This is a genomic window from Pseudomonas sp. AL03, assembly GCF_029960815.1.
Lineage (GTDB): Bacteria > Pseudomonadota > Gammaproteobacteria > Pseudomonadales > Pseudomonadaceae > Aquipseudomonas.
Genome location: NZ_JASBRE010000028.1, coordinates 1 through 57,671, shown reverse-complemented (window position 1 = coordinate 57,671; position 57,671 = coordinate 1). Strand labels below are relative to the sequence as shown.

Annotated in this window: 50 protein-coding genes (1 of these 50 running past the window's edge); 14 read left to right on the top strand and 36 right to left on the bottom strand. The window is 60.6% G+C overall.

The window, feature by feature from the left end; translation table 11 throughout:
• The 7 genes from QK293_RS22575 to QK293_RS22545 all read right to left on the bottom strand — a co-directional run.
• Positions 1-516 carry part of the coding region annotated (locus QK293_RS22575) for a filamentous hemagglutinin N-terminal domain-containing protein (RefSeq protein ID WP_282381239.1) on the bottom strand (this coding region is incomplete at its 3' end). The annotated region extends 526 nt beyond the left edge of the window, so 516 of the 1,042 annotated nt are shown.
• Between the two features lie 25 nt (positions 517-541).
• Complete coding sequence (locus tag QK293_RS22570; protein ID WP_282381237.1) at positions 542-2,248, bottom strand: ShlB/FhaC/HecB family hemolysin secretion/activation protein; 1,707 nt, start codon at positions 2,246-2,248, stop codon at positions 542-544.
• A gap of 797 nt (positions 2,249-3,045) precedes the next feature.
• Positions 3,046-3,213: a hypothetical protein gene (locus tag QK293_RS22565; RefSeq protein ID WP_170206238.1), complete on the bottom strand. Its 168-nt coding sequence runs from the start codon at positions 3,211-3,213 to the stop codon at positions 3,046-3,048.
• An 11-nt stretch (positions 3,214-3,224) separates the two neighbouring features.
• On the bottom strand, positions 3,225-3,467 hold the full coding sequence (locus QK293_RS22560; RefSeq protein WP_282381232.1) for a hypothetical protein: 243 nt from the start codon (positions 3,465-3,467) through the stop codon (positions 3,225-3,227).
• 62 nt (positions 3,468-3,529) lie between these two features.
• Positions 3,530-4,594 (bottom strand): lipocalin-like domain-containing protein, encoded by a 1,065-nt coding sequence (locus QK293_RS22555; protein WP_282381229.1) that lies wholly within the window; start codon positions 4,592-4,594, stop codon positions 3,530-3,532.
• Positions 4,584-7,055: an FtsX-like permease family protein gene (locus QK293_RS22550; protein WP_282381241.1), complete on the bottom strand. Its 2,472-nt coding sequence runs from the start codon at positions 7,053-7,055 to the stop codon at positions 4,584-4,586. The genes QK293_RS22555 and QK293_RS22550 overlap by 11 nt, the downstream gene beginning before the upstream one ends.
• 1 nt (position 7,056) lies before the next feature.
• Complete coding sequence (locus QK293_RS22545; RefSeq protein WP_282381227.1) at positions 7,057-7,725, bottom strand: ABC transporter ATP-binding protein; 669 nt, start codon at positions 7,723-7,725, stop codon at positions 7,057-7,059.
• 240 nt (positions 7,726-7,965) lie between these two features.
• Here QK293_RS22545 and QK293_RS22540 point away from each other — a divergent pair, with 240 nt between their 5' ends.
• Complete coding sequence (locus tag QK293_RS22540; protein WP_282381225.1) at positions 7,966-8,274, top strand: addiction module antidote protein; 309 nt, start codon at positions 7,966-7,968, stop codon at positions 8,272-8,274.
• On the opposite strand, the gene QK293_RS22535 is transcribed toward QK293_RS22540, so the two are convergent.
• Positions 8,255-9,100, bottom strand: coding sequence for a class I SAM-dependent methyltransferase (locus QK293_RS22535; RefSeq protein WP_282381223.1), 846 nt, complete (start codon positions 9,098-9,100; stop codon positions 8,255-8,257). The two genes, QK293_RS22540 and QK293_RS22535, sit on opposite strands and share 20 nt — an antisense overlap.
• 179 nt (positions 9,101-9,279) lie before the next feature.
• Here QK293_RS22535 and QK293_RS22530 point away from each other — a divergent pair, with 179 nt between their 5' ends.
• Positions 9,280-9,666 carry a hypothetical protein gene (locus QK293_RS22530; protein WP_282381221.1) on the top strand — a complete coding sequence of 129 codons (387 nt, stop codon included), beginning with the start codon at positions 9,280-9,282 and terminating at the stop codon, positions 9,664-9,666.
• A 2-nt stretch (positions 9,667-9,668) separates the two neighbouring features.
• Here the strand turns inward: QK293_RS22530 and QK293_RS22525 are convergent, their stop codons facing one another.
• From QK293_RS22525 to QK293_RS22505, 5 genes are all read right to left on the bottom strand, one after another.
• Entirely contained in the window at positions 9,669-11,099 is a 1,431-nt protein-coding gene (locus QK293_RS22525) for a sigma-54 dependent transcriptional regulator (RefSeq protein ID WP_282381219.1), read from the bottom strand.
• Complete coding sequence (locus tag QK293_RS22520) at positions 11,068-12,564, bottom strand: ATP-binding protein (RefSeq protein ID WP_282381217.1); 1,497 nt, start codon at positions 12,562-12,564, stop codon at positions 11,068-11,070. The genes QK293_RS22525 and QK293_RS22520 overlap by 32 nt, the downstream gene beginning before the upstream one ends.
• A 103-nt stretch (positions 12,565-12,667) precedes the next feature.
• Complete coding sequence (locus QK293_RS22515; protein ID WP_282381215.1) at positions 12,668-13,678, bottom strand: SCO family protein; 1,011 nt, start codon at positions 13,676-13,678, stop codon at positions 12,668-12,670.
• A 17-nt stretch (positions 13,679-13,695) separates the two neighbouring features.
• Positions 13,696-16,500 carry a multicopper oxidase domain-containing protein gene (locus tag QK293_RS22510; RefSeq protein ID WP_282381213.1) on the bottom strand — a complete coding sequence of 935 codons (2,805 nt, stop codon included), beginning with the start codon at positions 16,498-16,500 and terminating at the stop codon, positions 13,696-13,698.
• A 183-nt stretch (positions 16,501-16,683) separates the two neighbouring features.
• Positions 16,684-18,132: a HAMP domain-containing sensor histidine kinase gene (locus QK293_RS22505; RefSeq protein WP_282381211.1), complete on the bottom strand. Its 1,449-nt coding sequence runs from the start codon at positions 18,130-18,132 to the stop codon at positions 16,684-16,686.
• A 277-nt stretch (positions 18,133-18,409) separates the two neighbouring features.
• Here QK293_RS22505 and QK293_RS22500 point away from each other — a divergent pair, with 277 nt between their 5' ends.
• The 4 genes from QK293_RS22500 to QK293_RS22485 are packed head-to-tail and all read left to right on the top strand — an operon-like array spanning position 18,410 to position 23,967.
• Positions 18,410-19,756 (top strand): hypothetical protein, encoded by a 1,347-nt coding sequence (locus tag QK293_RS22500; protein WP_282381209.1) that lies wholly within the window; start codon positions 18,410-18,412, stop codon positions 19,754-19,756.
• A 35-nt stretch (positions 19,757-19,791) separates the two neighbouring features.
• Entirely contained in the window at positions 19,792-22,038 is a 2,247-nt protein-coding gene (locus tag QK293_RS22495; protein WP_282381207.1) for an Ig-like domain-containing protein, read from the top strand.
• Between the two features lie 60 nt (positions 22,039-22,098).
• Entirely contained in the window at positions 22,099-22,560 is a 462-nt protein-coding gene (locus tag QK293_RS22490) for a curlin (protein ID WP_282381205.1), read from the top strand.
• A 27-nt stretch (positions 22,561-22,587) separates the two neighbouring features.
• Positions 22,588-23,967: a curlin gene (locus QK293_RS22485; RefSeq protein WP_282381203.1), complete on the top strand. Its 1,380-nt coding sequence runs from the start codon at positions 22,588-22,590 to the stop codon at positions 23,965-23,967.
• A gap of 101 nt (positions 23,968-24,068) precedes the next feature.
• On the opposite strand, the gene QK293_RS22480 is transcribed toward QK293_RS22485, so the two are convergent.
• On the bottom strand, positions 24,069-24,425 hold the full coding sequence (locus QK293_RS22480) for a DUF6124 family protein (RefSeq protein WP_282381201.1): 357 nt from the start codon (positions 24,423-24,425) through the stop codon (positions 24,069-24,071).
• A gap of 573 nt (positions 24,426-24,998) precedes the next feature.
• On the opposite strand from QK293_RS22480, the gene QK293_RS22475 reads away from it, so the two are divergent.
• Positions 24,999-25,802 (top strand): hypothetical protein, encoded by an 804-nt coding sequence (locus QK293_RS22475; RefSeq protein WP_282381197.1) that lies wholly within the window; start codon positions 24,999-25,001, stop codon positions 25,800-25,802.
• Positions 25,802-26,335, top strand: coding sequence for a hypothetical protein (locus QK293_RS22470; RefSeq protein ID WP_282381195.1), 534 nt, complete (start codon positions 25,802-25,804; stop codon positions 26,333-26,335). The genes QK293_RS22475 and QK293_RS22470 overlap by 1 nt, the downstream gene beginning before the upstream one ends.
• 1,072 nt (positions 26,336-27,407) lie before the next feature.
• Here the strand turns inward: QK293_RS22470 and QK293_RS22465 are convergent.
• From QK293_RS22465 to QK293_RS22370, 20 genes are all read right to left on the bottom strand, one after another.
• On the bottom strand, positions 27,408-28,274 hold the full coding sequence (locus QK293_RS22465) for a CsgG/HfaB family protein (protein ID WP_282381193.1): 867 nt from the start codon (positions 28,272-28,274) through the stop codon (positions 27,408-27,410).
• A gap of 31 nt (positions 28,275-28,305) precedes the next feature.
• Positions 28,306-28,725, bottom strand: coding sequence for a curli assembly protein CsgF (locus QK293_RS22460; protein WP_282381191.1), 420 nt, complete (start codon positions 28,723-28,725; stop codon positions 28,306-28,308).
• On the bottom strand, positions 28,722-29,114 hold the full coding sequence (csgE, locus tag QK293_RS22455) for a curli production assembly/transport protein CsgE (RefSeq protein ID WP_282381189.1): 393 nt from the start codon (positions 29,112-29,114) through the stop codon (positions 28,722-28,724). Before csgE ends, QK293_RS22460 begins: the two co-directional genes overlap by 4 nt.
• Positions 29,111-29,656, bottom strand: a complete 546-nt coding sequence (locus QK293_RS22450) for a type II secretion system protein (protein ID WP_282381187.1) — start codon at positions 29,654-29,656, stop codon at positions 29,111-29,113. The genes csgE and QK293_RS22450 overlap by 4 nt, the downstream gene beginning before the upstream one ends.
• On the bottom strand, positions 29,631-30,005 hold the full coding sequence (locus tag QK293_RS22445) for a type II secretion system protein (protein WP_282381185.1): 375 nt from the start codon (positions 30,003-30,005) through the stop codon (positions 29,631-29,633). Before QK293_RS22445 ends, QK293_RS22450 begins: the two co-directional genes overlap by 26 nt.
• A gap of 4 nt (positions 30,006-30,009) precedes the next feature.
• Positions 30,010-30,483: a type II secretion system protein gene (locus QK293_RS22440; RefSeq protein WP_282381183.1), complete on the bottom strand. Its 474-nt coding sequence runs from the start codon at positions 30,481-30,483 to the stop codon at positions 30,010-30,012.
• Between the two features lie 2 nt (positions 30,484-30,485).
• Positions 30,486-32,315 carry a secretin N-terminal domain-containing protein gene (locus QK293_RS22435; protein WP_282381181.1) on the bottom strand — a complete coding sequence of 610 codons (1,830 nt, stop codon included), beginning with the start codon at positions 32,313-32,315 and terminating at the stop codon, positions 30,486-30,488.
• The gene (locus QK293_RS22430; RefSeq protein ID WP_282381178.1) at positions 32,312-32,830 is read right to left on the bottom strand and encodes a hypothetical protein; all 519 of its coding nucleotides are present in this window, start codon (positions 32,828-32,830) and stop codon (positions 32,312-32,314) included. Before QK293_RS22430 ends, QK293_RS22435 begins: the two co-directional genes overlap by 4 nt.
• Positions 32,830-33,378, bottom strand: coding sequence for a GspMb/PilO family protein (locus tag QK293_RS22425; protein WP_282381176.1), 549 nt, complete (start codon positions 33,376-33,378; stop codon positions 32,830-32,832). Before QK293_RS22425 ends, QK293_RS22430 begins: the two co-directional genes overlap by 1 nt.
• The gene (locus QK293_RS22420; protein WP_282381173.1) at positions 33,365-33,910 is read right to left on the bottom strand and encodes a PilN domain-containing protein; all 546 of its coding nucleotides are present in this window, start codon (positions 33,908-33,910) and stop codon (positions 33,365-33,367) included. Before QK293_RS22420 ends, QK293_RS22425 begins: the two co-directional genes overlap by 14 nt.
• A 1-nt stretch (position 33,911) precedes the next feature.
• Positions 33,912-34,715, bottom strand: a complete 804-nt coding sequence (locus tag QK293_RS22415; RefSeq protein ID WP_282381171.1) for a hypothetical protein — start codon at positions 34,713-34,715, stop codon at positions 33,912-33,914.
• The gene (locus QK293_RS22410; protein WP_282381169.1) at positions 34,696-36,402 is read right to left on the bottom strand and encodes a GspE/PulE family protein; all 1,707 of its coding nucleotides are present in this window, start codon (positions 36,400-36,402) and stop codon (positions 34,696-34,698) included. Before QK293_RS22410 ends, QK293_RS22415 begins: the two co-directional genes overlap by 20 nt.
• 84 nt (positions 36,403-36,486) lie before the next feature.
• Positions 36,487-37,014, bottom strand: coding sequence for a response regulator (locus QK293_RS22405; protein WP_282381167.1), 528 nt, complete (start codon positions 37,012-37,014; stop codon positions 36,487-36,489).
• Positions 37,015-37,236: 222 nt separating this feature from the next.
• Positions 37,237-38,190 carry a peptidylprolyl isomerase gene (locus QK293_RS22400; RefSeq protein WP_282381165.1) on the bottom strand — a complete coding sequence of 318 codons (954 nt, stop codon included), beginning with the start codon at positions 38,188-38,190 and terminating at the stop codon, positions 37,237-37,239.
• 15 nt (positions 38,191-38,205) lie between these two features.
• Entirely contained in the window at positions 38,206-39,756 is a 1,551-nt protein-coding gene (locus QK293_RS22395; protein ID WP_282381163.1) for an ABC transporter substrate-binding protein, read from the bottom strand.
• Between the two features lie 9 nt (positions 39,757-39,765).
• On the bottom strand, positions 39,766-40,392 hold the full coding sequence (locus QK293_RS22390) for an SCO family protein (RefSeq protein ID WP_282381161.1): 627 nt from the start codon (positions 40,390-40,392) through the stop codon (positions 39,766-39,768).
• Positions 40,389-41,045, bottom strand: a complete 657-nt coding sequence (locus QK293_RS22385; protein WP_282381160.1) for an SCO family protein — start codon at positions 41,043-41,045, stop codon at positions 40,389-40,391. The genes QK293_RS22390 and QK293_RS22385 overlap by 4 nt, the downstream gene beginning before the upstream one ends.
• A 12-nt stretch (positions 41,046-41,057) precedes the next feature.
• A complete protein-coding gene (locus QK293_RS22380) occupies positions 41,058-43,010 on the bottom strand; it encodes a cytochrome D1 domain-containing protein (RefSeq protein ID WP_282381158.1) in 1,953 nt (650 codons plus the stop codon).
• Positions 43,011-43,046: 36 nt separating this feature from the next.
• On the bottom strand, positions 43,047-48,866 hold the full coding sequence (mnxG, locus tag QK293_RS22375; RefSeq protein ID WP_282381156.1) for a manganese-oxidizing multicopper oxidase MnxG: 5,820 nt from the start codon (positions 48,864-48,866) through the stop codon (positions 43,047-43,049).
• 371 nt (positions 48,867-49,237) lie between these two features.
• Positions 49,238-49,846, bottom strand: coding sequence for a lytic transglycosylase domain-containing protein (locus QK293_RS22370; RefSeq protein ID WP_282381154.1), 609 nt, complete (start codon positions 49,844-49,846; stop codon positions 49,238-49,240).
• 195 nt (positions 49,847-50,041) lie between these two features.
• Here QK293_RS22370 and gspG point away from each other — a divergent pair, with 195 nt between their 5' ends.
• From gspG to QK293_RS22355, 3 genes are all read left to right on the top strand, one after another.
• A complete protein-coding gene (gene gspG, locus QK293_RS22365; protein ID WP_282381152.1) occupies positions 50,042-50,476 on the top strand; it encodes a type II secretion system major pseudopilin GspG in 435 nt (144 codons plus the stop codon).
• 14 nt (positions 50,477-50,490) lie between these two features.
• Entirely contained in the window at positions 50,491-51,678 is a 1,188-nt protein-coding gene (locus tag QK293_RS22360; RefSeq protein ID WP_282381150.1) for a type II secretion system F family protein, read from the top strand.
• Positions 51,679-51,825: 147 nt separating this feature from the next.
• A complete protein-coding gene (locus tag QK293_RS22355; protein ID WP_282381148.1) occupies positions 51,826-52,344 on the top strand; it encodes a hypothetical protein in 519 nt (172 codons plus the stop codon).
• A gap of 41 nt (positions 52,345-52,385) precedes the next feature.
• Here the strand turns inward: QK293_RS22355 and QK293_RS22350 are convergent, their stop codons facing one another.
• Positions 52,386-54,200: an ABC transporter ATP-binding protein gene (locus QK293_RS22350; protein ID WP_282381146.1), complete on the bottom strand. Its 1,815-nt coding sequence runs from the start codon at positions 54,198-54,200 to the stop codon at positions 52,386-52,388.
• Positions 54,197-55,216, bottom strand: coding sequence for an AraC family transcriptional regulator (locus QK293_RS22345; protein WP_282381144.1), 1,020 nt, complete (start codon positions 55,214-55,216; stop codon positions 54,197-54,199). Before QK293_RS22345 ends, QK293_RS22350 begins: the two co-directional genes overlap by 4 nt.
• A 165-nt stretch (positions 55,217-55,381) precedes the next feature.
• Between QK293_RS22345 and QK293_RS22340 the strand changes: the two genes are divergently transcribed.
• From QK293_RS22340 to QK293_RS22330, 3 genes are all read left to right on the top strand, one after another.
• Positions 55,382-56,233, top strand: a complete 852-nt coding sequence (locus QK293_RS22340) for a 3-hydroxybutyryl-CoA dehydrogenase (protein WP_282381141.1) — start codon at positions 55,382-55,384, stop codon at positions 56,231-56,233.
• Positions 56,220-56,822 carry a TetR/AcrR family transcriptional regulator gene (locus QK293_RS22335; RefSeq protein ID WP_282381139.1) on the top strand — a complete coding sequence of 201 codons (603 nt, stop codon included), beginning with the start codon at positions 56,220-56,222 and terminating at the stop codon, positions 56,820-56,822. Before QK293_RS22340 ends, QK293_RS22335 begins: the two co-directional genes overlap by 14 nt.
• A gap of 200 nt (positions 56,823-57,022) precedes the next feature.
• A complete protein-coding gene (locus QK293_RS22330) occupies positions 57,023-57,436 on the top strand; it encodes a VOC family protein (RefSeq protein WP_282381137.1) in 414 nt (137 codons plus the stop codon).
• Positions 57,437-57,671: the final 235 nt, after the last annotated feature.

Sequence of the window (57,671 nt, the reverse complement as noted above, 5' to 3'; positions counted from 1 at the left end):
CGGGGTGTTGATGAAACCGCAACCGTTGCAACTGATGCCATACGGGTTGGCGACGATCACGCGCGCCGACTGTCCCGCCACTTCGGTGTAACCGCGCAACTGGCTGGGGCTACCGCCGATGACTTCGTTGAGGATCGTCTGCGCCGCACCGCTGTTTTTCAGGTGCGGGTTGCCAATAATGAGGCCGCCCAACTGCGTGGCCAAGGTCTGGGTCGAACCGTTGTTGAGGATGACCCCTTGGGCGCTGACGTTGTATTCGTGGAACTGGTTATGCGACAGGCCGCTGCCATTGGGCGTGGCGATGTTGACGATCGGCACGCCATTACCCGCCTGACCGAGACTGGTGCCCGGCGTCGCCACGACGATGCCCTCGGCCTGGGCCCACATCGGCTGCCAGAACATGACGTTGGCCAACAGGAACGCCAATCCTCGCTTGGGCATGCCCCAGAAGTGTTCACGGGTTTTTACGGCAGCAGCAGGTTGGCTGGCCAGAAAGGCCAGTTGGCGAACGTCCATGATCGAATCTCGTTTAAAGCAGAATTTAGAGGAAGACATCCACGCGGAAATAGATCGGCGCTTCGCGCTCGGTCAGGGTGTCCGGGCGTTCCAGGGAATGGGCAAACGTCACGCTGGCGGCCACCTGCTGACCGCGCGCAAACAGCTCTGCCGAGTTGCTCGACATGCGTCCGTGTTGATCGCCGTTGTAGCGGTCGCCCCGAATCACGCCCTGGTCGTAGCCGAGGCTGGTGCCGTATTCGGCGAACACCGGGCGCAGCCATTCCAGCGTTACCGGGCGGTTCCAGCGCAGGTCGTTGCGCCAGTAGCCGCCGCTGTCGCCGGACAAGGATTGGTCCTTGTAACCGCGAATCGACGACTGCCCGCCGAGGCTGGTGCGCTGCGGGCTGAACAGCACGTCTTCGCTGCGCTGGCCGGTCATCAGGCTGGTAAAACTGAACGACTCGCCCCACACCTTGAACGGCTGCAGGTAACTCGCGGTGGCGGTGTACTTGCGGTAGCGCGCGTCCGGTTCGCCGGGACCAGGATGGCCATTGCTCTGGGCGTCGAACGCGCCGATGCCTTGCTGCATACCGAGGTCGAGGTTGACGAACGCACTGCCGACCCGTCGACCGTGATTGATGCCGAACTGTGCTTCGCTGAGGCGGTTGCTGCTCAGCTTGAGCTTGCTGTCTTCGATGAAATTGTTGGTGCGCAGGTACGAGAGCCCGGTGCTGAGGGAGGTCTTGCTCACGGCATCGCGGTGGATCACTCGTTCGGCGCGCAGCTGATGGTTTTGGCTGTCGCCGGTCTGCTTGAAGTTGAAGCCGTTAGCTTGAGCTTGCGAGCGGTACTCGCTCTGGCTGTAGGTGTAACTGACGTTCCACCAGCCCCACGGCAGGTTGTAATAGAGCAGCGCGTTGTTGGACGTGTGCTGGTGATCGGTTATCGCGTCGTGACCACCACGCAGCATCAACTGATCGGCCAGGCCGAGCGGGCTGTCCCAATCAAACGTCGTGCCCCACTGCTGCTCGCCGGTGCTGCGCTGGCCATCGTTGCTGCGGGACAACCCGGCACGCCAGGGCTTTTGCGGGGTGTTCTTGACCAACACCTCGCTGCCACCGACGTTCTTGCCCGGCGTCAACTCCATCTGCGCCTGGTTCGACGGCAAGCGGTTCAGTTGATCGACCAGTTGCTCGATTTCCCGCAAATTGACCAGGTCACCGGTCTTGCCGGGAAACGCCATGGCCAGTTCACGGTCCGACAGCTTGCTGTCGTCTGCGCCCTTCAAACCTTCAAGCCGCCCCTCGACCACCAGCACCTTCAAATGCCCGCCGGACAAATCCTGCTGCGGCAAGTAGGCACGGCTGGTGACCAAGCCTTTTTCGATGTAGTGGTCGGTGATGACTTTCAGCAACTCGTTGAGCTGCGTGACACCCAGGCACTGGCCGATGTAAGGCTTGAGCAGACGAGTTTTCTCGCTCTCGGAGAGACTGTCGGCGCCTTTGAGTTCGATGCCCTTGATCGGAAAACAACGGGCGTCGGCCGGGGCCGTCGGTTGCGTGGGTTTGGCGGCCTTGCCGGGCAATTCCTTGAGCTCTTCGAGACGCCGACGCTGCTCTTCGAGCAGGCGATCCTGACGTTCGCGTATCAGATCGGTTTCACCGGGGGTGGGAGCGGCGTGAGCAAGATCTAGCGGAGAAAGGCACAGCAAAGCCAGGCACAACCTCGCCACGAGGGCGGGTGGGTACATGTTCGATCCCTCGAAATGGAGACTGATAGCAAAATAGTGGCGCAATGCTATATGGCCACTATTCTGGCGTCAATTAATTATTCGACTCCCTCGACGCATCCCACGCATCCCACGCATCCCACGCATCCGCGCCGTCAGCACCGTCAGCGCCCCAATCCGCAAAATCAATTCAGGCTCAGATTTAAAGGATAAAAAAACGGGCGATCTTAAGATCGCCCGTTTTTTTTATATTCCAACCGGCATTTCAAGTAGCGCCTCAACCGCGTACTTAACCAACACTCGATTCTTATAAGCCGCTCACTCGTTGACGCCAGTTTCAGGTTGATGACTTTGATGTGCTGCTGGGCGCGATTGTATCGCACGTCGAGAAGGTGTTCGCCCAGTGGAATGGCCTGGCAATCCATGCACTGGTAAAGAGCCCTGACACTGGGCGAACGGGAAGTATATTAATTGAAGTTTTCGAATATGTCCGCGTATATGAACATGAAATTTATCGAAACAACATTGATTAAATGTCGGCCCAAATACTATTTTTAACAAGCGACTTAGATTAACCAAGTCGACCATTAAAACTGATTATTCTTGTACAAAAACTTGTACAAAAATATATAGAGCTAACACTCAACTGTCGTAATGACGGGTCATTTTCAATATAACGGTGTAGGTCACCACAACGCTCTGCCCTGCTTTCAGATCCTTCAGTTTCTTCTGAATTTCAGGTTTCGATGTTGATGGCGGTCGGAAAGAACGCTGAACCCCAGTCCAGCGCCCTCTGTGCAGATAAGCAAAGGCGCTGATCAGGGCGTTTTTGCCGTTTCCTGTGCGGTGGATTCACCGCTGTCTGTGCCCTTGCCGCTTTCCTTGCGTCGGGTCGGATCGGTCGGGCGCAGGGCGTCGTTGTCGCGCTCGACTTCACCCGGTGGCCGAGGTTCGTCAGGGTGCTCAGTGGGGGTTGTCGGTTTCATGTGGGTTCTCCTCAAGCTTCGGGATCGTCAACCTCATGGGCGACGTTCACGGCAGGCGAGTCTTTATGGGATTGATCGGCCTTGGCTTTCAAGGCTTGCCACTGTTCCAGGTCGATGGCGCCCTGCCCCAGCAAGTCATCGGCTACCCGCAGCAGTTCGGTGTAGTGAGCGTCGGGGGACTGCTGCCAGTAGGCCTTGTCGTCGAACAGGCGCTGCCAGGAGGCAAGGTCAGGTGGTTTGAGGTCGTCGCTCATGGCGGGCTCCTGTGTACCGGTGTCTTAACTTAGGAGGCTGTCGCCCAACCGAGAGTTCCGACTCAATACCCGGTCATTTCCAGATAACCCTGCCCACCGTGGCTGCCGCTCAATCGCACCGGACCTTCCCAATAGGGAATGCGCAATGCCATCCACGCATTGGGGTTGAGGGCACTGATCGTGATGTCGAGGTGTTTGTCGGGAATTTTGATCGACCAGCGCACCGGCATCGAACGTCCGGCGACTGTGGCGGTGTCTTGCGGTGTGAGGCTGATGTCGGCGGCGTTCAGCAACTGTGTCTGGCCCTGAGCGTCGATCCAGGTGCCAGTGAGGTATGGCGCGCCGTCCTTCTGCCGCATGCGGTAGAGCATCACCTGTTCGCCGCTGTCCAGATGCAGGGAAAACCAGTCCCAGCCAGTCTGGTTGGCGGTCAGGGGTTGGCTGCTCCACTCGCGGTCGAGCCAGGCCGGGCCGCTGACTTGATACGTTTTGCCGTCGATTTCCAGCGTGCCGCGGGCCTGAAAAAACGGCTGGCTGTAGTAGTACGACGCCTGCCCTTGTTCGGACTTCTGACTGAAGCCTTTGTCTCCCTGAAGCACCAAAGGACGTGTGGAGGTCAGCCGCAGTTGATAGCCAAAATTCTTGTCCCGGGCGCTGAGTTGAAGATCCGCCAAAGAATCGGAACCCTGACTGCTGAAACGCCAATCATCGATCCACGCGTTGAACGGCGCGAGACTTACACCAGCCTGACCCACGCCACCACGGGCATAGCGCTCAGCGGCGTGATGCACCGTCGCCGAGGTCACGGCCGCGTGGCCAAGCCAGATAATTTGATTGCTCCAGCCAGGCTGCTCGGGTGTAGCTTTCAAGGCGCTGCGAAACAGCGTCCACTGCGCGCCGAACTCGCCACCCTGATCGTCCTTGAGATTGGCGGTGACGTACCACCACTCAATTCGAAAACCATCATGAGGACCGTGATCCGCCGGAAAGCTGAACACCCGACCGGGCACCACCGGCGTAAACGCGGTGGCCTGATCGCCCAGACCCGCGAAGCCTTTCTCAACAGGCGCCGAGTTATCGCACCCGCCTAACAAAGCCAATAGCAACACGCCGACCTTAATCTTCATGAGCAAAGGACCTCAACAGATCCGCCGGTTGCGAGCGATACAGCGAGTACAGCGGCCACGCCGACGCCAGTAACGTCGCCAGCAGCGCCAACCCCATCAACTGCAACAGCTGCATCGGAAACACCCGCAGCGGCAAGCGCCAGCCGAAGGCCTGGACGTTGATCACCGTGTCCAGGCACCACGCCAGCGCGATCCCCAACGGCAACGCCAGCACCAGGGTCAGCACCGCCAGCAACCAGGTCTGCCCAAGATTGAGCAGCATCAATTGCCGGCGAGTCACACCCAGCGCCCACAGGGGGGCGAGTTGTCCGAGGCGGCTCTGACTTTGGGTCAACAGGCTGATGAACAGCGCCACGCCCGCCACGCAGAGGGTCAGGCTGTTGAGCGCGGCGGTCGCGGCAAAGGTGCGTTCGAACACTTGCGTGGACCAACCCTTTAGCCGGGCCTGGTCGACGATGCGGCTGTCGTCCAGCGTGAAGCGGGATTGCAGCGCGGTCAGGAACGCGGGGATCAACGTCGGGTCGATGCGCAGGTTGAAACGGCTCGGGGTCAGCTGCGGCCAGCCGCGCAGCAGATGGTTGAAGTTGACCAGGATGTGGCCTTGGGGATTGCCGTAATCGGCGTAGATGCCGACGATCCGTGGCGACCAGGCGCCGTTCGGTGTGGGAATCGTCAAGTGATCGCCCAGGCGCACCTTGAGCCGACGGGCCAATTGTTCGCTGATCATCACAGCATCGTCCTTGGCCAGTCGGTCCCAAGGGTTGTCGCCCAAGGCTTCCAGCAGCGGCCAATGCTGGCGATACGTCGGATGATCGATCACGCCGAAGACTTCCGCAGGCCAGCCTTGCAACTGGATCGACACTTGCCAGTTGGGCAGCACTGCCGTGAGTCCGGGTTGCTGCTTTAGCCAGGTTTGCAGCGCTCTGGCCTGGGCCGGATTTCGCGGATTAACGTACAGTTCGGCGGTCAGGCGTTGTTCGAGCCAATCGCTGAAGGTCTGACGAAAACCGGCCGTCATGCTGCCCGCACCAATGTTCGCCGCCAGTGCCAACAACAGCGCCATCAGCGCCAGGCTCAGGGCCGGCAGTTGCTGACGGCAGTCAGCGAGAAACCATTGGCCGAGCACCGAACGACTGCGATGCAGCACCAGGTTCAACACCCAGTTGAGCACCACCGGCAACGCCAGTGCGGCGCCGATCAACAGTGCCGACATCAGCACGAATCCACTGCTCAGGCTGTCGCCAAAGATCAACGCCAGCAGCGCGACCACCGCAGCAATCACGGCGACCCAACCCTGGCGCCGCAACCAGCGCGCGTGAGCCTGATGCCAGGCTTGCGGATCGGCCAGGGCTAGCAAAGGCAAACGCGCTGCCCGCAACAAACTGTTGGCACCGGCCAACAACGCACCGAACAGGCTCAGGCCGACGCCGCTGAGCCACCACCAGGGACTGAGGCTCAACTGCCCCGCCACTTCGGCACCGTACAACCCGCGCAGGCTGGCGGCGACGTCCGGCAACAGCACGCTGGCCAGCAGGTAGCCGCTGGCGACCCCGGCCAGTCCGCCGATCAACGCCAAGCCACCCAGTTCAACCGCCAGACAGGTAATGAGCATTCGCGCACTGACGCCACAGGCACGCAGGGTTCTGAGCAAGCCACGGCGTTGTTCCAGCGCCAGGCCGATCGCAGCGTGGACGATGAACAGGCCGACCACGAATGACAGAAAACCCAGAGCATCGAGGTTCAAGTGAAAACTCTCGGTCAGGCGCGACAAATTGTTCTCTTCGTCGCTGGTCTTGAACTGCAGTTGTCCCTTGAATTGATCAGGCAGGGTCGCGGTGAAACCCTTCGGCAGCAACAGGCGCGACAGCTGATCCGGCAGGCCGAGAATCTGCTGGGCGAAGCCGATGTCCACCAGCAACACACCGGGCGCCATATCGGACAGAGCATGCAGCGGCGGCAAGGCCTGACCACTCGAACTCTCCGGGCGTTCGCCCTCGTGCAGACCCAGTGCCTGCAACGTCTGCGGCGAAATCCAGGTACTGCCCGGCGGGCTGAAAAACTCGACAATCTGCTCAATCGCCAACGCCTGCCCGGCCACTGCGGAACCCGCGGGCAGCGACACCGGCTCGATCCCCATCAGCTGCAATCGTTGGTCGTCATGCCCCTTGAGCGTCACCCGACCTTGCAGGACCGGCGACACCGGCCAACCCGCACGGCGCAGGTCGACAAACACTTGCTGGGAGAAGGTCGCGCCACTGGGCGCACTGAGGCTGGCCTGGGGTTCGCCGCCAATCAACTGACTGGCCCGGGCATAACTTTCACGCGCCTGGCTGTTCAGCGCCTGCACACCGGTCAGCAGGCTGGTGGCGAGCCAGAGCCCGGTCAGCACACTGAAAAACTGCACCGGATGCTGCCACCAATGACTGAGCAGCGCCCGCAGCGTCTCGCGAAAGACCCGCACCTCAGCGCTCGTCCGCGCCAGCCAGACGGCCACCGTGGAGCACCACTTTTTCTGCAAGCCGCGCGGCAACCCGTGGGCTGTGAGTGACCATCAATAAAGTGGTGGGACTGTCGTCGAGCAACTCCAGTAATAGCGTCAAGACCTCATCGCTGGTGGCTTCATCGAGGCTGCCGGTGGGTTCGTCGGCCAGCAGCAGTTTTGGCTGGGACGCCAGGGCCCGGCCCAAAGCGACCCGTTGCTGCTGGCCGCCGGACAGCTGTTCCGGATAACGCCGCAGCAAATCAGCCAACCCCAGACGGTGCACCAGATGCGCCTGCCAGCGCGGATCATGCCGCCCCGCCAGTCGCGCCTGGAAGGCCAGATTGTCCTCCACGCGCAAACTGCCGATCAGGTTGAACTGCTGAAACACCAGGCCGATTTCGGTCCGCCGCCAGTTCGCCAGTTGCCCTTCGTTCATCTGTTCCAGCCGATGCTCGCCGCTGCGGATACTGCCGCGATCGACCTTGTCCAGCCCGGCAATCAGGTGCAGCAAAGTGCTTTTGCCACTGCCCGACTCACCCATCAGCGCCAGGCTGCTGCCGGGTTTCAAGGTGAGGTCGACACCTTGCAGAACCGGTAATGGGCCCTGAGGAGTGGCGTAGCTTTTGAAGACGCCTTGGACCGATAGCATGGGGAAAACCGTTCGATGTGCGTGGAGCAAGGATAGCGGACGGCAGCAGTACCGCGAATAGGCCGGTTCAGAGACCCCATAGCCCACACACTTTAGGGAAAAAACATACATGACCAAGGAAATGTCTGACTGTTCATTTGTATCCATATGGATACATTTGAGCAATGAATTATCTTATTCAACAAACCGCAAACCGCAAACCGCAAACCGCCGACATCAGGCGGGCGAGGAGGTTTAAACATGAGCCAGACTTTGACTACTTTCGATATCGCGACTCTGTTGGACAGTGACGAAGCCATCAGCCATTACCTTTCGCAAGTGCTCGCAGACGGCGACAACGAAGAATTTCTTCGCGCTATCGGCCACGTGGTGAAAGCGCGTGGAATGACACAGATTGCCAAGGATTCGGGTATGGGCCGCGAAAGCCTGTACAAGGCCTTCGCACCAGGTGCAAAACCACGTTTCGATACGGTTCTAAAGGTCGTACATGCCCTTGGCATTGATCTCTGCGCGCAGCCGGGTCATTTAATCAATCACTCGACTCACTGAGAGTCTCTTCTGACTCGACTGCTCGCTTCACTGCCACCCACGTAAAACACAACGGCAGCTGCGCGGTTTGCTGCTCATATCGATCATAGAGTTCCTCGCGGTTGGAATGCGGGTACTCCTTGAAGTGGCTGATCTGCAATCCGGCCTCGATCGCCCCCGTGAAGATGGCGCCCAGGGTGTGGACGAACCAGTAGGACGAAGGCGCCGGCTGGTCGACTTTGCCTTCGTAGACGATCGGCTGATCCTGCACGAAGGGTTCACTGCGAAAGTACGAGCTGTCCGGCCGATACGGATCGGCTGACTCGGGGTCGAACATTTCCAGGAAAGGGTGGGTTTCGTACACCACCAGGCTGCCACCGGGCTTGAGGGTTTGTGCGACATGGCGGAAGAATTCGGCGATGTCCGGCATCCAGTTCAACACGCCAATGGTGATCAGCGCCACGTCGAAACGGCTGTGAAGCTCCAGCGGCAGATGATGAATATCAGCCTCGATGAACTCAGGCGCATGGGGCGAGCGTGACGCCAGCTCACGCGCCTGATCGAGGAAGGCCTCGGACTGGTCGACGCCCACGACGCGGTGGGCACCCAACGCAAACAGCGAGATACTTTCGCGCCCGTTGTTGCAGCCCAATTGGACGACGTCCTTGCCGTCGACACCCACATGCTCCAGCAAACTTCGGAGGGTGTCGTCCAGACAGCAAAAATCCCCATAACCAACAGCTGTCAAACGGGCCTGCCATTCAGGGGTGTCTTTGTGGTGTCGGGCGGAATCATTCCAGGCATCGCGGTTGCTGGCGATGGCTTTTTCTTTTGACGGCATTTCCATTGCGCGCTCCAGACTGGGATCTTGATTGACCGGCACGAGTCTAGATCAGGGTTTCGAAGAACCCCATCGAGTCTTTGTTCAAATCTTGTAATCCCGGCATCGCCAACGCGTCCCCGTACGGCAGCTATAGTTAATGACCTTGGGGAAATGCGGGAACAACCGATTTCGCAGGTGTCGCCATGAAAAAAACCGATCTGACGCTACTGTTCGCCCTCTGCCTGACCGCCACAACCGGTGCTCACGCGGACGACAGCCTGACCCCCACTAGCGATTACAGCAGTGAGTTCAACTATTACGGGGCCGACCAACCCTTTGCTCACCCCGTACCTCCGTCCCTGAGCACGGAGCCCCCCGGGTCCTACATCCCGACCGCCCCCCAAGATTTCATCCCCATCTCGAGCCAGCATGAGTTCTACGACTCAAGATTGCCGACGGTAGCGGATGCCACTGTGCGCGTGTTCATCCGATCTTACGATCAGGAACACGGTGTCTACGTGAACGAAGAAGTCCTCGACCCCACGTGCCTGCTCGCGTGCCTCAGCCGTCAGGGGCCAGTGATGCAATAGGCCTACCACTGGCGTCTGTCCGGGCGCGCGAGGCCGAGTTTTTCGATCCGGTAACGCAGCATGTCGCGGCTCAGGCCCAGCAGTCGTGCGGATTTGGTGACGTTCCAGTCGGTCCTGTCCAGCATCTTGCGCACCATGTCGCGCTCCACTTCCGGCAGGTTCATGGACTCGGTGCCGTTGTAGACCGGACGCGGCTCGCTGTATTGCGGCTCTTGCTGAAACACCAGCGGCTCATCCACCAGGCTCAGGCACACATTCAACTGATGGGCGGCGATGGTGTCGCTCTGGGCCAGCAGCACGGTTTGCTCAAGCATGTTACGCAACTCGCGCACATTGCCCGGCCAGCTGTAACTGAGCATCAACGCTTCGGCCTGGTCGCTGAAATGCAGGTTCGGTTTGCCATAACGTTTGCCGTGGGTCGCCAGGAAGTGCCGGGCCAGCAACAGAATGTCTTCGCCACGGGCATACAGGCGCGGCACCTTGATCGAGATGATCCGTAAACGGAAGAACAGGTCGCGGCGGAACTTACCCTGCTGGACCATGTGTTCGAGGTTGCAGTTGGTGGCGCTGATCACCCGCAAATCGACCTTGCGCTCCTTCACCGAGCCAACCCGGCGGATGGTCCGGTCCTCCAGCAACTTCAGCAGTTTGGCCTGCAGCAACAGGTCCATCTCGCCGACTTCATCGAGAAACAGCGTTCCGCCATCGGCCGCTTCCACCAGCCCGACGCGGCGGTCCTTGGCGTCGGTGAAGGCGCCCTTCTCATGGCCGAACAGTTCCGACTCCACCAGGTTGGACGGAATCGAGGCGCAGTTGAATTCGATGAACGGGCCTTTGGCACGCGGGCCATCGAAGTGCAGCGCCCGGGCCACCAGTTCCTTGCCGGTGCCGGTCTCGCCTTCCACCAACACCGGCGGCAGATCGGTATTGGCCATGCGCCGTTCGGCGTCGAGTAACTGGCCAATGGTGCTTTTGAGGTACTGCATCGGTGCCGATTCGCCAATCAATGCCTGCACCCCTGACTTCTGCGCTTCGCGCTCCTGATAGAACGACAGCGTGCGTTCCATTCGGTCGGTGGCCAGGGCCTTGTCCAGCAGCAGTTTGAGCTCCGGCAAGGCCACCGGTTTGGTGACGTAATGGAAAGCGCCCTCTTTCATCGCCACCACGGCGTCTTCGACGTTGCCGTAGCCGGTCATCATGATCACTTTCAGATCCGGCGCGCTGATGCGCAGCTTCTGGATCAGGTCGTGACCGCTCATGCCCGGCAGCGAGTTATCGGTCAGCACCACGTCAGGGACAAAAGTGCCCAATTGCTTCAGTGCATCCTCAGCCGAGTGGCAGACCGTCACCTCGAAGTCCTTGCGCTCCAGGTAGGTCTGAATATTCTCGGCGAGGAGTTCGTCATCCTCGACCAGCAGAATGCTGTGCTCCATATTCCCCTCCCGTTGCCACTTTAAAATTGAGACAGACCCGGGTTCCTTCCTGCTCGCGGCTGGTCAGTTCGACCGAGCCTTCGAAACGCTCCATTATTCTTTTGACCAGGGCCAGGCCCACGCCCAACCCTCCTTGTTTGGTGGTGAAAAACGGCTTGAAGGCCATTTGTTGCTGCTGTTGGGTCATGCCCTTGCCGGTATCACTCAGGGTCATGCGCACACTCCCGGGCTGCGGCGTTCCGATATCGATACTCAGCACGCCGCCCTTGGGCATGGCTTCCAGGGCATTGGAAAACAGGCTATTAAGAATTTGCGTGAGCAGCACCTGTTGACTGACGACCGGCGGACAACTGTGAGGTGTGAAACGCACTTCGACGTTGGAGCGTTTAATCAGCGCGTCGAACGCACTCAGCGTGTCGTCGATGACCAGCACCAGGTCTACCGTTTCGTAGTCGTCGTTCATGGGTCGCAATGACACCAGCAACTCGCGAACCCAGCGCGACATGCGATCGACCTGACTGATGATGTCGCCGATGTTCTTCTGCGCGCTCTGACTGGCGATTTCCTGAGCCAGTTCGGCGCTGGAACGAATGTTGGCCAACGGATTGCGCAAGCTGTGAGCCACTGCCGAGGACATTTCCCCCAGCGCCACAAAGGTCTCATTGTTGATCAGCTGTTTCTGCTGGCTCTGCAGCAGCCTTGCCGCACGCCGCACAATCCAGAACAGCCCGAGGTAGATGGCCAGACCGCCGAGCAAGGTTGCCAGCCAGATAGACTTGAAGCCGCGCTGAATGCGTTCCACCAGGTCCACGGGTTCCTTGTAGATCTCCACCATGGCGATCACTTTGCTCTTGTCGGCATTGAACATCGGGATGTAGTTCTCGATGAACAGGTATTCAGGCTCACGCAGCAGTCTCTGCTCGGGACGCTCCTCATCGATTTCGTGGTAGCTGGTGGACACTAGCGCCTTCATTTCGAAAGATTCGTCCAGTTCTTGGTCATCTTGAATGCGCACGCCAATCAGCTCCGGGTTGGTCGACCAGACCACGGTGCGGTCCAGGGCGTACACCGTGGCCAACAGAATGTCCGGCAGATGCTTCACATGATCGAGAAACTCGATGCGCGAAGCCGCGCGGGAGGCTGGGTTCACGTCGGGATAGGCGTTGTCCTGGCGCGGGTCGAGCATTTCACCCATGGTTCTGTTCGGGGCAATCGCGGCATGGCGAATTTCGGCATCACCAATGGCCTGGATGAACTGCGCGGTCAGCATCGAATCGCGCTCGATGCTCTCGTCGACCACGAAGCGCGTGGAAATGTAGCCCAACCCCAGCGCCACGGCGGCGATGATGAAAAAGCTGCCCAGGGAAAACCAGCGCAGCAAATTGAACTGTCCTCGCCAGCCCTTGCCTACTGCTGCCGACGTAACCGGCGCAGGTACTTTTTTTTGTTGTCCTGGTATCTGCATAGGACCTTCCCGGATGCCTTGCATCAAGCCTTTTCAGCCGTGTGTCGGATCAGTGTAGGTGGCATTGATCGAGACTGACGGCGCCAATGATAGTATTTCGCCGCTATTGCGTTTGCGCTGCCTGTAGCGGTTGCTGACGATCGGTTTCTTCTTGCAAAAATCCCATAATTGACTGCGCAGCGTTCTCATCGAGACGCAGGTTGGGCATGGGGATTTTGTCGAAACGTTCAAACAGCTCCATCGCGATCGGGTCCTTTTCCGCCAGCATGCGGTCCGGCTCGCGAATCCAGCGACTCAGCCATACCGGATCACGCTGGCGAGTGACGCCGATCAGGTCCGGGCCGATGCTGCGCATGCCGATGCCCTGCCCGTCCATCGGACCCAGGCTGTGGCACGACGCGCAACGGGTGCGAAACAACTCTTCGCCATTGCTCGGCGGACGGATCTCGGGCGCATCGGCATAACTTTCTTCAATGCTGGGCTGTTTCCAGTTCTGCAGCGTGTTGGCCAACTGATCGGCCAGAATCCACGGATTTTCGAAAGGCGAAGCTTTCATCCAGCGGCCTGTGGTCTGGTTGCCGACGATCAGGCTCAGGTTGTGATCCTTGCTGCGGCCGTTGTCGACGCCTTCGATGAACAGACCGAGCTTTTTGCGCAGGTCGGTGACGGCATCGAACTCCCCGGTGAGGAACTGCCAGCCTGGCCCGACCTTGTAGCGCTGCGCGTAGGCTTTGAGCACTTGCGGTGTATCGCTCAACGGGTCGATGCTGATCGAGTAGAAAAAGATGTCTTGGCCGACCCGGTCCCCCAGCAACTGTTGCACCTGGCGCAGGCGCGCGGTTTCCAGCGGACAGGAGTCGCTGCACGTGGTGAAGATGAAGTTGATCACCACCACTTTGCCCTTGATCAGGTCATCGAAAAAACGCACCTGCCGACCGTCCTGATCGGTCAGCAAGGTGTTGGGGAAGTAATCGCCGCCCCAGGGTGTCGCCGATTCCGTCGACGACGGTGAACCTTCATGAGCGAGTAGCAGCCAAGCGGCCAGCACACAGGTGACCAGCGGCAAAATCAGGTGCATGCCCAGGGCGCGGGAGCGCGGCGTACGTGATGTCATGTCGGCTCCCCTGCGGATCATGGTGTGACCTCTGCTTTGGTGCCGTGGCCGTCGCCGGTGCGGAAGGTTGGCAGCGCGGCGGAGTTCACGTAGCGCACGCCATCCCAGCTCGGCAGCGGAACCGGCATCAACTGCAGTTGCCCCGGTTTCTCAATGTCCCACCGCAACAACATGGAGTTGTCCTCATGTTGCGTGTTGTGGCAATGCTCCATGTAGGTGCCGGCGAATTCGCGAAATTGGATCGCAATCTCGACATTGTCCGTACCATCCTTTTCCGAACCGACGCGATACACGTCCTTGCGTGCCCATTTTTCCCATTCCGGTGGTGGCTTGCCGCCACGGCTGAGGATGATCCCTTCCTCGAAGTGCACGTGCACCGGGTGGCCCCAGCCCGTGTCATTGCCCTTGATGAGCCACACTTCCAGCGTGCCGAAACCCGTGACGCCGGCGTCGGTCGGACCGCTGGCCAGTTTGGTCGAAACGTTCAGGCGGCGCGGGTCCATGCGATACCCGAAACCGCCGTCGGTCTTGACCGTCCAGGGCGCTTCATCGGTGCCATCGGAACGGCCGAAGGTAAAGGTGCGGTGGCGGGCTTTGGCCAGCAGCGCCTTGTCGGCAGCATTGTCGCGGTGAATCTTCAGCGGGATCATAAACAGGCCTTCAGCCTTGCCCGGTTTGGCCGGCTCATAAGCGGCCGGGTCCATGGCCAGGTCCTGACCGGTGTAAGCCTTGACGTTGAGTTGCAACACCTTGCCTACCGCCGGATCACCATCCTCCCACTTTGGCCCCTTGCTGGTTTGCTTGATGATCGCCCGGTATTTCTCGGACAGCACGTCAGCCAGGGCGACGGGTTCTTCCGGACCCTTGCCGTCTTCGTGCACCAGCAGGTTGACGAAGAACAGCTTGTCGCCCGGTTTGATCCCGTTTTTCGAGAAGTTAACGATGATGTCGTGACGCTCGGCGATGCCCAGGGTTGGCAAAATCGCGTTGTGGTTCTGTTTGTCACCGTCGGCATCCAGGTCCATGCTGCCGTCGAACGGTACGCTGTGTTCCATGATATTGCCGTCGTTGGCAATCATGTGGAACGGCACCCGGGCATACGACACGCCCGACCCGGCAGGCCCTTGGAACTCACCGGTGGTGCCCTTGATCTCGCGCACCAGCGCCAGTTTGAAGTAGCGCGACACGGAACCATTGAGCATGCGCAAGCGATAGCTGCGGGCGCGCACATCCAGGGTCGGTTTCCACTTCCAGTTGACCAGCACCTGGTCACCGAGGAAGCCGTCAGTGTTGAAGGGGTTGAACCACAGTTGACCGTTCTTATCCCACGCCTTGTCCGAAAACATCAGGTTGACGTCGTAGTCGCGGTTACCCCAGGGCAAGGCGCTGCCGCTGGGGAGGCGCAGGTTGACGCCGTCATTCACCGATTCATTGCCGCGGTCCAGGGCGCTGTAGTAGTTCATCGCCGCCGCGTTGCCCTTGTAGACATTCTGTGCGGTGAAATCGAGCATGTGGTCGTGGAACCAGTGGGTGCTCATGGTTTCGCGCCAGTCGCCGCGGATCTTGATCGTGCCGTTGTTGCAGGTCTTGCGGCTGGGGTTGAGGTCGTTGGTCCACAGGGTTTCGCCCGGCGAGCACGGAAACGCTGCACGCGGGTCTGCAGCCGTGGTGTTGATGCTGTCGTAGCCCGCCAACTGGATCGGCCAGCGATAGTCGTAAAATTGCCCCGGAAAGAAAAACGCGTTGGCATAACCGTCGCTTTCCGCCGGCACGTGGCCGTTGTGTTCGTGGGTGGTGATGGTGTGCAAGCCAAACCCCATGTTCGCCGACGGGTCGATCGGCAAGCCGTTGTAATGGCGCATCAACAGTGGTTGCCCATAACGCACCATGAGCAATTTGGGCGGCAGGGTGCCGTCGAAGGTCCACAGGGAATTGTGTTTCTGCACCGGCATTTTCGGGTGCAAACGCGGTTCAACGCCCTTGGCGGTGCCAGCGGTCGCCGGCACGCCTGCCACATTGTAATAGAGGCCATTGGGGCCAAACTCGCCCATTGCATAGCGGTGCATCTGACGACTGTCACGCAAACCGGTATTCACCCGTGCGCCGGTTTGCACGGTCTTGTAGGCCACCTGCGGGTAAAACTCGTTCCAGCGCTGGTGCGACCAGCCTTTTCCTGGCGGACGGCCTTCCGCCGACGAGCCGATACGGCGGTTGAGGAAAAATTCAATCTGCTTCTGCCAAGGGTTGCGGTCGACCACGTTGGAATACTGGCTCGGGAACGGGGTCAAGCCCGGTTGACGCAAGAACGCGTCGAGCGCCGCACTTGGCGGGGCACTGCGAGCGACGCTGGTGGGGTCTTGTTGCGGTAGCGGACCGATGGCGGCGGGTGGAAACGGCAACAGTGCCGCCGGTGTCGTGGGGTCGAGTTTTTCCAGACCGAATTCTTCGAACAGCATCAGCGGCTGAGTGAACGGCAGCGCACCGTACAGTGGGCTGGGTTTCCCGTTACTAGGGTAATTGAAACTGGTCTGTAGCGCTGGCGGCAGGATGTTTTCCTGGAGCGGGGTTTTTCGGGTGCCTTTGACGCCACCCGGCAAATCGAAGGAATCCAGGTTAGCCGGGGGCATGGTCAAAATAGCGTTCAAGGCGCCTGCTTTGTCAGCCGGTTCGTCGTGGTACGCCGAGGGGTCGGACGGTTCGGGCTGTCGCTCATCGTCGATCGGGCTGGCCTGTAGAGTCGCTGTGCCTAGCGTCATAGACAGAAGGACGCTCACACGCGTCAGGTCGAACCATTTGAACGGATACCGCGCTTTTCTGTCCATTACCAGCCGCCTCAAAGTCGTGAAGGGGTAATGGGGCTCGTGCAAGGACCTCGCCAGATTTGTAACGGTTTTGTACAAAAGCATTAAGACTAATAAAACAATGGCTTATCAACATCAATTTGCCATGACCGGGGAAACGACTGGGGAATGGCACCCGCTAACGGGGAAAGTTTACCCCCGTTTTCAGGGGACCAAATTGAACGATAGACGGACACTCGTGCCCTCGCCTTCACGGCTTTCCAGGGTCACCGTACCGCCGAACCGCTCCATAATCCGCTTGACCAAAACCAGCCCGACGCCGAGCCCGCCTTGCTTGGTGGTGAAAAACGGCCGGAAGGCCATGCTGCGCTGTTCTTCGTTCATGCCTTTGCCGGTGTCGCTCACCACCACGCTGATGCCATGGGAATCGGTCGGCTCCAGCGTGATGGTCAACGTGCCGCCCTTGTCCATGGCTTCCAGTGCATTGGCCAGCAAACTGTTGAGGATCTGCGTCAACTGCACCTGCTGGCTCAAGACCATCGGCGTCAGCTGCGGGTCGAACACCACGTGGACCGAGGCTTTTTCGATTTGGTGCTCGAAAGCCATCAGACTGTCATGCAGCGCCGCCACCAGATTCACAGGCTCAGCCTCGTCGTTGAGCGGGCGCAAGGACTGCAGCAGCTCCCTCACCCACTTCGACATGCGATCCACCTGGCCGATGATGTCGTTGATGTTCTTGTGGGCCGGGCCGCTGTCGAATTCCAGCGTCAGTTCGGCACTGGAGCGGATGGTCGCCAGCGGATTACGCAAACTGTGGGCCACCGCCGACGACATCTCGCCCAGGGCGACAAAGGTTTCGTTGGTGATCAGTTGCTTTTGTTGCGCTGCCAGCAGAATGGCCGCCCGGCGTACGATCCAGTACAGCCCCAGAAAGATCAGCCCGCCGCCCAGTGCAGTGGCCAGCCAGATCAGGACCAGACCGCGCTCCATGCGGCTGATCAGGTCCTTGGGTTCCTTGTAGATCTCGACCATCGCCGTGACTTTGTCGCCGTCGGCATCGAACAGCGGAATGTAGTTCTCGATGAAGATGTATTCCGGGGGCGTCACGAACTTCTGTTCCATGCGGTTCTTGTCCACATCGTGATAACTGGCCGACACCGGAATTTTGGAAGCAAAGGCTTGATCCAAGTCTTCGTCGGCATGGATCGTAGTGCCCATTAACGCCGGGTTGGTCGACCAGATCACCCTGCGGTCGGGGGCGTAGATGTTGGCCAGGATCACGTCCGGCAAGTGCTGGATATGGTCGAGGAATTCGCCTCGGGCATCGGCTCGGGCCAGCGGGTCGACGTCGGAAAAGTCCTTGTCTTTGCGCGGATCGAGCAGTTCACCCATGGTCCGTACGTTAGGAATCGACACATGACGCACCTCGGCCGAGGCAATCGCCTGAATGAACTGGGACGTCAACAATGCATCGCGCTGCACGCTCTCGGTAATCACGAACCGGGTGGACACCGCCCCCAACGCCACCGCCACCGTGCCAATCACCGCCAGGCTGATGAGCGAAAACCAGCGCAGTAAATTGAACGGTGGCTTGCGCGAGCGCAGGTGAATATCACCCTCCTCGTACTGGAGTGTTTTAGTAAGCATGTCCATGGACGTATCCCGGCGATTCCCCTATAGGGTTATAGCCCACTCATGGCCGTTTGCCTGACGTTGGGTCTTGTCCCTCCACTTCCCCTTATCCCCATCTACCCCCAATGCTGGGGACAGTGGCCCGTTCCCAAAACCCGCAATCTGAAGCCGTTAGTGCGTGACACGCCCTGACTCGGGCCTCTGCCGGCCGTAATTCGCCGGTTGGTATGGAAGTTGCCGAACGACCTCTCAACTGACCCGTCTCCATGGGCAGGCATTTTGATAGAGGGCTTAACTCATGCACCCTTTACTGTCCAAAACCGCGGCCGCCCTGGTCGTTAGCGCACTGGCCCAAAGCGTCGCACAAGCGGCGCTTTTTGCCGTAGACCCCGGCCCCTATGTACCCGCCAACGGCTCGTTCGCCGCCTGGTATCAGGATACTCACGGTCGAACCCTCGACCTTTGCCTGTCCAAGGCCGTCAGCTCGCGAGTGCCCAGCGCACCGGGCGCGCCGTCGTACATGTGCAATTTGCTGCCGGCTCCCGGGGTTTTCGACGACACACAACCGCTCGTCTTCCCGACCAACTTCCCCGATGAGGCGTTCTGGTTCACCGGCGACGGCACCATCGTCGACGCAGCCCGAGGTATCGACCTGACCTATGTCAGCGCCGTTGAAGCCGCCTTCAGCGGTGGCGACCCCGTCGAAGGTGACCAGATCAGCTTCGCCCGCATACGCATGCGTATCGATATACCGACCGCGGGCACCTACGTCATTACCCACCCCTACGGCGTCGATGTCTTCAACGTCGACACTCCAGGCCGGAGGGCGATCAACATGACCCGAGACATCGGCATTGGCGTGCCGAAGACCTACGACGGCGCGCTCAAAGGTGACATTGGACCGTTCCTGCGCAGCGTCAACGGGCCCTACACCGAAACCAATCCGATCACCGGCTCAGCCGAGCAATTCGTCGGCGATCCGAACGTGGTGGAAGCCTTCACCGGCAGCCCTTTCAATACCAACTACATCCGCATTGAAGGACCCAACGGGCTGGATTTGCGCACTACGGTGATGGCCATCTCCGGCAAGTTGTCGACCGTGGCCCGGCCGACACCCATGATCGCCCAGCGCAGCACCTACTCGCGTAAACCCGGCGCCAGCGCTCCGGTGGCCCAGCAAGACGTGTTCGTCCTGGCCCCGCCGCCACCGGCCAAAGTGACCCTGGACAGCAACAACCCCCTGTTGAACTTTTCCGAGGCCGACACCACCGGCAACTGGTACGCGCAGTCTTCGACCAACCCGAGCTTGCCGAGCACTTTGCAAGTGACCGCCGACAACCACCTGGCCATCGCTGGCAGCACGCCGACCACCTTACCCATGCCCCTGACTGACATGGTGGTGATTTCACGTGTCGAGTACAGCCTCAGCACCGGGCAAATAACGGTCGTGGCCTCGACCAGCGACGAAACTTCGCCACCGGTGCTCACTGCCACCTCTGGCACGGGTGTCGCCATCGGCGCCCTCAGTGGCGACGGCGCGGTGAAAAGCCTGGCCACCGGCATCTCACCTATTCCGCCGGCCAAAGTTCGGGTGACGTCATCCAATGGCGGCAGCGATACCGAAGAAGTGGTCATCGTGCAATGAACGCTCACATGCCCAGATCCTCATCAGGAGGCATCATGAACAATTGGCCACGCCTGGCACTTAACGCCTTGGGACTGACTCTATCGCTGTCCGGCAGTGCTTACGCGCAACTCGCTGCCGTCGACCCAGGTCCTTATACCTTTGCCTCGGGGAAATTCCCGATCTGGTATCAGGACAACAATCTGCTGTCGATGGAACTGTGCCAATCCCGAGCCACCAGTTCGCGGGTACCGGCTGCCACGCCACCGGCCTACATGTGCACCCTGCTGCCGGCACCGGGCATTTTCGACGACACCCTGCCGATGGTGTTCCCGGATAACTGGCCAGACGAAGCCTTCTGGTTCCTCGCCGGGACGAACATTCCCAACAATGCCGCTGGCTATGGAATGGACGCCTACGTGGCCGGGATAGAAGCAGCTTTTGCCGGCGGGAATCCGCTCGATGGCGATCAAATCAGCTTTGCGCGGATTCGCATGCGGATCAATGTGCCCGTCGCCGGGACCTACACCATCACTCACCCTTATGGCGTGGAAACGGTCAACGTCACCACCCCCGGTCGTCGCGCAATCAACCTCACCAGAGACATCGGCGTCGGTGTGCCGGGAGTTTTCAACGGGGCATTGAACGGTGCTATCGGACCCTTCCTGCGCAGCGTCAACGGCCCCTACACCGAAGTGAACCCGGACACCGGCGCGATCGAAACCTTCGTCGGCGACCCGAACCTCACCGAACAAGTCACCGGCAGCCCCAACAACACCAACTTTGTGCGCATCCAGGGCCCGGCCGGGACGATCGAGAGCAACCTGTTCACACTGGCCGGCAAAGTCCTCGACAATCGTGCGCAAACCCATATAGACCTTAGCCGTGCAACCTACCGCCGCACTGCCTCGGGCACCGGTACCAGCACCCGGGTCGAAGTCTTTGGCAAAGCGGACAACAGCTCTACCTTGTGCTTCCGCGAAACCGTCGCCCTTGTGCCAGGCCCACCGCCTACGCCATGCCTGACCAACATGGTGGGTGACGGCACAGGGTTGTACTTCGGCCAGCGTCTGTTCAGCGGCCTCGTGCCTCCGGTCGTGGTGCTCACCGCCACCAACCCGGCCGGTACCACTCGCCCTACGGCGGTATCGAGCAAGCTCACTGACGTGGTGAAAATCCAGACTGCTCACTACAACTGGAGCAATCACAGCCTGCTGATCGAGGCGACCTCCACTGACGAAGTGGCAGTGCCAGACATGGTCGCGCAGGGTTACGGACGTCTGTCGAAATCCGGCACCTTGCAACGCCTGACCATCGCCGACCTGACTCAGCCACCGGCCAGCGTCACGGTCAAATCCGCGGCGGGCGGCAGCGATACCGAGCTCGTCGTAGTTGTCGGGACCGCACCGGATACCGGCGAGAACCAGGCGCCGATGACCGTTGCCGATACCGGCAGCACCAGCTTCGGGGTGCCCATCACCCTCAACCTGTTGGCCAACGACAGTGACCCGGACGGCAACACGCCACTGAGCATTACCGCGCTGACCCAACCGGCCGCCGGCCAAGGCACGGTGGCATTGAACGGAGCGGCATCGGTGGTCTATACCCCGCCCGCCGTGGTCAATGCACCGCTGACCACGACCTTCACCTACAAGGCTCAAGACGTCAAAGGCCTGGCCTCGACCGCTGCGGCGACCGTGACCATTACCGTTGCGCCTAACCAGTCTCCGGCGGCGGTCGCCGACAGCATCGCAACCCTGGGCGTGGCGGTTCCGATCAACGTGCTGGCCAACGACACCGATCCGGAAGGCAACGTGCCTCTGGCCGTCGCCAGTTTCACCCAACCACCGGCAGGTCGCGGCACCGTCAGCAGCAACGGCACGGTGATCACCTACACCCCACCGGCCACGGTCACGACGGCCTTCACCACGACCTTCACCTACATCGCCCGGGACAGCTTCGGCGCCCTGTCGACGTCACCGGCCACGGTCACGGTGCAAGTCTCGCCAAGGCCTGCTGCGGAAACTTTTGCGGTGACCACGGCAACGGTGTCGGCCCGCTCCAATAACCGCTTCACCTGGGACTTTGCGGGCACCTCATCGGTGACCACCGGTAACACCATCACCGTGCAGGTCACCACCCCGACCGGGCTGGTAACCCTGGGCACCACCACGGTGCCGGTGACCGGGCGCTGGCGGTTGACGGTGAGCAACAGCACCACGGTGATTCCGTCGGCTAATCCGACGGCGACCATCCGCTCGTCCCAGGGCACCGTGCGCACGGTGTCGGTGATCTCCAACTGAGCCCTTGCCCCACCCGCCGATTCGGTGGGTGGGGCCGGCCTCTTCCTAAAGGACGCCGCCATGAAAACGTCGACCGCCGCCCTGCTCTGCCTGCTTCTGCTCTGCAGCAGTGCGGGCGTGCGCGCCGACGATTTGATGGAGAACGACGACCTGGCCCCCGGCGCCGACCTCGGCGAGTTACCACCACCGATTGGCCAGCAAGCACTGATCGATCAGAACGGCCAGGCCAACGTTGCGCTGCTGCAACAGAACGGCCAGTCGCTGCTCGGTCGCATCGTCCAGTCGGGCAGTAATCAGGAAGCCTACATCCTGCAACAAGGCAGCGACCTGATGGCAATGATCACCCAGCAAGGTTCCGGCAACGCCGCCTCGATCACTCAGACCGGCAGCCACAACCGCGCGCAGATTTCCCAGAACGGCAACAACAACGACGCCAGCATCGACCAGGCCGGTACGGGGCTTTCAAGCGCCGTGACCCAGTCCGGAAATGGCATGAGCGTTTCGGTCAAACAATACCGCTAAAGCACTGCACCATTTGGAGGTTTCATCATGTTTAAACTGACGCCCCTCACCGCCGCCATCCTGGTCATTGTCAGTGCCCAGGCGATGGCCGACGACAGCGTTTCCACCCAGGACCAGCTCGGTACCGCCAACGTCGCTGATGTGAAACAGACCGCGGCTCCATTCAGTACCGCCACCCAGCAACAACTTGGCCAGGGCAACGATGCCGCGGCAGTGCAAGACAACGCCACGGGCACCATCACCCAAGATCAACTCGGCGACTACAACGCCGGTTACGCCGAGCAACTGTTCGAGAACGGCAGCACCATCACCCAACGACAGGTCGGCAGCGGCAACTCCAGCCATGCCAGCCAGTCGATCGGCATGGGCGGCAACGAAGCGCTGCAACAACAGCAAGGCACCGGCAACTTCTCGTTCATTTATCAGGACAGTCAGGAAGGCACCTCCGGTCAAACCTTCCAGTTTGGTGACAGCAACGAGGCCAATATCGAACAGATCCAACTGGGCACTGCCAACGCAGCAGTGATCATCCAGTACGGCACCGCCAACTACGCCACCGCCGAACAGATCGCCCACATGGGTGGCCAGATCAATCTCAACCAGGCGGGCGAAGGCAACTACGCCTATGGCGACCAGCGCGATGGCAACGGCGGCACCGTGACCATCAACCAGTTCGGCGACTTCAACGGCGCCGAAGTCTGGCAAGGCGGGCAAACCGCCAGCGAGGCCACCGTCAACCAGTACGGGCAAACCAACGAGACCGTGGTCGACCAAAGCTTCGGCGAAAACAACAATGCCCAGGTCCTGCAAGTCGGCGACGTCAACGCGATCTATGCCGACCAGTTCGACTCCGTCGGCTCGGTCCTGGCGCTCTATCAACAAGGCACCGGCAACGTGCACTTCACCTATCAGAGCGGCGACAGCCATGTGCTGAACGCCACCTCCGTGGGGACTGAAAACAAGGTCTACGCCAGCGACTGGAAAGGCCCGCAACTGGGCGGCCAATTCGGCAGCAGCCAGCGCGCAACCATTACCCAGGCCGGCAACAACAACACCGCCAGCTTCAAACAAGACGGCGTCGGCCACATCATGACCACCAGCCAGACGGGCACCGGCAACAAAACCACGGTCAAACAGGCTGAAAATTACAACGAGCTGTACTTCGACCAGAACGGCAGCGACAACATCCTCATCGCCGACCAGCGCGGCACCACCAACCTGGCCCAGGGCACTAGCACCGGCATCGGCAACACCACCAACTTCGACCAGTCCGGCACCATGAACGTGGCCTACGTCACTCAGGGCGGCACCGGCAACATCGCCAGCGTCACTCAGAGTGGCATGACCCAGACTGCGACCGTGCAGCAGTTGGGTGCTGACAACAAGGCGACTGTGCTGCAGCAATAATCGCGCTGCATAAAAAACCGCGGCCCTTGGAGGGTCGCGGTTTTTTGCCTGTCCCGGTTGATCGTTCTCACGCTCTGCGTGGGAATGATCGATGGTACGGCTTACGCCTGCGGATCGATGTTATCCAGCGCCCGATTCACCGCCAGGTCGGCCAGCATGATGACCTGCTGGATGCCCAATAACATGCTGCGCTGTGGCCCCTCCACAAACACCGCGAAATCACTGGCCATGACACTCGCCGAAGCCAGCGATTCACAGGCGTGTGCCAACAGGCTTTCGGTGTCGATGTCCGGGGCGATGACGAACATCGTCCTCGGTTTGCGCTCGGGTATGTCTTCGTGGGGATTGAGGTAATGGTCGAGGGCGCGGTCGGCGGCTTCGTGGAGTTTTTTTGAATCGGGTGACGCGTAGGGGGAAACGGTGTCGGTTCCTGGGGGATTGGGTGTGGCTTTGAACATGGTGAAGCTCCTTTGGAAAATAGCGCCACCAGAACCTGTCGCTAAACAAGTAAGGGTGGCGACTGTATGCAGGTTAGCGAACCGGCCAAAGGCACCCGGTAGACCCGAAGATCTCCCGCATACAGCCACCATAACGTAATTGCAGACATCAAAAGTCAGCAAGAAAGTCTGGAACGCTGATGCACTTTGAATAGTCCGGGTCGCTAAACCCGGCCGCTGAATTCAGCGGCCCGGAAACGATAAAGACCAGATACAAAGCGTACAAGCCGGCGGATTCTGGCGTAGTCGTAGGCAACGGCGCAAGGATCTGTAGCTTTCAGGAAGTAACGCTAAACGCCATTAAACACGCCCCTCGAATCAGCACATATTCCCTGTTGGACTGGGTCCATCTGCAAGAGACTGGTCGGCTGTCAGGCCGCAATCGCAGGCAGGCCAATAACCTACTGACAAACCACCCTCCCCCAAACACCGAGAAAAATTCGGACTTCCCCTACAAGCCAAACCGAATCCCCCGGCATCCACCATTGAGCCCTATCGCCAAAGTGCCCCGTTTCCAAGGACCGGGCACAAAGCGTGACCAAACTCATCCCCCAACACCAACTCGCCGGCCAGAGCGGCCAAGTACTCGACAACCATCAAGCTGCCGATGCGCTTCGTCAGGCCCTGAACTACCCATACGACTTACAAGGCTTCGACGACCTGCTGAATGCCGTGGGCGCCAACCGCTCCAACTACATGCAAACCGCCCACCAGCAAAAACTGATTCAGGCCGTGAGCAACGGCGTTTGGGCGATAGTCACACCTCGCGTCAATACGGATAACGGAGGCGGATCATGGAACGGTTTCAAAACCAAACCCGCCCCCCCCGGCGCAACATCTGGTCGAAGATCACGCCTTCACGCAGCCCAACCGGCCGAGTCGGGCTTTCATATTGTTGAAAAGGCCATGAGTCTTGAGTCGTCGGAACGCTCACTTTACGAGAGTTCGCCAAGCGATGCGTTACGTCGCGAATTTCGTTCGCTCAATCGCCATCTCGGCGAAAGGGTGAAACCGGGGCAAATGGTGATCTTCAGCGATCCACGGCACTACATGTGCCGGCGTGAAGAGGCGCAGATGATGATTGCTGCCGAGAAGGTCAACGAGGCGCTCAAGGATCTGAGTGATGAAGAGGCTTCGTTTATGGTTGAACACCATGAGGTTATAGAACCGTTTCTAGGTATCTCTTCAGGTGGACTAGGCGTGGCGTCGTTTATGGTCGGTCGTCACTGGAAGACCTCGGAGACACTCTCAAAGAATTGGAGCGCTTACATCAAGAGCAGTACCGACAACATCGTCATCTTCATTCACCAGAGTTTTTTGCTCGACGCAAACGCCTGATGGCGAAACTGGACGCCGGTTTCGGGCCTTTGGTGCGTAAGGGACTCGGGCTCGCAGATCATCCTAAGCTCAAAAGAGCGTTGGGGCTTTCGTCTCGCAAAACTATTCATCATTGGAACAAAGCAGGTTCTCCAACGCAGTTACCGGGTTACGCAACGAACATCTCGGCAGTCTCTCAAGCCGCTAAATATATGAAGGTAGGTGGTTACGTGGCGATTGCTCTGGGTGCAGGTTCAGCCGCAATGAAAATTAGCGAGACTTGCCGCAGTGGGCGCGAAGAGGAATGTCGTCAGGTGAAGTTTGTGGAGGGCTCGAAATTGTCTGGCAACGTTTTGGGTGGCATAGCGGCAGGCCGACTGGCCCCGATGGTTGCCCCTGCAACATGTGCAGCCATTGGCGCTGGAACGGCAGGGCTAGGTGGACTCGTTTGTATGTTGGTGGTGAGTGGGGCTGTGATCGCCGGTACTGCAGACGGGGGGGCAGTTCTCGGTGAAGTTGCCGGCGAAATGCTTTATCAGGTTACCGCTCCATGAGTCGGCATGACTGGGCGTTTTTGGCATCTTGTTTACTTTGGGCGGCAGTGATGTTGGTGAACACAGCGGTATCGGTATACGCCGCCTACGTCAAAGCGGAGGAATGCCAGGCGCACTTTGTGAAATCGAATCTGGTCGAGCAATACCGATTTAAACCGTCCGGCAGTTTCTTGAGCCGGCTAGGAAGTATGGGAATGGTCTATTCCCTATTGGTATTCAAGTATCAGCGCCGTTTAGATCCCGTCTCAATTGAAGAAGTGAAGACGTTTCCTGCACATCTGCGGCCTTGGATCGTAATTCCTGGTCATATCAATCTATTCTGCGTTGTCTGGATGTTTGCAATGTGTGGTTGGGCCAGATACACGGGCCTGGTTTAGCCGAGCCTAGGTGAGGGAACTGACCGAGGTGTTTAAAAGAAATTTAACGACCTGCAATTACGAATCGAATTCAGGTTTTGAAAAGCACAAGATCAACTCCCTCTCCCTCTCCCCCTCGCCCCTATGGGCCGGTCCGACGTTTCGGGAGGGATCGACGGGCGGCGTTCCGATGAGGGGTGGATTTAAAGCACAACACAAACCCACAGCCGTAATCCACCACTCAACAGGCCGAGCGTTAGCTCGCCTGCAGCTCTTGATCTTGATCTGCCCGCCCCTTCGGGAGGCTGAGTGGAGGTGTTCATCTGGGGGCAGGCGCGCAGCGCCGTTCGACGCAGTCGAACACATCGAGAGGAGGTTGAAGCGAAGCCAACCGGAGGCGATGCCCCCAGATGAATGCCGGAACGAAGGAACGCCGAGCCTAAGCGAGGGGCCGGACGCTGGGGCGAAGCCTTTTGGTTCCTTTTTGGCGTTTGAAAAAGGGACTCGCTGTAAAAGCGAAACCATTAGCGGCCGTTACCGCAGAAATGGATATGTACACCTGAAAGAAATAGGTCGGCAATCAGGTCGCCATCGCAGGCAAGCCAGCTCTCACAGTTTGGTCAGGTTACATCTGCCAGAGCTTGGTCGGCTATCAGGCCGCCAAGATCAAAAGATCAAAAGATCAAAAACCAGGTCGGCCCGAAGGCCGCCTCGGTTCACTCTTCCTCACCCTCAGGCACAACCTTGTTCTGAGCCAGGTAGCGGTCAAGCGTCGCATTGTTGTCAGCCGAAGAATTATCCCCCGCCACCTGCCACAAATTCCGCTCAATCCCCTGCGCCAGCAAATGCCCAACGGCCGCCTCGATCGCCGACAACACACACAACTGCGCCGGTTCGTTCGTGGTGTACCCCACCTCAGCCTCCAGCAACTTCTTGAACTCGATAAACTTGAACACCCCGGCACTGCGCCCAACAGAGTAGATAGTCTTGCTCGTCATCACATTGGCCAACACCTGCCCACTGCGCACATCCACGGCACGAAGGTTCACCGACACCTGATCCACCCGATACTCCCGGGAAATGTCGATCCCCAGATACCGCGCCCCTTCCCCGCCACTGCGCACGTTGGTGTCATAGGCAATAATCCCGCCCTCCAGCATCAAATTGGCAGCCTGCAACGGCGGCAACTCGCCCTGGATATTCACCGGCGTATTGGGCTTTTTCTGCGAGGCGCGAATGATCTTGCGTTCGGTCAACAGGTTCTGCAGCCCTTCCCGTTCCAGCACCACAAACCAGCCACTGGCCTGCAACGCATCCATCAACATGCTGGCCGCGCCCTGGGTCACGCTGGTGGAAAACGAACTGGCCGGGGTCGGTTTGTACTGCCCGGTCTGATCCCGGAAGCCATACACCACCGCCATCAACCGGCCCTTGGGTCGTGGCATGTTCAGCAAGTCGTAATAGGTCGACGCCCGAGGTGTCAGGGTCGGTGATTCGGTGTCCTGCTCGGCCCCCATCGGCTCGCGCAAACTGCACCCTTGTAATGCCGCCAACATCAGTCCTAGCGCAATTATTTTTTTCATGTCCTTAACTCCCCATCGACCCAAATCCCCGTCAAGGGGCCAGGCCATTCACCTGGATTTCGGAAACTTCACCGGTCGCTCGGTCGGTCACTTCAATAGTCAGTGCGCCGGAGTCATCGATGACGTTCACAACAAAAGCGTCGGTGGTCAGGCTCCCGGCATTGCCCGCGGAGATGTTGTCCATCAACTGGCCTAGCAGTCGTGATTGCAGCTGGCTGGTGAAACGCTCCAGGGCCGAAGCGCCGGCCACGGATGCACGGTCCTTCAAGTCCGGGTCGTCGTAGTCGTTCTGCGCCTGGGCGTTGTTGAGCAACCAGGTCCCGTTCAACGGGTTGCCGCCAAACGACGGGTTGATGGGTGTGTAGACCAGCTCCGTGGCCTGGACCAGCCCACAGCTGCCCAACCCTAGTAACCACATGCCCGTGCGTTGCGAGAAAGCTCCAATGTTCATAGTTCGTCCCTCTCAAGGTCGGTGGTGTCCTGCAACAAGGCTTCCAGCTTGCGCTGGACGATCTGCACGCGGACGAGATCGGCAGCCTCATAGGCCTCGTCCTTCAACTCCACGGTGTTCGGCGGCAGGAAGCGCCGATAAACCAATCGTTGCTGATATTCCACGGTCACCAGGCTGCCCCAGCGTGCCGAAGGACGTTCGCGCACCACCAGGTTGAAGTCCATCGGGCTGGTGGCGCGCAGGCGTTCACTGAACGAGTAATAAAAGTCGTGGCCGATGTGCGAGATCGTGTCGTCGACGATAAAACCCAACATTTCGTCCTCTTCAGCGGCCGACACGAAGGACGTCATCAGCATCAGAACCAGGGCCGGTAGCCAGTGTCTGTTCATGGCATCACCGCCCCAACGCCTGAGGCGTTTTTGGAGGGGCCTTTCGGCGCGGACGCACCCTCGAGGAAGGCCTTCTCGGCGACGAACTGCCAGTCCTTGTAACTCGCCATGCCGGTGAAGTCCGACCATTGCGTGGGGAAATCCGCCTGCTTGAGCGGCGTGTCCGTGGAGGGGCTGTTGAGGCCGGTGATGCGCCCGTCGAAACCGCGCATCAGCGTCCATTCGCCACCCCCGATCGGGTCCGGGTACAGGTTGCGCAAGTGGTGTTTGGGCGACGGAAAACGCTCGTCCTGCAACAGGTCCGCCAGTTCTTTTGGGTACTGAGCCAGGCCAGGTGAACTGCGGTAGTAGCTGCGCAATGCCTGGGCATATTGAGTACCGACCCAGAGCAACTGGCGTTCACGATCACGGCGCGAGGCGGTGGACCACAACTCGCCAGCGCTGGCCAGGCCCAGGCCCATCAACATGATCAGAAACAGCACGCCCAGGTAAGTGAAACCGGCCTCGTTCGAAGGCTTACCACTCCGAATACAGGCTGCCATCACGCGCCCTCCCTATGGCTCCGCTTTTGATATCGGCGACCCCACCCGAGACGCCGTCAGGCGGCGCCACCAGCACCCAAAGGTCTTTGCGTTCAGCGATCGGGTCCATCGGCGGGTTACGCAGGTAACGCTGCTCGACCAGCTGCTCGATGGAATCGGGATAACGCCCGGTGTCGCCGTAGTAGTGATCCAGTGCTTCGCGCATGGCCGACAGGCTCTGGCGCAGCGTGGTCTCTTTCGAGACCTCGAGGCTGTTGAAATAACGTGGCAACGCGATGGTCATCAGGGTGGCGATGATTGCCATGACCACCATCAGTTCCAGCAGGGTAAACCCCTTTTCCCGACGCATAATCTCACCACTCCCGGTAGGCGATGCCGTTGAGACCTTTGCCGCGAGCCTTGGAGTAAACGTCAAAGACGTCTTCGCCTTCGCGCGGGTTTTGAGCCGTACTGTCGTAGGAGCGCACGCCCCAGCCACCGTCGTCGTCACGCTTGACCGGCGCCAGCGGGTCATGGGGCACGCGCCGTAAAAAGAAGAACTTGGCCCCCTTGGCGCTGCGTACATCACGCACACCGTCCACCAGCACTTGCAGGTTCGGCGGGTAGCCGCTGCTGTCCAGGGATTTCTCGATGTAGCCGGCGTCGAAAGCACGTTTGTAGGCGTCGATGGCATCGCGAATCTGGTACAGCGCTGCGCGCAGATCCTGCTCCTTGCCCCGGCGCACCACGGTCTCGGTCAGCGGCGCGGCCATGCCGGCCAGCAAGCCGATCAGGGCCAGCGTCACCACGACTTCGATCAGGGTAAAACCGCGTTGCGAGGCGTTCATGATCAAGGCTTCTCGACGACACCGTGGGTGGAGGCAACCGGAGCACTGAGGGTCTCTGAGCGAATCGCCGAGTCCATCCCGCGCTCCGGTGCCTGAATGTGCATGCTGGTTTCGGTACCGGTGGTGAACTCCATGTCCGACGGGCTCTGGTACGGTAGGTTGCGCACGATCCGCGGCGTGATCGACAGCACCAGCTCCGACTTGCCGACGGTGTCCTTGTTGCTGCCAAACAAGCGGCCCAGGCCGGGAATATCGCCAAGGCCGGGGATCTTGTTGCCGGTGGCGCCATGGTCGTTGCGCATCAGGCCGGCGAGGATCTGGGTTTCGCCGTCATGCAGACGCAAGGTGGTCTGGGCGTTGCGGGTATCGACCTGGACCGGAATGGTGCCCTGACGGGTCGGTTCCAGTGGCGTGGCGTTACTCACTTCCAGGGCAATTTTGATCGCCACTTCGTTGTTCAAATGCACGGTCGGCTGCACTTCGAGCTTCAGACCGACGTCCAGGTAGGTGACGCTTTCAGTGATCACCGGGCCTTGAGTCGAGGGCACCGAGGTGGCGCTGATGATCGGCACGCGCTGACCGATGTGGATGCGCGCCTGTTCGCGGTTGCTGACCCGAATCACCGGGCTGGCCAGGGTGTTGATGTCGTTGTCCTGGGCGTTGATCTTGGCCTGCGGCGACGGCGAGATGGAGATCCGGCTGGAGTTGATGCCTTTGAGTTGATCGAGCAGGGTCACGGCCGAGCCGTCGCTGTTGACCACGCCGAAGGTGTTCGGCCATTGCAGGCCAAGGTCGAGAATCCGCTGAGTCGCGACTTCCATCACCTCCACTTCCAGCACCACTTCAGGGTTGGACTGATCCTGCGATTGCAGGAGTTTTTCGGCCATGCGGATCGCGTCTTCAGAGTCGCGCATGGTCAGGGTATTGAGGCGTTCATCGACGAACACGTCGCGGGTCTTGAGCATGGTTTTGATCATGTTCAGCGCGGTGTTGGCATCGATGCTGGTCAGGTAGAAGGTGCGCATCACCAGCTCTTGGTAATCCTTGAGCTTCTGCGGCGAGTCCGGGTAGATCAGCAAGGTGTTTTCGTTCACCACCTTCTGGTGCAGCTGGTTCTGTTGCAGCAGCAATTCCACGGCGTCTTCGATGCGCACGTCACGCACGAAGATCGTGGCTTTCATGTCCGGGCGCAGGTCCTTGTCGAAGATGAAATTCAAACCGGCGACCTGCGACAGCACTTCGAAGATGGTTTTCAAGTTGGCGTCGCGAAATTCCAGGGTCACCGGACGGTCGAGACGGGTCCGCAGTTGTGGATACGCAATCACGTTGCGGCTTTGCACCAGGCGGACGTTGCTTTGCAGCTCCAGCGCCCCTTCATTTTTCGGGTCCAGATCGAGGATTTGTTTCACCTGACGGTCGGCACCGTAGATGTCGCCGCGACGCAGGTCGCCACGGGCCAATTCGAGTTTTTCATCCAGGCTGCGCATGTGATCGAGCTGACGCAGCGCGTCCTGGGCACGGCGGTTGTTCGGTTCGACGGTCAACACCCGGCCGTAATTCAGGCGGGCGGAAGCGAAATCACGCTGAGCGCGATCCATGTCGCCCTGGGTCAACAGCGCCGTCACTGCACGAGCACGGCTGCTGTTCAGGGCCAGGTGCAGCTCGGTGTTGCGAGGGTTTTCCTTCAGCCCTTCCTGGATGCGGGCCAAACCGGCTTCGTACTGTCCCGACTCCATCAGGTCGGTCGCCTCTTGCTTGGCGACCTGCGCGGAACTGCACGCGGCCAACCCTGCACAAAGGCAAAGGCTCAACAGCAAACGGGATCTGTTCATTGCGTGCTCCCCACAGACAAAGTCTGAGACAAATGCAGAGGCAGGTAGACAAAACTGAGTTCCACATCGGAAATCCCTTCTATCCGCCAGGTTTCGTCGATCACATCCCCCTTGCGTACGACGTATATTTTTTCGCCGTTCTGCAAAAACACTTGCAGGTCCGAACGGTCACTCAGCTTGCCAATGAACTGGAAAGGCATCGGTGGTGCGCTGGGGGCTTGCACGACCGGGGTCAGGTTGACGGGTTGTTCGGTGACAGTGGCAAGCTGCTGCGCAGCCTTCCAGTTGCGGGCGGCGAACAGGTCGCCAGCCGGGCCCAGGTCCTTGACTGCCGCCGCAGTTTTACCGGCTGCCGTGGCGGGCAGTGCACCGCGGATTTTGCTTTTAGCCGGGGTAGCCAGGGCGGCAACCGAAGCATCGCCCTCCTGCGACGACGTGAAATATTCAGGCAGCCAGGTCAGCGCCACCGCCATGCCGAAGAACGCCACCCAGCCCACTACGCGTTTGGTATTCATCATGACCTCGACAGGTAAAGGGTCATGCGGATCCGCCCGGTGAGGTCGGTGTCGGCGATTTTTTTACGCTGGAACTCCACGTCTTCCACCACCACCGCCGGCAACTGGCCGAGCAAGGCATGCAGGAAGCGCCGCAGTTGCGGGTAGCTGCCGCGCACCGGCAGCAGAATCTGATACCGGGCCAGGTGCGTCTTGGGGTCGACGCCCAGGGAATATTCACCACGCGCCAGGGTGATGTGTTCCTGGGCTGCCAGCGCGTAGATCTTGTCGATGGCCACGGTGGCCTGAGGCTGGGACGGCAACTTGCTGCGGAAATCGTCGAGCTGACGTTGCGGCACCACCGGAGCGGCAACCGTGCCGTCTTCGACGTTGGCCAGGTATTCGCCGGCTTCGCGAGTCTGCTGGCTGAGCGTTTGCAGCGACTGCCAGTCAGGCATCAGGCCGACCAGGCCATACACCAGCGCCAGCAGTAACATCGCCAGCCCTGCCAGGCCGGGAATGCCCAAGCCTTGCAGGTATTCGTGGACGATCAATCTAGGGATTTGCATCGCCAATCTCCCAGGTAGCCGACAGGTTGAATTGCACCGGGTGTTCCGGCACGTTCGCGACGATTTCGTGGCTGAGCAGCGACACATCGGACAGCTCGTCGCTGGCTTCGAGGCTGCGGTGGAAGTCGAGCATGGCTTCCAGGTCCCGCGCTTCGGCGCTGATTCGCACCTGGCCTTTGCGGGCATCCGGGGTCAGGGTCAATAAAGCAATGTCGTCCCGGGGCATGGCTTCGAGCATGGCGAACAGGCGCTCCCAAGGCCGGCGCAATTGCTGGGACACCTTGCGCATCTCGGCCAGGTTGTGCGCCTGTTCGCGAGCTTCGGCCGGGGTCAGGCTGACCTTGCTGCCGGTGTCGCCGGTGAGACCGCGCTGGGTGGTTTGCAAATGGCCTTGCTGTTGCGCGGCCTGTTCACTGAGGTGCTGCTGAACCAGCAAGCAGGTCAGCGTCAGCACCACGCCACCGGCCAGCAGGCTCCAGCCCAAAGGGCCCGAGCGGCGAGGCGGCTGGAAATCGAGCATCAGGGCGCGCATATCAGGCCACCGCGCGGGACATGACGTACAAGCCATCGCGTACGGATGTCCGGTCTTCTTCGAGGGTGCGCAAGTGCACGCCGGGTACGTCAGGGTGCGAGTCAATGCGCGCCGGCGCATGAAGATAAACGCTCAGCGGCCGGTCGCTGGTGGACGCCTGCAATTGGTTTTCACGACCGATCAATGCCGTCAGTGCGGCGTCGCTGTCGCTGCTGCCCACCGAACGCACCGATGTCCAGCGCCCTTCCCGGGCCAGCAGCAAGACGCTGCGCACCGGCTCGGCGACCACGAACAGGAAGTCGTCGGCGTCGAAGCTTTTATCGAAATGATTGAACGCCGCCATCAGGTACGGCTGCACCGAACGCAGGCGCAGGCCACGAGCAGCGACCTGCGTGCGCAGCTGCGTCAGCAAGTCTTGCGGCAGCGCGGTGGCGACCCGGTCGTAGCCCGCCGGTTCAGCCGACAGCACCATGCTCCAGGGTTGAGTCGGCACACCGTAAAGGTCTTCGAAACACAGTTGGGCAAAACCGAGCAATTCGGCAGGGCTGCTGATCTGTTCGCTCCAGGGCACCAGACAGAAGCGGCTGAAGTGCCCCGAGATCACCACACTCAATTCGTCACCGGGACGGGTGTGTTCGGCCAGCAGACGGTCGAGGGTTTCCAGCGCCACCGCCCAGGCATGGAAGCCTTCGTCGATAAAGCCGACGCTGCCCAGCCACAGGGTTCCACTGCCGCGGCGCTGGCCCAGACCGACACCACTGGCGCCGAGCACGGCGACAAAACGATCACGAGATAAAAGTGACACGATTGATCTCCTCGAGCGTGGTCCGCCCATTTGCAACCAGCTCCAGTGCCGACTCGCGCAACAGGCGTAAGCCACGGCTGCAAGCCAGGGCCTTGATTTTCGAAATGGGTTGGCGCTCGACGATCATTTGCCGCAGCTCGTCGTCGAGGTGCAGCAGTTCGGCAATCGCCGTACGCCCACGATACCCGGTGCCCCGGCAATGGCCGCAGCCCTTGCCGTGGACGAAGTGGTAGTGATCAACCTGTTGCGGATCGAGGCCCGAAGCGCGCAGTTCTTCGTCAGTCGGGTTGCTCGGCGCGCTGCAACTGGCGCAGACCAGTCGGATCAAGCGCTGGGCCAGCACGGCATTGAGGGCGGAGACGAGGCTGTAAGGGTCGATTTCCATCTGGGTGAAACGACCGATCACGTCGAACACGTTGTTGGCGTGAATGGTGGTGAACACCAGGTGCCCGGTGAGCGCCGATTGCACGGCGATCTGTGCGGTGTCGGGGTCGCGGATTTCACCGACCATGATTTTGTCCGGGTCATGGCGCAGGATCGAACGCAAACCACGAGCGAAGGTCAGGCCTTTCTTTTCGTTGACCGGGATTTGCAGCACGCCCGGCAATTGGTATTCCACCGGGTCTTCAATGGTGATGATCTTTTCCACGCCGTGGTTGATCTCGGTGATCATCGCGTACAGCGTGGTGGTTTTGCCGCTACCGGTGGGGCCGGTCACCAGCACCATGCCGTAAGGTTCGGCCGCCAGCCGACGCAGATGGCGCAGGGTTTCGTCTTCGAAGCCCAGGGCTTGCAACTGCACGCCGCAGACCTTGTCGGCCAGGTCCTGTTTGTCGAGGACCCGCAACACTGCGTCTTCACCGAAAATGCTCGGCATGATCGAGACCCGAAAGTCGATCTGCCGGCCGCTGATGCCGATCTTGAAGCGACCGTCCTGGGGCACGCGCTTTTCGCCGATGTCCAGTTCGGCCATGACCTTGACCCGGGAAATCACTTGCTCGGCGAATTCGCTGCCCTGGATTTTGCTGATGTTGTTCAGCACACCATCGATCCGGTACTTGATCACCAGGCCGCTGCCGGTGGTGCCCAGATGGATATCGCTGGCGTGCATTTTCAGCGCGTCGTAGAGGGTCGAGTTGACCAGTTTGACCACCACGCTGGCGTCTTCGCTGATGCTGGTCAGGGACAGGCTTTGCAGGGTATCGATTTCGATATTGGCGTCGGCCTGGGCGTTGAGCGATTCCACGGCGTGGAAGCTCTCTTCGTGGCGTGCCAGGTAGGCCTTCAGGTCGTCGGCATGCACCAGGTACAGCGACGCGCCGTGCAGGCAGTCGTCGATCCAGGCCAGGCGAGTCGTGTCGAACGGGTCGGCAAACACACCAATGACCGCATCGTCGTGACGCAGCAGGATGAATTCGCGCTTGAGGCATTGGGCCAGGGTGACCCGATCGAACACCGGGGTGGCCTGAAACAAGGCGTCGGTGTCGAGCACCGGATAATACAGGGTAGCGCCCAGGCACTGGATGAAAGGCATGGGGGCCAGTTCGCACAACACCCCGAGGGCTTCCAGGATACGTTCGCCGGAACGGGTGGCCCTGGCCCGGGCCTGGGCCAGTTGTTCACTGGAAAATCGAGACGGTACACAGTCCAACAGCGCCGGTTCGACGGCAAGGGATAGACGGTCCATGGCATGCTCTCCAACGCCGGGGGCTTTGAGCCCTGTCGACGCGGCAGGCCATTGCGGCGGATGCCGGAACGTCTTGTCGCGCCACTACTCCCCGGTGAGCAATTGTTCGTCGTCTGGTGCCATGGAGGTCGATAGACTTCGTCGACGATCTGCCAGCACCCAACTGCCGTCGTACAACTGCAGCGGGAAACTCTCGGTCCTGCTCTGGCGTCGTTCGACGAATCCCTCGGACATGCTCGCTCTGGGTCCGCGCTCCATCCCCAGAAGGTCGCAGACCGCTCGGGCCAATTCCGCCAATGGAAACGGTTTGAACAGGATATGGCTGACGCCCAGTTGCCGGGCCCGCTCACAGACTTCAGCGGTTGGGTGCCCGGTAATCAGCACAAAATGACACTTCCTGTTCTGGCGGACAGCATCGAGCACCTCAAAGCCTTCCATGTCGGGCAAGCGGTAATCGAACACCATCACATCGGGTAAAAAGCGTTCGGCTTCACCGATTGCAGATTCACCGTTGTGAGCTATCCGGACTTCCAGCGCTTGCGCCTGCAGGTAACCCTGAAGGTTTTCCGCCAGCAGCTGTTCGTCTTCGACAACCAGTACTTTGTTTAACAAGGTCGACTCCTTGAAACCGCAGGTCCGATGTTCCAGCCCTGGGAGTACGCGCCTTCAATGGGGCTAACGCACACTTCATGCCAGGCTGAGCGCCGGTTTTTTTACCGTTGCACGTCTTTGATTTTCATGAAAAAACCATTTCGTCCAGAATCTCCATCCCCCAAAGGCGGGGAAGCGCTCGGATATCCCTGGAAGCTTTCCCCCACTATTGGGGGGGAACCTTCAATCATCGTCAATCCGTTCGATTCGATTGCTTGATCGCAGCTGCGCGAGCACCTGTAGACGAGCTTGAGCCTGTTGCTGTCGGGCAAGGTAAGCCCTGACCATTTCAAGCCCTTGCACCTCTGAGACATCGGTCGCCTCCAAGTGGTTCTGTAGGTAGATTAAATGCCAGCCCAGCGGTGTTCGCACCGGTGTACTGACAGCCCCCGGTGCCAGGGCAAAGGCCACTGCTTCGAATTCCGGCATCATCCGCCCGCGAGGGAAATAGCCCAGATCACCGCCCTCGCTCGCAGAAGCGTCTTCGGAACCGGCCCGGGCCACGCTGGCAAAGTCCTCACCCTGACTGATTTTCACCTGCATCTCCTCTAAGCGTAGCCGGGCTGCTTCGACTGTGGCGGAATCAGCGCCTTGAGACACTTTGATCAGAATGTGCCGTGCCTGGATTTCTTCCGGCCGGCTCATCTCGGCGCGATGCTCGTCATAGAACGCGCGGACCTGTTTTTCGTCTGGCCCGGCGACCTTGGCGAGGTCGGCAAACACCTGCTGGGCCGCAAGTTCGCGGCGGGTGTACTCGGTATACGCGGCCTCGTCGAAACCGGCGTCTTCCATGCGCCGGGTGAACACGTCGGCACCGCCCATGGCTTGCCGGGTCTGATCGACCTGGCTTTGCACCACCTCGTCACTGATCACCACCCCGCGCTTGACGGCTTCCTGCCACAGCAATTCTTTGTCAATCAAGGCCCTCAGTGCCGCCTGACGCAATTGCTTGTAGGCCTTGGGATTGCGGAGGCTGCCCAGCGCCCGGCCCTGGTCCTCCAGGTACTCGGCGAAATAGCGCTCCAGGCGGAACTCGGAAATTTCCTCGCCATTGACCCGCGCGGCGGCCGGGCCATCGCTACAGAACGCCACGGGAACCCACATCGTGAGCAGGAGCAGCAGAGTCTTGAACGTCATGATCGAGACCTCCAGTCAGGGTGTAGCAGCAATAGGTTTGTAGGGTGCGACCAGATAAAAGCGCTGGTCGGGCAAGTCCACGGTGACGATATGCGCGCCACTCAAGCCCAGGCGGCGGCCCGGGCCGAAGCTGATCGGCGGGGTCAGCCCGGTATCGAAGTCGCGCAGGCCTTCCAGCGCACTGATGAGTTTCTCGCGGCTGGCGTCGCGCCCGGCCTGTTTCATGCCTTCGCTGAGCAGCAACATCGAACTGAACGCGCCGACTTGCAGCACTGCATGCTGACCGCCGAGCCCCTGGTGCTTGCGCAATTGGGTCAGGGCCAGGCGTCCGGCCAGCGTCCAGTCACTGGGTACGAACGGATAAGCCAGAAACACCCGCCGGGAAAAAGCACTGGGCACCTGCAACAGATCACCCGCCACCTGGTTCGACGCGGCGAACAGGTAAGGCACTTGCCCCGCCTCCTGCAAGCGCTCGGCGAGGCGACTGAAACCGCCGCCGCTGCCCAGGTAAAACACCGAACGCGAGCCCAGTGGCAGTTCATCCTGCGCCGAGTCGTAGGTTTTCAGACTGACCTTTTGCCAGGCGTGATCTTGCAGGTACTGGCTGAGGTTCTGCGCTGCCAGCCGTTGACTCGGCTCGTCCGGATAGAGGATCAGCGTCGGTCCCTGGAGCACCCGCAAATTGTCGGTGGCGTAATCGGCCAGGGCGATCAGTTGCTCGCGCAAACCCGGCAGCGGCTCGAAAATCTGCCGACTGGCCTGCGCCGTGCCCAGCAACGACAACGGTCCGATCAGCGGAATGCCGGCCCGCTCCAGGCGCGCGGCCAAGTCCAGTGCCGGTGCCAGTGCCAGCGGCGCGATCAGGGCGAACACCTGTTCCTGCTCGATCAACTGATCCAGCGCCTGCTCGGCACTGGCTCGGTCCGGGCCCGGATCGACGATGGTCAGGCGCAACTGCCGGCCATGAACCCCGCCCGCTTCGTTGATTCGCGCGACGCTGCCCTTGAGCACCGCCGCCACCGTGGCACCCTCCTCGCTCAACGGTCCCTGGCGTGGCAACAACGTGCCCAGGTGCAGACTGTCGGGGGTCAGGCCGGGGTCGCGGTCATCGGCCACGCGTTTGAGGTAGGCCGTGAGGTTGCGCTGATCATTCGTCGACAGGACGAATCGCGGCATCGCCGGATCGAGCCGATTGTTGCCCGGATCACGCCCTTCCTGAATGGCACGCGCCAACGTACCTTCGGTATACGCCGGGTAATGACGGCCATTGATTTGCTGCTGACCGTAAGTGCTGGTGAGCCGCGACCAGCTGAGATCCGGCGGTCGCACCCCGCCTTCGGGCCGCCCGAGGCCATCGGCGCCGTGGCAGTTGGCGCACGGCAGGCTGGTGGCCGGCAACAGTATGTCCGCCGCCCCGACCCGCGCCATGATCGGCTCGCCAGTGCCGGACACACCCTCGCGATACAGCCGTTTACCGGCGCTTTCGTTGGGGCTCAGCGGCAACGCTTCGGCGGCGAAATGGAGACCGCTGAGCAGTAACAGGCCGAGGATGAGTGAGGTTTTCATGGCGCAGGCTCAACGGCCGGCCACAGGCATTGTCAGCAATTGCAAGCGCTGGGCAATGGCGGCGGCCGGGGCATCGGGACGGATTTTGCTCCAGCGTTTGTTGGCCACGTCACCCACGATCAGTTGTGTTGAATGCTGCTCGGGGGTCGGCACGATCTGGCCGATGCGCCCCAGTACCAGGTCCATCTGCGCCTTGTCGCCAGTAAGAAAAAGCCAGTGGGGACCATCGACGCCCTGCTTCAAGGTGTAAGCCTTGAGTACCGCCGGGGTGTCCCGCAGCGGATCACTGGTAAGGGAGATAAAAGTGATGCCGTCAGCCTTGTCGCCCAGCACCTCACGCACTTCCTTGAGCTTGCGGGTGATCAGCGGGCAGGCATCGTTGCAACTCGTGAAAATCACATTGAGCAGCACCACGCGGTTCTGCAGCGCGTCGCTGTAGAACCGCAGGGTCTCGCCGTTCTGGTCCTGCAACGGCGTGTCGGTGAACCAGGTTTTTGCATCGCGCGTGCCGCTGGCTGGCGGTGCGGCAACGGCGGCCACCGCCGGTGCTGGCTCTTCGTGCCCTTCGTGGGCGAGCGCCAGCGAACTGAACATGCAAAAGCAAACCGTCAGGGTGATCCAGTCGAGGGCTCTCATGGCTTCTGCTCCATCGCGATGGCCGTGTGCTTGGCGTGGACGTTGCGCTGACCGCTGAGTTTCTCCACTTCACGGGCCAGCACCTTCGGGTCGGTGAAGCCGTAGTAGCGGGTCCAGTGGCGGCTGTTGCCATCCCCCACCAGAATCAATGGCTGATGGCTTTTGAAGTCCCCGCTGAAGGCGCCCAGTCCCTTGAGGGTTTCGTTGATCGACTGCGAGCTGCCGGTCAGCCAGCTCCAGCCCGGGCCGTTCTGGAAGTTGCGGGCGTAGTCGTTCAGGCGTTTGGCGTCATCGCGCTGCGGGTCGATGCTGATCGACACCAGCTGCACCTCGCTGCCGACCCGGGCACCCAGCTGTTTTTGCACCTTGCCCATGATCGACGACACCACCGGGCAAACCGTGGTGCAACGGGTGTAGATGAAGCTCATGACCACGATCTTGTTGGTGACCAGGTCTTTTTCCAGGCGCACTGGTTTGCCGTTCTGGTCCACCAGCGCCACATCGGCGAACTTGACCTGGGCGCTTTCCGAACGGGCGCTTTTGGCCGGCATTTCGTGACCGGCGTGCTCATCCGGCGAGTGGGCCAGGGCTTGACCGATGCCGGCGGCCAACAGGCAGAACGTCAGCAATCCACGGTGTGCGAATCGGTTCATGTCGAACTCCTTTTAGTGGGCATCGCCGGGCAGGACCCGAACGCTGGCAAAAGTCTTGTCGTCGAAACTCGCGCCCAGCGACGCCGCGCGCACGTGCAGGTACCAGGCGCCGTTCTGGTCGAGGGTCACCGGGGCTTCATAAACGCCGTCGCCCACTTCCAGCGCGGCAACTTGCCGGGCCCGGGACGTCGGGGCCCGGAAGTAGCGCACCTGAACGTCCTTGACCCCGCTGCGCTGGACCTTCTGTTTGCCCTGAACGATGCGAAAGCGCACCACGTAAGGACTACCAAGGGCGGCCGTGGACTTGTCGAGCATGAACTCCACCTTTGGCACACCCGGGTGCTGGCTGAGGTTTTTATCCGGCTCAACCAATGCCGTGAAGCAATGGATGATGTTCGGCTGGTTCAGCAGGAAGGCCACGTCGAAACGTCCGGCGGTGGGCAGTTTGATCCGGGCGCTGTACAGCCCCGGCTCGACTTCGCGCAGACTGCGGTCGATGACCATCGCCGCCCGCGCCACTTGCCCGCGATTGGGGTAGCCGGACATCGGCGCGTTCATGCCTTCGGCGTAGAAGTAGGTGGTGTTGTCCACCGGGTTGACCACAAATACCGCGTTGTCGTCCCGCGACACGGCCAGGCTCGATGCCAACGGCAAATCACCCGCCAACCGTGGCGCCTGAGGCCCGGCTTCAAAACTCTGGCTGATGGGCGTGCGGCCCTCGCCGAGGGATGACAGGTTGATCATCGTGACCTTGGCCGAGGCCAGTCCGCGAATGTAGGCATAGGCCTTGGTGAACACCACTTGATAGGGTTCGGTGGACACGTTCAGTTCATGGATCAACGAATCGGTGGCCGCGTCGATCACCGAGGCCTGGTTCTCCAGGGTGTTGAGCACGATGCCGAAACGACCGTCAGCACTGAAGCCCATCGGGCCCAGGCCCTGTTTCATTTTGATCACCCGCCGTACCGCGAGGCTTGCGGTGTCGACCACGGTCACCGTGCCGTCCTTGCCATCGGCGACATACACCGCCTGGGACAGCGGCGAGTGCGCCACTGACAACGGGTGCGAGCCGGTTTGCAGTTGCTGGCTGATGGTCAGGCTGGCGATGTCGATGAGGCTCAGCGTCCCATCATCGCGGTTGGTGACGAAGGCAAAACGGCTGTCCTTGCTGAAGGCGATTTCGTGATGCCCGGCACCGGTGGCCAGGTGTTTGAGAGTCTTGAGGCTGCGCGTGTCGATCACCGTCACCCCGGACTCCTCGGTCGACTTCGCGTTGTTGCCGACCCACAGCAGACGCTCGTCCGGTTGCAATGCCAGCCGCACCGGGTTGCTGCCAGCGGCAACCGAGTCGATCAACTTGAATTGCTCGCTGTCGATCACCGCAATCTCAGCGGCCGTTGGCATCGAAACGAACACCCGCTTGTTGTCACGGGGCGTCACCCAGTCCATTGGCGGCTGCTTGATATCAATCCGCGCCATCGTGCTGGTGATCCCGCCCACCGACACCGACGGGTCGACCACCGAGACGCTGGCATCGCGGTTCATCACCAGCAGGAAGTAGCTGTTCAGGTCGAGCAACGGCCGCGCGCCAATGCTTGATTTCAGAAACACCCCGACCCGGGATTTGCAGCTGTGCTCCCGGCCCTGAGCCTGGTCGGCGGCAACGGTTTCCGGATCGAGCCAGGCCCCAGGGTTCACGCCCGACAAGGGTTGGCCCGAAGCGCTGTCAGTGACCCGGAAACGTACGTCGGCGAATCCCCCCTCGCGCAGCACGCTGTCCTCCGCCAACGGCCGCACCTCGAGCGCCACCGACACCCCGTCGCGCTCAAGCGTGTTTTTGCTCCAGGTTCTCGGCAGTGTCACGTCGCTGAGCATAATCGGCTGCAACGCGCGCCATACCCCCAGCCAGATCAGCGCCAATCCTACAACCAGCGCCCAAACGGCCACTATGATGGTCCTGTTCATAATGCTTCTCCCCTTCAGATCTGTGTCTGCTATGGCTCAAGGTGCCGGAGCCGGTTCAGGTTCGTTGGTCACCCGCAGCAATCCCCAAAGCCCGGCGGTGTTGCCGTAAGCGCCGTAATCACGAAACAGGTAATCGCCCGGTATCGCGTTGCTGCCCCCGGCGCTCGGGTGCATGAAACTGAAGTGCGCCGCCGGCAGGATGCTTTCGTGGGCGCCGATGTACATTGACATCGGGTTGAAACCGAACCGCACCGAACCCACCCCTGGCGTACTCATCGGATAGCCACCGGCATCGCTCTTTTCCGACTGGAACGGGTTGACCGACCAGACGTGACCGTCAAGCTGGAAGGTCGTGCCGCGACTGCCACCGGTGGGCATCATGATGTGGGTGCGGAACGGTTGCCCCGGTTTCACATACAGCACCGGCGTCTGCGGATCGCCCCCCACCAGCGCATTGCTGTAAGCCATGTGCGCATTAGGCACGTCGCCGTAACCTGAGCCGCCTGCATGACCGAACGGCGCGTCCGGCGCCAGCCCGAAGCGGTACCACAGTGGCTCGGCCTTGTAGTTGATGGCCATGCTGGAGTTGTCCTGTGGATCGGTCGGCACACCCAGGCCTTCCGCCGCAATGCCTTCCACCGGCCGGCCATTGGCCCAGCGAATGTTCAAGGCTTTCTGCCAGACCATCGCAAAATCGCGGTAGGTGGTCTGCCCTGGTGCGGTGACGGTCGCTGTCACTTTGCGTGCATCGTCAACCCAGGTGGCGCCAATCGGTAGGATGCTCATCGCCCCGCCCAGGCCTTTTTGCGGCTGTTTGATGACGTCCGCCGGGGTGAAATTCAACCCTCCGAACTCCACCGCCGTGGCGTTGATGTTGTCGACACTGCGGCCCAGTTGCGTGATCGGCTTGCCTTCACGCTCCAGGTGCCCGGCGTAGTATTGATAGGTACGCGTCGGGTACGCGCCGACACTGCCAACACGCGGCGGCACGGTCTGGATCGGGTTGGCGCCAACGTTGGTGCCGTCGGATTTGGTGATGTCGTACGCCAGCAGTTGCGCGTGCAGGCCAACGTGGCTGGACGGCCGCATCAGGTTGTTGCTGAAGGTGGTCGCACCCAGGCCGCTGTTGCGATCACGTTTGACCATGCCTTGCATCACCGCCGTCTGAGTCAGGTCCGGCATGACGATAGGCAGACGGTTTTCCAGGGTGATGTTGATGCAGTCACCGGCCGTCGCGCGCAGCACCAGCGGTTCGACTGGCACACCGGGGTGGAGCTTGCCGGTGATCGGATCGAGGTCGCCCTTGCGCACATAAAGGATCGCTGTCGGGTCATGCAGTGGCCCGCTTTGCCCGCCGATGGTGAAGGTCTCACCGTTTTCAGGATCGGTCACGGTAACCTGCGCAATGCTCACAGTCCGCGAGTTGAACACCAGGGTGCCGCCCGCCGGATTCAATGGCCCGCCGACATGCTGACCCATCCCCGCCGGATCACCGATGGACAGGTTCAGCGGATTGCCAAGGATGTCGTTGGCCAGCGCCGCGACCACTTCATAGTTGCGTTTTGGCGTCGGCCGGGTGCCGATGCCGTTAGGGTTGGCGCCGTACCGTGGGCAGATACCATCGAACGCCACGGTGTTGCGCATGCCGGCCGGTTTCGCGTTGTTCGGCAGCGCAAACAGGTCGCTGCGCTGGGCCGTGTAGTTGCGCATCACGCCCCAAATCCCGCTCCAGTAACCTTCCAGGGAGGCGTCCATCGAGTACAGGTAATCCCCGGTGGTCGCGGCTGAGCTGGAGATCATCGAGACCGGCGCATTGAAGCCCATCTGCTCGGAGATCCCGACCATCTGCGACGAACGCCAGCCCGAGTTGGAGCTGTTGCCGTAACCGGAACCGCTTTGCAGCCACTTCACGCCGTGCAGGGTCACGTTGTGCTCTTCTTCGTAACCACCGGCATGCACCCGCAGCCGCACGTTGTCCCCGGTGTAGGTGCGCAGCATCGGGGTGAACGGATCACCCGGTTCTGCGCCGCCACGGTTGATGTGTGGCGGGAACACCGTGGTACCGCCGGTTGGACCGGTGGCCGCGGTCACCAGGTTCGGCGCCAGGTTCATCGCCGGGATCGCACGGTCGGTGCGGCTTTGCATGGCGTACGCCAGGTCGCCGCCGAGGCCGTCGGCCTGCATGCCGCGCTTGCCGTCCGGGCCGACCTTGTTCGGGTCGTACACCCGCAGGGCCAGCGGTTCGTTGCGGTAATTGACCACGAACATGCCAGGGTCATCGACCGAAATCGCTTGTGGGCATGGCCGGCTTGGGCAACCAGGAACTTGCCCGCCTTGCACTTCAACGATCCCTTCCAACAAGGTGCTGGCGTTATTGCGCACCGGCGGGTTGATCGCGTAACGGAAGCTGTCAGCGGTGGCCGGGAAGGCTTGCGGATCAGGCACGCCGTTGGGGCCAGCGCCAACGTACACACCCGCTTCATAGGCATGCTGGAAGTCGCTGTATTCGAGGAAGAACTCACGGAAGCTGTCGTTCTTGCCGTCCCCGTCCAGGTCACCGGTGGACACCACCGCTTGCCACGAAGTCGGCCCGCCGTCCTGCCGCGCGCCGCTGTACAACGGCTCGCCGGTTTCGGCGTGGAACCAGGTGGAACCGGCCGGTTCTGCCAGCACGGTGGCGTACAGACCAATCTGTTGGTGAGTCGATGGGCCGAGGTGGTCATGGGTGAAAATGGTCCCCAAACCACGGTCGACGCCTTTGCTGTTGATCACCGGATCGACAAACCAGCGCTGCATCGCTGTACGCGCCCCGACCCAGTCGGCCCGGCCGTATTGGCCGAAGAACGGGTGAGCTTTGGCTTTCGGGCAGGCCGGCGTGCCGTCACGCGGATCGGTGCCTTCGCACTGGTTGAACTCGCGAATCGCGCGGATGCGTTCTTGCACTGCCCCCGGGGAAAGGACGCCGTCTTCGTAGTTCCAGCCGTTGGCCGAACCATCGGCGGCCGTCAGGTCCCATTTCGGCAGGTGAATGTGTTGACCGATCACGTCGGTTGGCGTGCGCACCTGATAGTCGTCCATTTCATAGGTGGACGGCACCAGGTTGGTTTGTTGGTACTGCACGCAGTCGAAGGTGTTCATGCGCATCACCAAAGGCTCTGGCGGACGCTGCTTGGTAATCACCGGCCAGGCGTCTTCCCACAGCGCGAGAATGCGCGCTTGCGGGAAGTGGTAACCGACCTTGTTGTAGACCGCGTCGAACTGGATGTTTGCGGCTTTGTAGACGCGTGGACGGTCGGCGGTGAACGTCGACGTACCGGTGAAGGACATGCCGTCGATCCGTTCGCCACTGGCAAACTCGCCGGTGCCGGCGCTGCTGGTCAGGCGTTTTTGCCGATCATCCATGCACGGTTCGTAATACGGTGCGCCCGCTATCGGCAAGGCACCGTTGGTGCGGAAGTTGCGTGCCACGACTTGATTGCCGGGTAGCACGGCGAAGCTCGGATGGTCCTTTTTGGCGTGGAACGCCATGGCCGCCTGTTCGACTTCGGTGCCCTCTTCCGGCATGTAAATCGGCTTGGCCCGGGTCACTTTCTTGGAGAAATCCAGGGACGTGGTAATGGTTTGCGCCTGGCCACCGGAGGAGAAGCCGTCCAGCGTATGGCGCCCCAGACCGCCGTCCCAGCCACCGGACTGAGCCGGGTCAAGGTTGGCCCACAAGGCGTTGCCGCTGGTTTTCAGGGACTGAGCCTTGGCAGCGTCGAGCATGTCCAGCGGTGGGGTCGGTGGGCGTTGGCCGACCGAGCTTTCCATGCCGCCGATCCAGAACGGATAGCCAGGGTTTTTCAGGCTGCCGTCGGCATTGCGGTTGGCTTCACTGCGATCCACCAGGGCCAGCGAACCGATGGCTTGGCCGCCGCCGTTACCGCTGTGATGTCCGCCGTCGTCGTCATCTTCGTCATCGCCACCGGCCACCAGGGTTTCGCCGATTTTCGGCACGACCGCGACGTTGCCCGGCATCGGTGCCATGGCTTTGCCGGGCAGCGGCACTACGGCTGGAATCGGTGTGCCGGCAACGATCTCGCCATCGGGCAAGGCCCGGGCGCCTGCAGCCGGTTTACCGCTGCGCAATGCATAAGGTTCGCTGTGATAACCGTCGGCGCCCTGCTGGGAAACCTCGAGTTTGGTGCCTTCTTCAAAGACGTCATGCACCCGCCACATGCTCCACATGCCTTGGGTAAAGTGCGGATAGAAGTGGCAGTGATAGATCGCATCGCCCGCGACCCGGTTGCGGTTGCCCGAACCACCGTTGGCGATTTCGTAGGTGTAGCCGGCGCCTGGACCAATGCCTTGGGCGTCCACATAATCGGAGTTGTCATCGTTGGGGTTGAACAACCACTGATGCCCGTGCAGGTGGAAGATGTGCTGCTCGTGGCCGTTGTGGGTGTTGCGAAATTTGATGAAGTCACCGATGTAGCTGTGGTTGACGTTGGACGGCTCGGACGGATACAGCGCCATGGTCGCCTTGACCCCGACCTGATCGGCCCTCGGTACTTGACCGGGGAGAATGCCTTCCAGGCCGGCGTTGGCGGGCACGTCCACCAGCATCGCCACATCGCCGACGGTGTGGGAACTGAGGAAGAATTCTTCATAGGCGCAGGACAGGCAATCGTGCATCGGCCCGACGCCCAAACGGTTGGCGACCACTTCGGCGCCCATGCCGCCGGAGCCATAGTTGATCATGAACGAGTCGCGGGTCGGCTCCAGCACGTGAGCCATCACCGGGTCTGCCCAGTAAGCGGGGAACGCCTGAGTCGCGGCGGTTTCATCCTGGAACTGCGAGGCGAAATCGCGGAACGGTTCCAGACGATTCGGGATCGCCGGATTGCGTTTGCCGATGGCTTCCAGCGGATAGGTAGACGGCGGGAAGCTGCCATCGGCGTTGCTGCCCATCACAACCGCGTCGCTCTCGCTGGAAATGATTTCATTACCGTCGACCATGCTGATGATCGGCAGGCCGGCCTTGCCTTCACGGATCCAGGGTTCGCGCTGCGGGTAGCGCGCCTGGTAATCAACGATCGGTTGACCGGCCGGGGTGCGACCGGAGCTGGCCAGGCGCATTTCTTCTTCGGTCACGGTGTTGCGATAGGTGCGGCCGCCCTTGGGCACCACTACAACCTGGCCGAACAGTCCGTTGGCCACGTTGCCCGCATCCCCTTCACCACCGAAGGTCGCGCCGCGGCTGCTGGCGGCAAACGCCCCTTCGCGCTCGGCGAACAAGGTGTAGGAACGGGTGGCACTGGGAGGAATCAAGGTATTGGCGTTGCGTCCGGTATAGGACGCAATATCGTCGATGCTGTTGACCGCTTGCAGGCCATTGACCTGGAAGCCGACGTGGCGGTCAGCGACCTGTTCATCCACCTTGAAGTTGCCTGCGTTACCGATTTCTACTTCACCTTCAGTATCGCCCACCGCCCCGCTTTCATGGCTGCCGGGGTTGGCCTGGTAGGCGAGCAGGTTCTGCAGGTTGATGGTCAGGCAGTCACCGGCGGCGACGCGCAGCACCAAAGGACGCGGACGCTTGTCGGGCCGCAGCGACACCTTGCCCGGCACCGCCGTTCCGCCCTGGGCCAGGGACATGTCATGGTCGTCGACCACATCACGGCGCAGGGCAAACATCATGCCGTTGGCGTTCTGCGCGCCGAGGCGGTTGAACATCAGCGGCTGATCCAACGCCACGACATTGGCCACCAGATTGCGCTCGCAGCGCACGGCCGCCTCAGCCAGCTCAATGCCAAGCATCGACACCACCAACAGCAGCAAGTTAAAAACGAACGTCGTGTTGGGTATGCCGGTCATGATCACGGGCCTCGCTGTGGGTGCTCACAGGGAATAGTTCTCGACAAATCCCTTGAGCAATCCGCATGCCATAAATAATTTATATGTTTTTCAGTCACTTACGTAAACGACTTAATAACTCGGGGGATATTCCCCACCCATTCCCCCCACTTCTTCGACCTGGAGATAACTTCCCCCAAAAAGCACATCCCGTAGCAGCTGCCGAGCCTGCGAGGCTGCGTTCGGCTGCGAAGCAGTCGTGAATTCAGACGACGCGGTGTTTCAGCAATACCTCGCGCTCAGGTTTACGACGGCTTCGCCGCCGAACGCAGCCTCGCAGGCTCGGCAGCTGCTACAAATGCGTTGCCCCACTATTGGGGGGAAACCCCCAATCACAGCGGCGCATCCGCGGCCAGACCCTGCAACCGCCGGTATTGGCGCAAGACACTGGGCACGTAACGCTGGGTTTCGGCGAACGGCGGGATCACCCCGCCACGGCTGAGCACCGCTTGCGGCCCGGCGTTGTAGGCCGCCACGGCGAGGCTGATGTCGTTATCGAACAGGGTCATCAGGCGCTTCAGATAACGGGCGCCGCCCTGGATGTTGGCTTTGGGGTCATAGACGTCTTTCACCCCCAGTTCCCGCGCAGTGTCGGGCATCAACTGCATCAACCCCCCAGCACCCTTGGGTGACGTTGCGCCAGCGTTGTAGCTGGACTCGGCCTGAATCACTGCATGCAACAGCGCCGCCGGTAACTGATTGGTCGCGGCCGCGGCCGAAACCAGCTCGGCATAGGGCTGCCGGGCAATCATCTGCGGTTGTTGATCCATGCTGATCCTGGCGGATTCGGGCTCGTGAATCACCCGTTCATAGGTGCGGCCGGGACGGTGGACATTGGACAGAACGTAGCGGCCCTTGGTGTCCACGAAAACGAACACATCGGCCTGTACGACGCCGGTCAGCACCAGCAGACCGAACAGTCCTGTGGTGAGTGTTTTCATAATTTCGCCTCCCCTGCCCGACCCCGAAAAATGGGGCTAATGCCCCAATGGCCGGTAGTAAACCAGCCATACGCAAGCACTGTGCCGGATGCGCGAAGGCCCGCAATTCAGGGGTTGCAGAAGGATGTCCGAGCATGTGCATGGCAATTGCATAACCCTTCACGGCGACCCTTCTGCCGACTGTGTGAGGTCATCATGAATCAGCGTTTGCGTTCCACCCCGCGTACTCAAAGCGGGTTCACCCTGCTCGAACTGTTGGTGGTGTTGGTGGTGCTGGGGCTGTTGGCCGGCATCGTGGCGCCGAAGTATTTCGCCCAATTGGGCCGCTCCGAAGTGAAGGTGGCCAAGGCGCAAATAGAAGGCCTGGGCAAAGCATTGGATCTGTACCGCCTGGAGGTCGGTCACTACCCGTCGACCGAACAGGGTTTGCCGGCGCTGGTCACCGCGCCCAGCGATGAAACCCGCTGGACCGGCCCTTACCTTCAGAAAAAACTGCCGCAGGATCCGTGGGGCCGTAACTACGCCTATCGCTACCCCGGTGAAAACGGCGAATACGACTTGCTGTCCATGGGCAAGGACGGCCAACCCGGCGGCGAAGGCGAAAACGCAGAAGTCACCAGCTGGCAATGACGGGAGTGACGACCATGCGATTTCATCTCAAAGCCGTTGGCAAGGCCGGCGTAGTCTCGATGACCGTCGAGGCGCTCGGCCACAGCGAAGCCCGGCGCATCGTCGAAGACCAGGGCTATCGGGTGGTGAGCCTGTACGCCGAGCGTCACTGGCGTGCGTTGCGCTTACGACAGCGCGAGACCTTCAACCTGGTGCTGTTCAGCCAGGAACTGACCACGTTGCTCAATGCGGGCCTGCCGCTGATCGATGCGCTGGAAAGCCTGGCGGAAAAAGAGAACGCGCCCCAGGCCCGCAAAACCTTGAGCGAACTGGTGCGCCTGCTTTACGAAGGCAAATCGTTCTCCCAGGCACTCGGCCAGTTGTCGGCGGTTTTCCCCCCTCTCTATGTTGCGCTAGTACAGTCCAGCGAGAAAACCGGCGCCGTGGGCGATGCCCTGGGCCGATATGTCAGCTATCGCCAGCGCATGGACGAGGTCCGGCAAAAAATCGTCAGCGCTTCAATCTACCCCCTGCTGTTGCTGGTGGTGGGAAGTGGCGTGGTGTTGTTTCTGATGGGCTACGTGGTCCCGCGCTTCAGCCTGGTGTTCGAAGGGCTGGGCTCGAACCTGCCGTGGCTGTCGCAGATCCTGATGAGCAGCGGGATGTTCCTCCACGCCCATCAGGGCGAATTATTCGGCGCATTGCTGGCGATCATCATCGCCCTCGGCTTCCTCCAGCACCAACCAGCCTTTCGCCGGGGCGTCGACCGCGTGATTGAAAAACTCCCGGCCGTCCATCAACGCATCTTCATGTACGAACTGGCGCGTTTCTATCGCTCGCTGGGGATTCTGCTGCAAGGCGGCATACCCCTCGTCACCGCCATGGGCATGGTTCGCGGCCTGCTCACCGTCGCCTCCCGCGTGCGCCTGGACCAGGCCTGCGAACGGGTGCGCGAGGGTCAGTCGCTGTCGGCCGCGCTGGAGCTCAATCAGCTGGTGACCCCCGTGTCCCTGCGCTTGCTGCGCGCCGGTGAGCAGTCCGGCAACCTCGGGCAAATGATGGAGCGCAGCGCCGACTTCTACGACGAAGAAATCAGCCGCTGGATCGAATGGTTCGTGCGGTTGTTCGAACCCTTGCTCATGACCTTCATCGGCCTGCTGATCGGGCTGATCGTGATCCTGATGTACATCCCGATTTTCGAACTGGCCTCGAGTATTCACTGAGCCGTGGAACAGGGTCGAGATGGACGTTTTAGAGATCATCGACATTACGACTGAATAAGTTCAGTACGTTGAGGTGTTTACCCACTGAATCAAGCAGCAAGTTGCATTCATCAACGTTCCAATCTGAATAAGAAGACGGAGAACGATATGCACGTCAAAAAGCTTTTGCTCACAGTTGCTATTGGCGCAGTTCTGTCGGCATCCACCGTATTGATTCCGGACAGCTTGTCCGGTGTGTCGAGTGCTCAAGCCAAAGACGGAGGCAGTGGCGGTGGCGGTAGTGGAGGAGGCGGCGGAAGCGGCGGAAGCGGTGGCGGCGGCAATGGCGGCGGTCACGGTGGAAGCGGCAGTGGCGGCAATGGTGGTGGTCACGGTGGAAGCGGCAGTGGCGGCAATGGTGGTGGTCATGGTGGAAGCGGCAGTGGCGGCAATAGCGGCAATAGCGGCAGCGGCCACAGTGGCAGCGACCATGGCTCGGGGCATTCCGCCAACTCAGCCTCATCCTCCTCCGGGCGCAGTGGCACTCACGCTGAACCTGGGGATGATCACGGCGTTCATCGTGCCGGTGAAGTGGGCGATGACCACGGTGTGCATCGCTCGGGTGAAGTCGGTGACGACCACGGCGTGCATGTCGGCGGTGAACCGGGCGATGACAAAAGGAACTGACAACCCCGGCGGTGACTCGGGTTTCTCGGGAGTCTTGAGATCTATCGGTAACCGCGGGCCTGCAAATCAAACAGCTGTGCATAGCGCCCACCCGCCGCCGCCAGACTGTCGTGATCGCCCCGCTCAAGGATCGCGCCCTGATCCAGCACGATGATGTGATCCGCATTGCGCACGCTGGAAAACCGGTGGGAAATCAGTAACGTCATGCGGCCTTCGGTGTGCTCACTGAAATGCTCGAACACCGCCGCTTCCGCCGCCGGGTCGAGTGCCGAGGTCGGTTCATCCAGAATCAGGATATCGGCGTTGCGCCGCATGTAGGCGCGCGACAACGCAATCTTCTGCCATTGCCCACCGGACAACTCCTGCCCCCCGGCGAACCACCGCCCTAATTGCGTGGCATACCCTCGATCCAGTCCCTCGATGAAGGGGGCGGCCATGCCCTCAGCGGCGGCTTCCTGCCAGCGCTGCTCATCATGGAACGCCAGCGTGTCACCCACACCAATGTTCTCGCCGACGGAGAATTGGTAGCGGATGTAGTCCTGAAAAATCACCCCGATGCGCCGACGCAGCGCGTCTTCTTCCCACGCCTGCAGATCGCTGCCGTCCAGCAGGATGCGGCCCTGATCAGGACGGTACAGCCGAGTCAGTAATTTGATCAGCGTGGTCTTGCCCGAACCGTTCTCCCCCACCAGCGCCAGACTGTGTCCGGGTACCAGGTGAAGATCGATGCCGTCCAGCGCGGCGCGACTGGCGCCCGGATAACGGAAACCGACGTTTTCGAAACGCAGGCCATCGCCGGGTATCGCGCCCACGATGAGATGGCCGGTATCCACCACAACAGGCTCGGCCAGGTATTCATAGAGACTGGAGAGGTAAAGGCCATCCTCGTAGAGACCGCTGATCGCACTCAAACTACTGCTGACCGCCGTCTGCCCCTGCTTGAACAACACCAGGTACATGGTCATCTGCCCGAGGCTGATGTTGCCGTGGACGGTATCGACCACGACCCAGGCATATGCCAGATAAAACGCGCCGGTGCCCAGTAGACCGAGAACAAATCCCCAGCCATCTCGACGTAGTGTCAGGCGCCGGTCTTCGGCATAGAGACGTGCGAACGTGTCGCGGTAACGCTTCAACAGCAACGGCGCGAAGCCGAACAGTTTGACTTCCTTGATGTAGCCCTCGTGGGAGAGCAGCGTCTCGATGTAGTTCTGTTGTCGACTCTCCGGCGCGCGACGCGTGAACAGCCTGAAAGCATCACCAGAAAAATGCGCTTCGGCGAAGAAAACCGGTAACGCGCCGACCACCAGCAACACCAACGCCCACGGCGAAAAATGCACCAGCAACACACCGAAACTGATCAGCACGATCAGGTTCTGGATCAGCCCCAACGATTTCATCACCAGCGCCAGCGGTCGGGTCGAGGCTTCGCGCCGCACCCGAACCAGCTTGTCGTAGAACTCGGAATTCTCGAACTGCACCAGCGATAAGGTCTGGGCCTTTTCCAGAATCATCGTGTTGACCTTCTGCCCCAACTGCACCCGCAACAGCGATTGCTGGACTGACAGCGCACGCTGGGTCCCGGACAGCAACGCGAGCACGCCCGCTTCGAATAACACATAACGCACGACCGGCCACAACGGCGCACTGCCCTGTTGCGCGTGCAACTGCATGGCGCTGACCACTGCATCGACAATCCGCTGCCCCAACCAGGCCGCCAGTGCCGGAAGCACCCCGGCGATCAGCGTCGCCAGCACCAATCCCAGAAACAGTCCGCGAGACGTTGCCCAGACCAGCAGCAAGGCGCGTCTCGCCTGGTCGAGCAATGAGGTGAAGCGATCAAGAACAGGGTTCACTCCGCAAGCTCCCCCTGATACCTGGCCCGATACCGTCCCGGACTTTCCCCCGTCCACTTCTTGAACGCCCGATGGAACGCACTCGGCTCCTGAAAGCCTAGCTGCTCGGCAATATCGCAGATACTCGCCTTGCTCTGACGCAGTTGCTCGAACGCAACACCGCGCCGCACCTCGTCTTTGATCTCCTGATACGAACACCCTTCACGCTCCAGTTTTCGGCGGAAGGTGCTGGGGCTCAGGTGCTGTTCCAGGGCGAAGGCCTGCAAGGTCGGCCACTGGCTGTAATGGCTGCTACGCAGGCGCTGATGGACCTGCGACGCCAGGCCGTGCTGATTACGAAAACGGATCACCAGCCATTGCGGCGCGGTGCGCAAGAACACTTTCAGCGACGTCAGGTCCTGGACCACCGGCAGACGCAGGTAGTGGCTGGCGAATTCGATTTCAGTGCGCTCTGCACCAAAGGTCAGGTTCGGTCCCCAGAGCAAACGGTCATCGCTGAGCGACACACGCTCATGGCGAAAGTCTGCGCGATCGATGGGGATGCGCCGCCCACCCAGCCAGCACAGCAGACTGATCATCAACACCAGAAACGTCTCCTCGCCCAAACGACTGACGTCGCAGTTTGGCGAGTGGTTCTGCAAGCTGATCACCGCGCGTTTGCCGCGCACCGTCAGCGTGCCGCGAAAGTCGTGGAGGAACAGCGCGAAATTGGCCAGGCACTGGCGCATGGCTTTGTGCAGGTCAGGTTCCTGAATCAATGCCCGGCAGATCAGGGCGAAACTGCCCGGTGGCATGCCATGGGAGTCGAGCCCGAAGAATTCATCGTTCAGTTCGCGGATCTGTATCAACCACAACGCGGCGAACGCGCTCGCCGGCACACGCGCAGTGGGCTGCTCCATCAACGTCGGGTCGATGCCCGCCTGTTCAAGCGCAACCCTCAGACGCTGCGGATCTTCCCCCAGCCCATGGATCATTGCCTGCACGAAGTAGGCGGCAACCGAGTCCTTTTCCCGCATGTGAACGCTTCTCTCCCCATCACCCGAATGGCAAAAAACACCAGTGCCGTTGAACAGTTTCGGCATAGGACAACCGCCCTGCCGGCTCTAGACTCGCGGCCAATAGTACGCCTTCGGCCACTACGGCGGCCAAGGTATCGCGGGGTTTGATCGGAAGGACGGAACATGAATCTGCAAAACATTGGCGTAATCGGCGCAGGCACAATGGGCAACGGCATTGCGCAAGTCTGCGCCTTGGCCGGTTTCAACGTGACCTTGCTCGACATCTCCGAGAGCGCCCTGCAAAAAGCCATCACGACCGTGGGCAAAAACCTCGATAGGCAGATCGTCAAGGACACGCTGACGCAAGAGCAAAAGCTCGCCGCCCTCGACAAAATCCACACCAGCACCGACTACAGCAACCTGCTGAACGTGCAAATGGTGATCGAAGCCGCCACCGAAAACCTCGACCTGAAACTGCGCGTGCTGCAGCAAATCGCCGCGCAGGTCAGCACCGAGTGCGTGATCGCCTCCAACACTTCGTCACTGTCCATCACCCAGCTCGCTGCCAGCGTGAGTCAGCCTGAGCGCTTCATCGGTCTGCACTTCTTTAACCCGGTGCCGGTGATGGGCCTGATCGAGGTGATTCGCGGTTTGCAAACCAGCGACGCCACCCACGCACTTGCGCTGGACATGGCGGCAACACTCGGCAAAACCGCGATCACCGCTGGCAACCGTCCGGGTTTCGTGGTCAACCGGATTCTGGTGCCCATGATCAACGAAGCAATTCTGGTGTTTCAGGAAGGCCTGGCCAGTGCCGAAGACATCGATGCCGGCATGCGCCTGGGCTGCAATCAGCCGATCGGGCCGCTGGCGTTGGCGGACCTGATCGGTCTGGACACCGTGCTGGCGATCCTCGAAGCCTTCTACGATGGCTTCAACGACAGCAAATACCGCCCTGCTCCACTGCTCAAGGAAATGGTCGCCGCCGGCTACCTGGGGCGCAAAACGGGGCGTGGCTTCCATGCCTATGCCTGAGCGTTGCTCGCGCTTTGCCGAGTACCGGGACAAGGTGCTGGAGCTGTTCGCCAGCAAGGGTTTCGGCCAAGTCGGCATGCGTGAGCTCGCGACCTGCCTGGGGCTCGCCCCCGGCTCGTTGTATCATCATTACCCCAGTAAACAGCACTTGCTGCTCGACCTGATCGAGGAGTTCTACGAAGAACTGCTGGCAACCTTGGGGCGCATCGAGCAAAAGGCCCCGGCAAAACGTGACAAACTCCATGCCGTTATCCGAGCGCATTTGAACCTGCATCAGGAGATGCCCTGGCATTTTCGTCTGGCAGAGCGTGACAGCGGCTGCCTGAATGAAGAGCAGCAGGAACGGGTTCGGCAATTGCGCGAGCAATATGAGCGCAAACTGTTGCTGATGCTCGGGGCCCGGTCCCACTTCAGTGAACAGGGTCTGCTGGCCGCCGGACATGCAATCGCCAACTTACTCAACAGCGCACCCGGCTGGCTGGCGCAACATTCGTTGGATGAGCAAGAGCGCGTTGATCTGTTGGAGAGTCTGGTGAGTGGAGCCATCGAACGTTTGCTGCGTCCCTCGGTGCCACGCGCAGTGGCCTGAGGGACCAGGACGATATCCCCGTAATTGGGGATTGACCCGTGAGTGCCGGAAGCCATAAGCCACGCCACTTCAATAGAGAAAACGTCTAAACGATTCCTGCCAATCGCGCCATATAACGCTTAGCTAATGGGGGCCCAATCACTGCGGAGCCGGAGGTGAATCCAGCCTCCCTCCGCCACCTTCGATACCGGAAGCCAAAAATGAAAATCAATCCCTACCTGATCTTCAACGGCGACTGCAAAGCCGCATTCACCTTCTATGCCCAAAGCCTGCCAGGCCAGATCGAAGTCATGATGACCTTCGGCGATAGCCCCGCGCGCGAGCACTTTCCGGCGGACTACCACAACCTGATCATCCACACCCGCCTGCTGGTAGGCGATCAGGCGATCATGGGCTCCGACACAACACCTGACCGTCCAACTGACGAAATGAGCGGTTGTTCGGTTTCGCTGAACGTCGACAGCATTGCTGAGGCAGAGCGGGTGTTTTCTGCGTTGTCGGACGGCGGCAAGGTGGACATGCCACTGGAAGCCACGTTCTGGGCGGCTCGCTTCGGCATGCTGGTTGATCGGTTTGGTGTGTCGTGGATGGTGAACTGCGAAAAGGATCAGTGAAACTCACTTTCTCAAGGCAGCGGATTGTTCGGAGGAACCCCACTATGCCTGCCCATGACGTGCCTTGGTTCAATCGTTTCACGTAAAAACCATCGAGGGTCGGAAACTCAAAGGGATTGTGATCAAGTACCGGTAATCTCCGCTCGCCCCCTGAAGACGTCGACAGCGGAGGTTGAACTTTGTACGAACTTTCCTGCGGACAAAACAAAACCCCTACCTGCATACGCAGATAGGG

Excerpts from the sequence above, each read along its gene's own strand:
- QK293_RS22570 (WP_282381237.1), bottom strand. The coding sequence starts at position 2,248 with ATGTACCCACCCGCCCTCGTGGCGAGGTTGTGCCTGGCTTTGCTGTGC.
- QK293_RS22565 (WP_170206238.1), bottom strand. The coding sequence starts at position 3,213 with ATGAAACCGACAACCCCCACTGAGCACCCTGACGAACCTCGGCCACCG.
- QK293_RS22560 (WP_282381232.1), bottom strand. The coding sequence starts at position 3,467 with ATGAGCGACGACCTCAAACCACCTGACCTTGCCTCCTGGCAGCGCCTG.
- QK293_RS22555 (WP_282381229.1), bottom strand. The coding sequence starts at position 4,594 with ATGAAGATTAAGGTCGGCGTGTTGCTATTGGCTTTGTTAGGCGGGTGC.
- QK293_RS22545 (WP_282381227.1), bottom strand. The coding sequence starts at position 7,725 with ATGCTATCGGTCCAAGGCGTCTTCAAAAGCTACGCCACTCCTCAGGGC.
- QK293_RS22540 (WP_282381225.1), top strand. The coding sequence starts at position 7,966 with ATGAGCCAGACTTTGACTACTTTCGATATCGCGACTCTGTTGGACAGT.
- QK293_RS22535 (WP_282381223.1), bottom strand. The coding sequence starts at position 9,100 with ATGGAAATGCCGTCAAAAGAAAAAGCCATCGCCAGCAACCGCGATGCC.
- QK293_RS22530 (WP_282381221.1), top strand. The coding sequence starts at position 9,280 with ATGAAAAAAACCGATCTGACGCTACTGTTCGCCCTCTGCCTGACCGCC.
- QK293_RS22525 (WP_282381219.1), bottom strand. The coding sequence starts at position 11,099 with ATGGAGCACAGCATTCTGCTGGTCGAGGATGACGAACTCCTCGCCGAG.
- QK293_RS22520 (WP_282381217.1), bottom strand. The coding sequence starts at position 12,564 with ATGCAGATACCAGGACAACAAAAAAAAGTACCTGCGCCGGTTACGTCG.
- QK293_RS22515 (WP_282381215.1), bottom strand. The coding sequence starts at position 13,678 with ATGACATCACGTACGCCGCGCTCCCGCGCCCTGGGCATGCACCTGATT.
- QK293_RS22510 (WP_282381213.1), bottom strand. The coding sequence starts at position 16,500 with ATGGACAGAAAAGCGCGGTATCCGTTCAAATGGTTCGACCTGACGCGT.
- QK293_RS22505 (WP_282381211.1), bottom strand. The coding sequence starts at position 18,132 with ATGGACATGCTTACTAAAACACTCCAGTACGAGGAGGGTGATATTCAC.
- QK293_RS22500 (WP_282381209.1), top strand. The coding sequence starts at position 18,410 with ATGCACCCTTTACTGTCCAAAACCGCGGCCGCCCTGGTCGTTAGCGCA.
- QK293_RS22495 (WP_282381207.1), top strand. The coding sequence starts at position 19,792 with ATGAACAATTGGCCACGCCTGGCACTTAACGCCTTGGGACTGACTCTA.
- QK293_RS22490 (WP_282381205.1), top strand. The coding sequence starts at position 22,099 with ATGAAAACGTCGACCGCCGCCCTGCTCTGCCTGCTTCTGCTCTGCAGC.
- QK293_RS22485 (WP_282381203.1), top strand. The coding sequence starts at position 22,588 with ATGTTTAAACTGACGCCCCTCACCGCCGCCATCCTGGTCATTGTCAGT.
- QK293_RS22480 (WP_282381201.1), bottom strand. The coding sequence starts at position 24,425 with ATGTTCAAAGCCACACCCAATCCCCCAGGAACCGACACCGTTTCCCCC.
- QK293_RS22470 (WP_282381195.1), top strand. The coding sequence starts at position 25,802 with ATGGCGAAACTGGACGCCGGTTTCGGGCCTTTGGTGCGTAAGGGACTC.
- QK293_RS22465 (WP_282381193.1), bottom strand. The coding sequence starts at position 28,274 with ATGAAAAAAATAATTGCGCTAGGACTGATGTTGGCGGCATTACAAGGG.
- QK293_RS22460 (WP_282381191.1), bottom strand. The coding sequence starts at position 28,725 with ATGAACATTGGAGCTTTCTCGCAACGCACGGGCATGTGGTTACTAGGG.
- csgE (WP_282381189.1), bottom strand. The coding sequence starts at position 29,114 with ATGAACAGACACTGGCTACCGGCCCTGGTTCTGATGCTGATGACGTCC.
- QK293_RS22450 (WP_282381187.1), bottom strand. The coding sequence starts at position 29,656 with ATGGCAGCCTGTATTCGGAGTGGTAAGCCTTCGAACGAGGCCGGTTTC.
- QK293_RS22445 (WP_282381185.1), bottom strand. The coding sequence starts at position 30,005 with ATGCGTCGGGAAAAGGGGTTTACCCTGCTGGAACTGATGGTGGTCATG.
- QK293_RS22440 (WP_282381183.1), bottom strand. The coding sequence starts at position 30,483 with ATGAACGCCTCGCAACGCGGTTTTACCCTGATCGAAGTCGTGGTGACG.
- QK293_RS22435 (WP_282381181.1), bottom strand. The coding sequence starts at position 32,315 with ATGAACAGATCCCGTTTGCTGTTGAGCCTTTGCCTTTGTGCAGGGTTG.
- QK293_RS22430 (WP_282381178.1), bottom strand. The coding sequence starts at position 32,830 with ATGAATACCAAACGCGTAGTGGGCTGGGTGGCGTTCTTCGGCATGGCG.
- QK293_RS22425 (WP_282381176.1), bottom strand. The coding sequence starts at position 33,378 with ATGCAAATCCCTAGATTGATCGTCCACGAATACCTGCAAGGCTTGGGC.
- QK293_RS22420 (WP_282381173.1), bottom strand. The coding sequence starts at position 33,910 with ATGCGCGCCCTGATGCTCGATTTCCAGCCGCCTCGCCGCTCGGGCCCT.
- QK293_RS22410 (WP_282381169.1), bottom strand. The coding sequence starts at position 36,402 with ATGGACCGTCTATCCCTTGCCGTCGAACCGGCGCTGTTGGACTGTGTA.
- QK293_RS22400 (WP_282381165.1), bottom strand. The coding sequence starts at position 38,190 with ATGACGTTCAAGACTCTGCTGCTCCTGCTCACGATGTGGGTTCCCGTG.
- QK293_RS22395 (WP_282381163.1), bottom strand. The coding sequence starts at position 39,756 with ATGAAAACCTCACTCATCCTCGGCCTGTTACTGCTCAGCGGTCTCCAT.
- QK293_RS22390 (WP_282381161.1), bottom strand. The coding sequence starts at position 40,392 with ATGAGAGCCCTCGACTGGATCACCCTGACGGTTTGCTTTTGCATGTTC.
- QK293_RS22385 (WP_282381160.1), bottom strand. The coding sequence starts at position 41,045 with ATGAACCGATTCGCACACCGTGGATTGCTGACGTTCTGCCTGTTGGCC.
- QK293_RS22380 (WP_282381158.1), bottom strand. The coding sequence starts at position 43,010 with ATGAACAGGACCATCATAGTGGCCGTTTGGGCGCTGGTTGTAGGATTG.
- mnxG (WP_282381156.1), bottom strand. The coding sequence starts at position 48,866 with ATGACCGGCATACCCAACACGACGTTCGTTTTTAACTTGCTGCTGTTG.
- QK293_RS22370 (WP_282381154.1), bottom strand. The coding sequence starts at position 49,846 with ATGAAAACACTCACCACAGGACTGTTCGGTCTGCTGGTGCTGACCGGC.
- gspG (WP_282381152.1), top strand. The coding sequence starts at position 50,042 with ATGAATCAGCGTTTGCGTTCCACCCCGCGTACTCAAAGCGGGTTCACC.
- QK293_RS22360 (WP_282381150.1), top strand. The coding sequence starts at position 50,491 with ATGCGATTTCATCTCAAAGCCGTTGGCAAGGCCGGCGTAGTCTCGATG.
- QK293_RS22355 (WP_282381148.1), top strand. The coding sequence starts at position 51,826 with ATGCACGTCAAAAAGCTTTTGCTCACAGTTGCTATTGGCGCAGTTCTG.
- QK293_RS22345 (WP_282381144.1), bottom strand. The coding sequence starts at position 55,216 with ATGCGGGAAAAGGACTCGGTTGCCGCCTACTTCGTGCAGGCAATGATC.
- QK293_RS22340 (WP_282381141.1), top strand. The coding sequence starts at position 55,382 with ATGAATCTGCAAAACATTGGCGTAATCGGCGCAGGCACAATGGGCAAC.
- QK293_RS22335 (WP_282381139.1), top strand. The coding sequence starts at position 56,220 with ATGCCTATGCCTGAGCGTTGCTCGCGCTTTGCCGAGTACCGGGACAAG.
- QK293_RS22330 (WP_282381137.1), top strand. The coding sequence starts at position 57,023 with ATGAAAATCAATCCCTACCTGATCTTCAACGGCGACTGCAAAGCCGCA.